Annotated in this window: 51 protein-coding genes and 1 tRNA gene (1 of these 52 running past the window's edge); 27 read left to right on the top strand and 25 right to left on the bottom strand. The window is 64.5% G+C overall.

Features of this window, described 5'->3' with window-relative positions:
• On the bottom strand, positions 1–2,244 hold the 5' portion of the coding sequence (locus tag AABA86_RS25230) for a di-heme-cytochrome C peroxidase (RefSeq protein WP_338308803.1). Its footprint begins 519 nt before the window's first position; 2,244 of the gene's 2,763 nt are visible here — the first part of the coding sequence; its start codon is at positions 2,242–2,244; the stop codon falls past the left edge of the window.
• Between the two features lie 194 nt (positions 2,245–2,438).
• On the bottom strand, positions 2,439–4,235 hold the full coding sequence (locus AABA86_RS25225; RefSeq protein WP_338308802.1) for an adenylate/guanylate cyclase domain-containing protein: 1,797 nt from the start codon (positions 4,233–4,235) through the stop codon (positions 2,439–2,441).
• A 248-nt stretch (positions 4,236–4,483) separates the two neighbouring features.
• Between AABA86_RS25225 and AABA86_RS25220 the strand changes: the two genes are divergently transcribed.
• Both AABA86_RS25220 and AABA86_RS25215 read left to right on the top strand, forming a co-directional pair.
• Positions 4,484–5,116, top strand: coding sequence for a LysE family translocator (locus AABA86_RS25220; RefSeq protein ID WP_338308801.1), 633 nt, complete (start codon positions 4,484–4,486; stop codon positions 5,114–5,116).
• Between the two features lie 67 nt (positions 5,117–5,183).
• Positions 5,184–5,594, top strand: a complete 411-nt coding sequence (locus AABA86_RS25215; protein WP_212252728.1) for a GFA family protein — start codon at positions 5,184–5,186, stop codon at positions 5,592–5,594.
• On the opposite strand, the gene AABA86_RS25210 is transcribed toward AABA86_RS25215, so the two are convergent.
• Positions 5,591–6,343 carry a sulfite exporter TauE/SafE family protein gene (locus tag AABA86_RS25210; protein ID WP_338308800.1) on the bottom strand — a complete coding sequence of 251 codons (753 nt, stop codon included), beginning with the start codon at positions 6,341–6,343 and terminating at the stop codon, positions 5,591–5,593. The genes AABA86_RS25215 and AABA86_RS25210 overlap by 4 nt on opposite strands.
• Positions 6,344–6,431: 88 nt before the next feature.
• On the opposite strand from AABA86_RS25210, the gene AABA86_RS25205 reads away from it, so the two are divergent.
• On the top strand, positions 6,432–7,322 hold the full coding sequence (locus tag AABA86_RS25205; protein WP_212252732.1) for a LysR substrate-binding domain-containing protein: 891 nt from the start codon (positions 6,432–6,434) through the stop codon (positions 7,320–7,322).
• 237 nt (positions 7,323–7,559) lie between these two features.
• On the opposite strand, the gene AABA86_RS25200 is transcribed toward AABA86_RS25205, so the two are convergent.
• The 3 genes from AABA86_RS25200 to AABA86_RS25190 form a co-directional block, all read right to left on the bottom strand.
• On the bottom strand, positions 7,560–8,525 hold the full coding sequence (locus AABA86_RS25200) for a Bug family tripartite tricarboxylate transporter substrate binding protein (protein WP_338308799.1): 966 nt from the start codon (positions 8,523–8,525) through the stop codon (positions 7,560–7,562).
• A gap of 21 nt (positions 8,526–8,546) precedes the next feature.
• Complete coding sequence (gene hisN / locus AABA86_RS25195) at positions 8,547–9,329, bottom strand: histidinol-phosphatase (protein ID WP_212252736.1); 783 nt, start codon at positions 9,327–9,329, stop codon at positions 8,547–8,549.
• Between the two features lie 531 nt (positions 9,330–9,860).
• The gene (locus AABA86_RS25190) at positions 9,861–10,751 is read right to left on the bottom strand and encodes an N-formylglutamate amidohydrolase (protein WP_212252738.1); all 891 of its coding nucleotides are present in this window, start codon (positions 10,749–10,751) and stop codon (positions 9,861–9,863) included.
• Positions 10,752–11,081: 330 nt separating this feature from the next.
• Here AABA86_RS25190 and cpdR point away from each other — a divergent pair, with 330 nt between their 5' ends.
• From cpdR to AABA86_RS25170, 4 genes are all read left to right on the top strand, one after another.
• Positions 11,082–11,441 (top strand): cell cycle two-component system response regulator CpdR, encoded by a 360-nt coding sequence (gene cpdR / locus AABA86_RS25185; protein ID WP_007597092.1) that lies wholly within the window; start codon positions 11,082–11,084, stop codon positions 11,439–11,441.
• 75 nt (positions 11,442–11,516) lie between these two features.
• Positions 11,517–11,591: transfer RNA gene (locus AABA86_RS25180), tRNA-Val, on the top strand.
• Positions 11,592–11,790: 199 nt separating this feature from the next.
• Positions 11,791–12,018 (top strand): hypervirulence associated TUDOR domain-containing protein, encoded by a 228-nt coding sequence (locus AABA86_RS25175; protein ID WP_212252740.1) that lies wholly within the window; start codon positions 11,791–11,793, stop codon positions 12,016–12,018.
• Positions 12,019–12,061: 43 nt separating this feature from the next.
• On the top strand, positions 12,062–12,610 hold the full coding sequence (locus AABA86_RS25170; protein ID WP_338308798.1) for a DUF488 domain-containing protein: 549 nt from the start codon (positions 12,062–12,064) through the stop codon (positions 12,608–12,610).
• Between the two features lie 28 nt (positions 12,611–12,638).
• Here AABA86_RS25170 and AABA86_RS25165 read toward each other — a convergent pair whose 3' ends face one another.
• The gene (locus AABA86_RS25165; RefSeq protein WP_338308797.1) at positions 12,639–13,106 is read right to left on the bottom strand and encodes an NUDIX hydrolase; all 468 of its coding nucleotides are present in this window, start codon (positions 13,104–13,106) and stop codon (positions 12,639–12,641) included.
• A 205-nt stretch (positions 13,107–13,311) separates the two neighbouring features.
• On the opposite strand from AABA86_RS25165, the gene AABA86_RS25160 reads away from it, so the two are divergent.
• On the top strand, positions 13,312–13,734 hold the full coding sequence (locus tag AABA86_RS25160; RefSeq protein WP_212252804.1) for a RidA family protein: 423 nt from the start codon (positions 13,312–13,314) through the stop codon (positions 13,732–13,734).
• A gap of 8 nt (positions 13,735–13,742) precedes the next feature.
• Here AABA86_RS25160 and AABA86_RS25155 read toward each other — a convergent pair whose 3' ends face one another.
• Complete coding sequence (locus AABA86_RS25155) at positions 13,743–14,834, bottom strand: enolase C-terminal domain-like protein (RefSeq protein ID WP_338308796.1); 1,092 nt, start codon at positions 14,832–14,834, stop codon at positions 13,743–13,745.
• Between the two features lie 190 nt (positions 14,835–15,024).
• Between AABA86_RS25155 and AABA86_RS25150 the strand changes: the two genes are divergently transcribed.
• Positions 15,025–16,587: an adenylate/guanylate cyclase domain-containing protein gene (locus AABA86_RS25150; RefSeq protein ID WP_338308795.1), complete on the top strand. Its 1,563-nt coding sequence runs from the start codon at positions 15,025–15,027 to the stop codon at positions 16,585–16,587.
• Between the two features lie 267 nt (positions 16,588–16,854).
• Here the strand turns inward: AABA86_RS25150 and AABA86_RS25145 are convergent, their stop codons facing one another.
• Both AABA86_RS25145 and AABA86_RS25140 read right to left on the bottom strand, forming a co-directional pair.
• Complete coding sequence (locus tag AABA86_RS25145; RefSeq protein ID WP_212252806.1) at positions 16,855–18,078, bottom strand: ABC transporter substrate-binding protein; 1,224 nt, start codon at positions 18,076–18,078, stop codon at positions 16,855–16,857.
• A gap of 138 nt (positions 18,079–18,216) precedes the next feature.
• Positions 18,217–19,239, bottom strand: a complete 1,023-nt coding sequence (locus tag AABA86_RS25140) for an AraC family transcriptional regulator (RefSeq protein ID WP_338308794.1) — start codon at positions 19,237–19,239, stop codon at positions 18,217–18,219.
• Between the two features lie 192 nt (positions 19,240–19,431).
• Between AABA86_RS25140 and AABA86_RS25135 the strand changes: the two genes are divergently transcribed.
• Positions 19,432–20,586: a DUF3047 domain-containing protein gene (locus AABA86_RS25135; RefSeq protein ID WP_338308793.1), complete on the top strand. Its 1,155-nt coding sequence runs from the start codon at positions 19,432–19,434 to the stop codon at positions 20,584–20,586.
• Between the two features lie 293 nt (positions 20,587–20,879).
• Here the strand turns inward: AABA86_RS25135 and AABA86_RS25130 are convergent, their stop codons facing one another.
• The 4 genes from AABA86_RS25130 to AABA86_RS25115 form a co-directional block, all read right to left on the bottom strand.
• Positions 20,880–21,809 carry an alpha/beta hydrolase gene (locus AABA86_RS25130; RefSeq protein WP_338308792.1) on the bottom strand — a complete coding sequence of 310 codons (930 nt, stop codon included), beginning with the start codon at positions 21,807–21,809 and terminating at the stop codon, positions 20,880–20,882.
• A gap of 169 nt (positions 21,810–21,978) precedes the next feature.
• Positions 21,979–22,464, bottom strand: a complete 486-nt coding sequence (locus AABA86_RS25125; RefSeq protein WP_338308791.1) for a hypothetical protein — start codon at positions 22,462–22,464, stop codon at positions 21,979–21,981.
• A gap of 22 nt (positions 22,465–22,486) precedes the next feature.
• Complete coding sequence (locus tag AABA86_RS25120; RefSeq protein WP_338308790.1) at positions 22,487–22,903, bottom strand: DUF3606 domain-containing protein; 417 nt, start codon at positions 22,901–22,903, stop codon at positions 22,487–22,489.
• Positions 22,904–23,106: 203 nt separating this feature from the next.
• Positions 23,107–23,676: an alpha-ketoglutarate-dependent dioxygenase AlkB gene (locus AABA86_RS25115; protein ID WP_338308789.1), complete on the bottom strand. Its 570-nt coding sequence runs from the start codon at positions 23,674–23,676 to the stop codon at positions 23,107–23,109.
• A gap of 79 nt (positions 23,677–23,755) precedes the next feature.
• Here AABA86_RS25115 and AABA86_RS25110 point away from each other — a divergent pair, with 79 nt between their 5' ends.
• A complete protein-coding gene (locus AABA86_RS25110; RefSeq protein WP_164718835.1) occupies positions 23,756–23,896 on the top strand; it encodes a hypothetical protein in 141 nt (46 codons plus the stop codon).
• Here AABA86_RS25110 and AABA86_RS25105 read toward each other — a convergent pair.
• From AABA86_RS25105 to AABA86_RS25095, 3 genes are read right to left on the bottom strand one after another with little or no spacing between them, the layout of a single operon-like run.
• Positions 23,893–25,479 carry an ATP-binding protein gene (locus AABA86_RS25105; RefSeq protein ID WP_338308788.1) on the bottom strand — a complete coding sequence of 529 codons (1,587 nt, stop codon included), beginning with the start codon at positions 25,477–25,479 and terminating at the stop codon, positions 23,893–23,895. The two genes, AABA86_RS25110 and AABA86_RS25105, sit on opposite strands and share 4 nt — an antisense overlap.
• Entirely contained in the window at positions 25,476–26,180 is a 705-nt protein-coding gene (locus tag AABA86_RS25100) for a response regulator transcription factor (RefSeq protein WP_338308787.1), read from the bottom strand. The genes AABA86_RS25105 and AABA86_RS25100 overlap by 4 nt, the downstream gene beginning before the upstream one ends.
• A gap of 12 nt (positions 26,181–26,192) precedes the next feature.
• Entirely contained in the window at positions 26,193–27,701 is a 1,509-nt protein-coding gene (locus AABA86_RS25095) for a DUF4153 domain-containing protein (RefSeq protein WP_338308786.1), read from the bottom strand.
• A gap of 189 nt (positions 27,702–27,890) precedes the next feature.
• Here AABA86_RS25095 and AABA86_RS25090 point away from each other — a divergent pair, with 189 nt between their 5' ends.
• Entirely contained in the window at positions 27,891–29,234 is a 1,344-nt protein-coding gene (locus tag AABA86_RS25090; protein WP_338308785.1) for a glycoside hydrolase family 3 N-terminal domain-containing protein, read from the top strand.
• A gap of 88 nt (positions 29,235–29,322) precedes the next feature.
• Here the strand turns inward: AABA86_RS25090 and AABA86_RS25085 are convergent, their stop codons facing one another.
• The gene (locus AABA86_RS25085) at positions 29,323–30,594 is read right to left on the bottom strand and encodes a DUF892 family protein (protein ID WP_338308784.1); all 1,272 of its coding nucleotides are present in this window, start codon (positions 30,592–30,594) and stop codon (positions 29,323–29,325) included.
• Positions 30,595–30,747: 153 nt separating this feature from the next.
• Positions 30,748–31,356 carry a TetR/AcrR family transcriptional regulator gene (locus AABA86_RS25080; protein ID WP_338308783.1) on the bottom strand — a complete coding sequence of 203 codons (609 nt, stop codon included), beginning with the start codon at positions 31,354–31,356 and terminating at the stop codon, positions 30,748–30,750.
• Positions 31,357–31,459: 103 nt separating this feature from the next.
• On the opposite strand from AABA86_RS25080, the gene AABA86_RS25075 reads away from it, so the two are divergent.
• The 3 genes from AABA86_RS25075 to AABA86_RS25065 all read left to right on the top strand — a co-directional run bounded on the left by AABA86_RS25075 (position 31,460) and on the right by AABA86_RS25065 (position 32,823).
• A complete protein-coding gene (locus tag AABA86_RS25075; RefSeq protein WP_338308782.1) occupies positions 31,460–32,155 on the top strand; it encodes a PspA/IM30 family protein in 696 nt (231 codons plus the stop codon).
• A gap of 39 nt (positions 32,156–32,194) precedes the next feature.
• The gene (locus AABA86_RS25070) at positions 32,195–32,470 is read left to right on the top strand and encodes a YiaA/YiaB family inner membrane protein (protein ID WP_014491840.1); all 276 of its coding nucleotides are present in this window, start codon (positions 32,195–32,197) and stop codon (positions 32,468–32,470) included.
• Positions 32,471–32,616: 146 nt separating this feature from the next.
• Complete coding sequence (locus tag AABA86_RS25065; RefSeq protein ID WP_212252775.1) at positions 32,617–32,823, top strand: hypothetical protein; 207 nt, start codon at positions 32,617–32,619, stop codon at positions 32,821–32,823.
• Between the two features lie 43 nt (positions 32,824–32,866).
• Here the strand turns inward: AABA86_RS25065 and AABA86_RS25060 are convergent, their stop codons facing one another.
• Entirely contained in the window at positions 32,867–33,712 is an 846-nt protein-coding gene (locus AABA86_RS25060; RefSeq protein WP_338308781.1) for an SDR family NAD(P)-dependent oxidoreductase, read from the bottom strand.
• A 182-nt stretch (positions 33,713–33,894) separates the two neighbouring features.
• Here AABA86_RS25060 and AABA86_RS25055 point away from each other — a divergent pair, with 182 nt between their 5' ends.
• The 4 genes from AABA86_RS25055 to AABA86_RS25040 all read left to right on the top strand — a co-directional run bounded on the left by AABA86_RS25055 (position 33,895) and on the right by AABA86_RS25040 (position 39,232).
• The gene (locus AABA86_RS25055) at positions 33,895–35,391 is read left to right on the top strand and encodes an aldehyde dehydrogenase family protein (RefSeq protein WP_338308780.1); all 1,497 of its coding nucleotides are present in this window, start codon (positions 33,895–33,897) and stop codon (positions 35,389–35,391) included.
• 119 nt (positions 35,392–35,510) lie between these two features.
• A complete protein-coding gene (locus AABA86_RS25050) occupies positions 35,511–36,638 on the top strand; it encodes an alkene reductase (protein ID WP_338308779.1) in 1,128 nt (375 codons plus the stop codon).
• 179 nt (positions 36,639–36,817) lie between these two features.
• Positions 36,818–37,321: a GFA family protein gene (locus AABA86_RS25045; RefSeq protein WP_338308778.1), complete on the top strand. Its 504-nt coding sequence runs from the start codon at positions 36,818–36,820 to the stop codon at positions 37,319–37,321.
• A gap of 249 nt (positions 37,322–37,570) precedes the next feature.
• Entirely contained in the window at positions 37,571–39,232 is a 1,662-nt protein-coding gene (locus AABA86_RS25040) for a thiamine pyrophosphate-binding protein (RefSeq protein ID WP_338308777.1), read from the top strand.
• Positions 39,233–39,382: 150 nt separating this feature from the next.
• Here the strand turns inward: AABA86_RS25040 and AABA86_RS25035 are convergent, their stop codons facing one another.
• Positions 39,383–40,762 carry an LLM class flavin-dependent oxidoreductase gene (locus AABA86_RS25035; RefSeq protein WP_338308776.1) on the bottom strand — a complete coding sequence of 460 codons (1,380 nt, stop codon included), beginning with the start codon at positions 40,760–40,762 and terminating at the stop codon, positions 39,383–39,385.
• Between the two features lie 252 nt (positions 40,763–41,014).
• On the opposite strand from AABA86_RS25035, the gene AABA86_RS25030 reads away from it, so the two are divergent.
• The 6 genes from AABA86_RS25030 (at position 41,015) to AABA86_RS25005 (ending at position 46,751) form a co-directional block, all read left to right on the top strand.
• Positions 41,015–42,400 (top strand): M20 family metallopeptidase, encoded by a 1,386-nt coding sequence (locus tag AABA86_RS25030; RefSeq protein WP_212252787.1) that lies wholly within the window; start codon positions 41,015–41,017, stop codon positions 42,398–42,400.
• Positions 42,401–42,501: 101 nt separating this feature from the next.
• Positions 42,502–43,413, top strand: coding sequence for an amino acid ABC transporter substrate-binding protein (locus AABA86_RS25025; protein WP_028140042.1), 912 nt, complete (start codon positions 42,502–42,504; stop codon positions 43,411–43,413).
• A gap of 115 nt (positions 43,414–43,528) precedes the next feature.
• Positions 43,529–44,260, top strand: coding sequence for an amino acid ABC transporter permease (locus tag AABA86_RS25020; RefSeq protein ID WP_212252789.1), 732 nt, complete (start codon positions 43,529–43,531; stop codon positions 44,258–44,260).
• A gap of 3 nt (positions 44,261–44,263) precedes the next feature.
• Positions 44,264–44,956 (top strand): amino acid ABC transporter permease, encoded by a 693-nt coding sequence (locus AABA86_RS25015; protein ID WP_212252791.1) that lies wholly within the window; start codon positions 44,264–44,266, stop codon positions 44,954–44,956.
• Between the two features lie 12 nt (positions 44,957–44,968).
• Positions 44,969–45,700, top strand: coding sequence for an amino acid ABC transporter ATP-binding protein (locus tag AABA86_RS25010; RefSeq protein ID WP_135166113.1), 732 nt, complete (start codon positions 44,969–44,971; stop codon positions 45,698–45,700).
• A 190-nt stretch (positions 45,701–45,890) separates the two neighbouring features.
• Entirely contained in the window at positions 45,891–46,751 is an 861-nt protein-coding gene (locus AABA86_RS25005; protein ID WP_212252793.1) for a D-amino-acid transaminase, read from the top strand.
• A gap of 140 nt (positions 46,752–46,891) precedes the next feature.
• On the opposite strand, the gene AABA86_RS25000 is transcribed toward AABA86_RS25005, so the two are convergent.
• The 3 genes from AABA86_RS25000 to AABA86_RS24990 form a co-directional block, all read right to left on the bottom strand.
• Entirely contained in the window at positions 46,892–47,353 is a 462-nt protein-coding gene (locus AABA86_RS25000; protein WP_212252795.1) for a carboxymuconolactone decarboxylase family protein, read from the bottom strand.
• Between the two features lie 29 nt (positions 47,354–47,382).
• On the bottom strand, positions 47,383–48,993 hold the full coding sequence (locus AABA86_RS24995) for an MDR family MFS transporter (RefSeq protein ID WP_212252796.1): 1,611 nt from the start codon (positions 48,991–48,993) through the stop codon (positions 47,383–47,385).
• A 116-nt stretch (positions 48,994–49,109) separates the two neighbouring features.
• Positions 49,110–50,291: an HlyD family secretion protein gene (locus tag AABA86_RS24990; RefSeq protein WP_212252798.1), complete on the bottom strand. Its 1,182-nt coding sequence runs from the start codon at positions 50,289–50,291 to the stop codon at positions 49,110–49,112.
• 308 nt (positions 50,292–50,599) lie between these two features.
• Here AABA86_RS24990 and AABA86_RS24985 point away from each other — a divergent pair, with 308 nt between their 5' ends.
• Positions 50,600–51,511, top strand: coding sequence for a LysR family transcriptional regulator (locus tag AABA86_RS24985; RefSeq protein WP_212252800.1), 912 nt, complete (start codon positions 50,600–50,602; stop codon positions 51,509–51,511).
• A gap of 177 nt (positions 51,512–51,688) precedes the next feature.
• On the opposite strand, the gene AABA86_RS24980 is transcribed toward AABA86_RS24985, so the two are convergent.
• Positions 51,689–55,135 (bottom strand): indolepyruvate ferredoxin oxidoreductase family protein, encoded by a 3,447-nt coding sequence (locus AABA86_RS24980; RefSeq protein ID WP_338308775.1) that lies wholly within the window; start codon positions 55,133–55,135, stop codon positions 51,689–51,691.
• Between the two features lie 152 nt (positions 55,136–55,287).
• Between AABA86_RS24980 and AABA86_RS24975 the strand changes: the two genes are divergently transcribed.
• Positions 55,288–55,743, top strand: a complete 456-nt coding sequence (locus tag AABA86_RS24975) for an Lrp/AsnC family transcriptional regulator (protein ID WP_212253152.1) — start codon at positions 55,288–55,290, stop codon at positions 55,741–55,743.
• The last annotated feature ends 68 nt before the right edge of the window (positions 55,744–55,811 follow it).

Raw genomic sequence — 55,811 nt, 5'->3', positions numbered from 1 at the left:
GCTCGCGGTCGGGATGTCGCATTGCCACCATGTCTGGAGGTCGGCCGTATTCACCTTCAGGAAGCCGGGCACGTCGACGATCCTGTTGCTGAGAACAAGGGATTGTTCGGGATCCGTGTTGATCTCCTTGAGGGGAATCGTGACCGCGTTCAGGACCTTGCTGTCGCCGCTCGGCTCCCAATGTGTCGAGGACCAGAAAGCCTTGGTGTTGACGGCCGGCAGGTGACATCCGGAGCACATCTCGGTGTAGATCTTGCGGCCGTTCTCGACCTTGGCCTGATCGATCCTCCATGCGTCGCCGAGGATCTGCGAGGGCCATTGCGGCGCCAGCAGGCCGCCGAATTTCGGATCGGCGGAGGGATCGGCCGGCTTGAACGGATCGGGGCCTCTCAGCATGTCCTCGATCCAGCCGAGGGTCCTGATGTTCACGGAGGACCGCCACAGCCGGTCCTCCGGATAGGCGTCGGACAGGTTGAGCAGCGCGGTCACGCCGAGCGCTTCGCCGGCATTGCGAATTAACGGCTGCTCGATCGATGCGTCGTACTGGGCGAATTTAAACCAGGGCACGGTCCAGATCGCGGGGTAGCTGACCGGGGCGTCCTGGGCGTGCAGGTTCTTCTCGAAGCCCTTGACCCCGCTCAGCGCGAGATCCTGCGAGAAGACCTGGTTGCCGATGCGATTGAGAGCGTCGAGGCGGCCGAACCCTTCCTCCGTGTCCTGCTGCTGCCTGCCGTTCCAGGTCTTCTTGCTTTCAACCGTCTGTTGCTGGGTTTTCGCCCAGTCGATCAGGAACGTGCCGATCGCGCTGAGCTTCTGCTTGAGCGCGGCGCGATCCGTCTTGCTGGCATCGGGGCCGAGCACGCGATCGGCAAAGCGCTGGAAGCGGAACGGGACATACAGGGTGTAGGCGATCGACAGGCCGGTCGAGAGCTCCAGCTTCTTCAGGTCGGTCATGGCCGGGCCGCCGTCGAAGCGCACGTCCACGCCCTGGTAATGGATCTGGCCGGTGTGGCAGGCCGCGCAGGTCAGCCCGATCTTGTCCTCTTCGCGACGGCCGGTCGCGGGATCGAGGACGCCGGTCATCCGCGCGAAGCCAACCGGCAGGCCGTCGACGTTCTCCACCGGCGTCCATCTGGTTGACCAGTCCGGCGCCTGCGTCGTCTCATAGACATTGGCGTAACCGAAGCGGCGCAGCGTCGCCGTGTCGGTCTGAATCGATTGCGGGCTCGGGATGAAGCCGAAGCCTTCGAGGTAGGCGCTGTCCTTCATCATGCCCGGCTTCGAGAACAGATGCAGCCGCGGCTGCTCCAGCGCCATGAACCACTCATAGGGCACCGGGAAGGTCGCGGTGCCCTGGCTGGCATGATGGAACCAGTGCCGGTCCTTCAGCGACCAGTTTTGGTCGAGCCAGTAAGCTGCCTTTGCCGCGGGGACCGAAGGCAAGGGCGGCGGCAGAAGATTCACCAGGATGCCCTTCTGCGGCAGCATGGCGCGAACCTGATTGGGGAATTCGGCCACCGCCACGAGGGCGACGAGACCGATGGCGATCAGCAGGGCCGCAAGCTTGAGGGCGCCCCGCACCACGCGCTGGCAGGTCGACAGCACCGGCGGGACCAGCCGCTCGTTGATGCGCGCCGGGAACTGGCGCTCGTTGAACAGCGTGCGCACGTCGGCAACGCCGAGATAGCGATCCTCGCCCGTGCCCTTGCCGATGATCTTCAGGAGGATCGGCCATTCGAACTTCATCAGCAGCGGGTAGTACCAGCGCGCGGCGCTGCCGGCGCGCTTGAGGTTGTCGCGCATGAAGATGTCGATTTCCGAGGCGTTGAGGCCCAGCTCGGAGCCGCCGTTCGGATCGGTGTACGTCCGGCCGAAACTCGCGAGTCGCGCGATCTCGTCCTCGTTGACCTTGCCGTCGACTCCGAGGATGCGCGAGCCGGCACCGCGCTTGTCCAGCGGGCCGCCGCGCAGCGCATCGAGCTGCGCGCCCGAAAAGATGCTTCTGAGGATGTGACCGAGACCGTTGGCGATGAGCGCCACGCCGCGGACCTGGAGCCGGGCAGACGCCTTCTTCAGTCCGGTTTCGCCGGTCGCGTTAGCGATCGTCTCCGACAGCTTGCCGAGCGGGACAGTGCCGCCCTCGACAAAGCCCTCGCCGACGAGGCCGCGCAGGAATGGGCAGGGATTGTTCGGCGAGACCTGAATCGAGGGGTCGAACGGCGGTTTCGAAGCGGGGTCATGCATGGCCCAAAATCCTGAAAACAGCGAATCGTGAAATGAGGCGCCGATCAAGCGCGGAAAGTCCTAACAAACCGGCAGCAAGCTATACTACTTGAGCGTGTGGCGAAGTGTGGCCGAATTCACTGTTCTGTCAACAAAAGCGGGCGTGTTCTGGCAAAGAAGTGCGGGACCGACCGCAGGGGATCGCGGCCTGCCGCTCAGGACTCGGCGACGCGCTTGACGTCGCTCTGAACCAGGGTCAGCTTGCCGAGCGGCACGCCGGCCTTCAGCAGCCCCTCGCGATAGTGGGCGAGATCCTCGGGCCGCTTCCAGTGGAAGTTGCGCAAGTGACGATCGACATTGAGGGTCGGGTAGTTGCCCATCAGCACGCCGGTCGCCTCGCTCGCCTCGGCCGTCCGGCCCAATTGCGCCAGGGCCGCGGCGCGGATCGCCAGCGCCTGCATGTGGTTGGGGTTGATGTAAAGCTGCTCGCGCGCCCATGACAGGGTCGCGTCATATTGGCGCAACAGATAATGACTGAAGGCGTTCAGCGCCGCCCATTGGTAGCGCGGGTCGCTGTTGTCGCGCTGCGCGGCCATCGAGAACATCTCGATCGCCTCCCGGTGCTCGCCGATGACGAAATGGCAGATGCCGAGCACGCCGCGCGCGCCCATGTCGTAGGGATTGAGCGCGACCGCGCGCTTGGCCGCGTCCATCGCCGCCTCGTAATGCCCTTCCATGGCGTGCGCCCAGGACAGGCTCGAGAACGCGAAGGACGAGCGCGGGTCGAGCCGGACGCTGGTTTCGGCGAGGTTCATCGCCTCGGCCCACATCTCCCGCGTGCCCTTGACCCAGCCGAACTGGATGCTCTGGATCTGGATCGTGGCGAGATAGGCGTGCGCGATCGATAGCTTGGGATCGACCCTGATGGCTTCCCGGAACAGATCGACGGCGGCAGTCAGGTCCTCCTTGGTCTGCCGGTAGTAATGCGACAGCCCCTTGAGGAAGCGATCCCAGGCGGTGACGTCGGTCGAGAGCCGCGCAGGCGCCGAAGCTTCCGCCCGGACGATCTCGGTGGCGATGGCGGCGGACAGATTGGTCGTGATCTCGTCCTGCATCGCGAAGAAGTCGCCGATGTCGCGGTCGTAACGGCCGGTCCAGAGCTGCTCGCCGGTCTCCGGCGCGATCAGCTCGGCGGTGACGCGGATCTTGGTTCCGGCGCGCCGTACCGAACCCTGGATCAGATAGGTGGCGTCGATCTCGCGCGCGATCAGGCGGGTGCTGGTGTTCCTGCCCTTGAAGGCGAAGGTCGAGTTGCGGCTCAGCACGCGATAGAAGGATTGCAGCGATAGCGCGTGGATCAGATCCTCGGTGAGGCCGTCGGAGAAATATTCGTCCTGGGCATCGCTGAGGTTGGCGAAGGGCAGCACGCCAACGATCGCGGTGCGGTACTGTTGCGAGAGGGTGGACGCCTCCCGGAGCTCGGGGGCGAGCGCCGGTGCACCCTCCGGTGTCCAGGTCCAGACCCCGACCGCATCCTTGATGTTCTTGAAGCGATGATTGCCGGCATCGACCAGCGGCGCGCTGAGATGCTTGCTCGCCTCCTTGTAGGCCTTGGCCGAGATCGCGAAGCCGCCGGGGCTCGCGACCGATTCCAGGCGGACGGCGATGTTGACATCGTCACCGAATACCTCGTCCTCATCGGCGATGACGTCGCCCATGTGGATGCCGAGGCGGAACTGCATGGCACGGTCGGCCGGCAGATGGTGGTTACGCTCCGCCATCAGCGTCTGCATCGCGATCGCGGCCTCGGTGGCGCCGACGATCGAGGGGAACTCCAGCAGGAAGCCGTCGCCGGTGTTCTTCACGACGCGGCCGCCGTGATTGAGGATGATCGGGTGGATCGCGCTGCGATGGGCCTTGAAGGCGGCATGGGTGCCGGCCTCGTCGCTGCCCATCATGCGCGAATAGCCGGCGACATCGGCGCAGACGATGGCGGCCAGACGTCTTTCCATATCCCGGAAGCTCCAAGGGATCGATAAGTGATCGTGAAGGGACCTGGGACTGGCCACGGCGTGGCAAGTCGGCTCGAATCCCACATTTCAAGAACCTCGCCTTTATAAAGCAGATGTGGCCGAGCGGAAGCATGATCCGCATTGCAAATTCGAGGTAAATCCTCCGCAATCCCGGCGGTGGACGAGGAGGAGCGAACCGACTAAGCGGAATTGCGACCGCCGGAACGGGCGGCAGGGGGCACCTTTGCATGCTGGGCATTCACGAAATCGGGCTCTTCATCCTGTCGGGCGTGCTGCTCAACATCACGCCGGGGCCTGATTCCGTCTACGTCATCGGCCGCAGCATGCAGATGGGCTGGCGGGGCGGAGCCGCGGCCGCATTGGGCATCAGTTGCGGCTGTTTCGTCCATGTCGCGGCCGCCGCGATCGGGCTTTCGGCCCTGCTGATGGCCTCGTCGACCGCCTTCTCGATCTTGAAGCTGGTCGGCGCGGCCTATCTCGTGTTCACCGGGCTTCAGATGCTGTGGTCGCGCCCGGTGCTGGCGGCGGCGATCGACGAGCCGGTGCGGAGCTCGCTGCGGCGGGTCTTCCTCCAGGGGGTCTTCACCAACGCGCTCAATCCCAAGGTCGCGCTGTTCTTCCTGGCGTTCCTGCCGCAATTCGTCGCGGCCGATTCACCGCACAAGCCGCTCGCCTTCCTGACGCTCGGCCTGATCTTCATCTCTACAGGGACGCTGTGGTGCCTGGTGCTGGCCGCGTTCGCGGCCAAAGCCGCCCACCGCCTGCGCGAGTCCGAAGGCGCGATCGCCTGGGTCAACCGCGCGCTCGGCGGCCTCTTCATCTATCTCGGCATCCGCGTCGCCATGCTGGAGACGCGGTAGGCTCATTCGAACGAATGAGGGTGCGGACGCAATCGGCCGCGAAAGAGGCCGCGCGGGGGAGGTTTCAATGGTTCGAGGAAGCTGTCTGTGCGGCGCCGTGCGCTTCGAGATTGATCAGGTGCGCGCGCTGACGCACTGCCACTGCGTCAATTGCCGCAAGCTGACCGGCGCGGCGTTTGCGACCTATGCCCATGTCGATGCCGACAAGTTTCGCTTCGTCGCGGGTGAGGACATGACGGTGGCTTACGAATCCGCGCCGGGGAGCTTCCGCTATCGGTGCAAGACCTGCGGCTGCCTGACGCCGGGCAAGGCGAGCTATCTTCCAACCGTCAGCATTCCTGCCGGCCTGCTCGACGACGATCCGCAAGTCAGGCCCCGCCTGCACGTCTTCACCTCCTCGCGTGCTCCATGGTGGACGATTGAGGACGACCTGCCCCAGCACGAAAAATGGGTGCCGGGCCACGGGCCGAAATCCTAGGCGAATTCCTTGAGCAGCGCACTGCCGGCCAGATAAAGGCCGAGCAAAATCATCGCGATCAGGAACCAGCGGCGGAACGCTTCGGCCGGCATCCGCGCCCGCACCGACTGTCCCAAGAACATGCCGGCAAAGGCCATGGCCATGCCCACGGCGCCGGGCACGGCATTGGCCGGCGTCAATAATCCGCCGGCGGTGAGGTTGAAGGCGAGCGCCAGTGTCGCCGTCGTGAAGAACACGCCGAGCGCCTGCACCAGCTCGTCCTTCTCCATGCCGATCGCCTGCATGAACGGCATCGATGGGATCACCTGCACGCCTGTCGAGGCCGAGATCACGCCGGTGATGACACCGACCACGCCGCCGACCCATTTCTCGTTCTGCGGCGCGACGCGGAACTGGAACTTGTTCAGCCCGATCACGGCATAGATGATGAGCAGCACGCCGAGCACGATCGTGCCGTAGCGCGCATGCGGGCCGGTCAGCGCGCCGGCATTGAGCCAGCAGCCGATCACAGTGCCGATCATCAGCGGCCACAGCCGCTTCAGGATGTCGCGCAGATAAGGGCCGACGAAGGTCTGCCAGATGTTGGTGACGATGGCGGGCACGATGACGATGGCGATCGCGCGGCTCGGCGCCATGCTCACCACGAGCAGCCCCATGGAGACCGTGGGCAGGCCGAGCCCGACCACGCCCTTGACGAATCCGGCGATCAGGAACACGGCGGCGATGACAATGAGAAGCGGGTCGATCATGCCAGCACATTGACCGAAGCCGCGCGGGCGCACAATCTGGAGGTTACGGAGTAAGCCTTCGCTCTGAACGAAGGCTGGGAGACCTGCCATGCGCTTTGACCTCGTCGATCTCCAACTCTTCATCGCGGTCGCCGACCAGCGCAGCATCACCCGCGGCGCCGAGCGGTCGCACCTGGCCCTGGCCTCGGCCAGCGCGCGCATCAAGGGGCTCGAGGACGCGCTCGGCGTCGCGCTGCTCAAGCGCGGGCGGCGCGGCGTCGAGCTGACCGCGGCCGGCGAGAGCCTGCTCGATCATGCCAGGCTCGTGATCCACCAGATCGATGCCCTGCGCGGCGATCTCGCCGGTTTTGCCAGCGGCGTGCGCGCCAGCGTGCATTTCCTCGTCAACACCTCGGGCCTGTCGGAACATCTGCCGAAGGCGCTGGCCGGCTTCCTGCGCGAGCACCGCGACGTCGCCATCGACATCGAGGAGCGCGAGAGCACCGACATCGCGGCGGCGATCACCGCAGGCGCCGCCGATCTCGGTTTCGCCGCTGAGCACGCGCTGCCCGACCATATCGAGCGCTTCGTGTTCAGCGAGGACCACCTGACATTGGTGACGTCGCGGCGCGGCCCGTTCGCGGGTCGCCGCCAGATCGATTTTCAGGAAGCCGGCAGTTGCGACTTCGTCGGGCTCACCAGCGCCACCGCGCTCCAGATGCACATTTCGAAGCACGCCGCCCGGCTCGGCATGCGCCCGCATTACCGCGCGCGCCTGCGCGACTTCGATGCGATCTGCCAGATGGTCGCCGCCGATGTCGGCGTCGCGCTGGTGCCGATATCCGCCGCCCGCCGCTGCGCCAAACTGATGCCGCTCGCCATGGTCCGGCTACGCGATGCCTGGGCCAACCGCAAGCTCGTGATCTGCGCGCGCAGTTTCAAGACGCTGCCAAGGCCGGCGAAGATGCTGGTGGAGCATTTGCGGGCGGCGGCGGTGTGAGCAGTTGGTTGCTGCGCTAGTGTGAGGCACGCTCCCGCAGCGAGCAAACTGCGCTCCCTCCCCCCTTGCGGGGGAGGGCGGGGGAGAGGGGTGGCCCAGGAATAGGTGTCTCTGTCGCGAAGAAGAGAGATCGATGGAGTCCCCGTGTGGACCCCTCTCCCTAACCCTCCCCCGCAAGGGGGGAGGGAACGCACCTGTCGCGTTGTGAAGGTGGTGCTTAGCCAGCGAAAACGCGAACTACTTTGCCGTCTCGACTCCGGCATCCTTGATCACCTTCGCCCACTTCCTAGTCTCATCCGCGATGAAGCTGCGAAAATGCTCCGGCTCGTCGCCAATCAGCGTCGCGCCCTGCGCGGCGAGCTTCTCCTTCACCGCGGGATCGGCCATCGCCTTCGTCGCCAGGGCGTGCAGTGCCGCGACGATCTCCTTCGGCGTGCCCTTGGGCGCCACCATGCCGTACCAGTTCTCGACGCGCAGATCGGGAAAACCCGCTTCCGAAAGAGTCGGCACGTCGGGCGCGGTCGGGGCGCGCTCGGCCGAGCCCATCGCGATCGGCCGCAACGCGCCGGCCTTGACCTGCGGTAGCAGCACGGGGAGATCGAGGAAGGTCATCTGGACCTGCTGGCCCAGCAAATCATTCACCGCGGGAGCGGCGCCGCGATAGGGCACGTGGACGATGTCGATCTTCGCCGTCAGCTTGAACAATTCGCCAGCCAGATGCGGCAGGCTGCCGGGGCCGGAGGAGGCGAAGTTGAGCTTTCCCGGCTGCGCCTTGGCCAGCGCGATCAATTCGCCGATGTCTTTCGCGGGCACGTTGGTGGCGACCACGAGCATCTCCGGCACCGTCGCAACCAGCGTCACCGGTGTGAGGTCGCTCAAGGTGTCGTAGGCGACCTTCTCCATGCTCGGGCTGATCGCGAGCGCGCCGGCTGAGGAGATCGCAATGGTGTAGCCGTCGGGGGAGGCCTTGGAGACGGCATCGGTGCCGAGCACGCCGCCCTGACCGCCGCGATTGTCGATCAGCACCGGCTGCCCTGACAGCTCCGACATGCGCTGGCCGATGACACGCGCGATGATGTCGTTGGGGCCGCCGGCCGGGAACGGCACGATCAGCTTGATCGGCTTCGTCGGAAAATTCTGCGCCACCACCGCTGACGGCAGCAGCAGGAACAAACCAAGGAGAAGCCTGCGTGAGACGGTCATGCAAGCCCTCCGCTCGCGTTGTTATTGGTTCAAAAGCTTCAGTGCTTCTTCGTGGACCCTGGCGTCGCCGGCCGCGACGATGCGGCCGCCGCCCTGCGCCGGCTTGCCTTCCCAGGTGGTGACGACGCCGCCCGCGCCGGTCACGATCGGGATCAGCGCTGCGATGTCGTAAGGCTTCAGCTCGGTCTCGACCACGAGATCGACGTGCCCGGCCGCCAGCATGCAATAGGAGTAGCAGTCGCCGCCATAGCGCGACAGCCGCACGCCCTGCTCGATACGGCTGAAAATGGCGCGGTCACGCTCGTTCATCAGGAGCGGGCTGGTGGTGTAGGTCGTGGCTTCCGAAAGCGAGGCGCAGCGGCGGACCTGGAGCCGGCGCTCGCCGGACGGGCCCTTGTAGGTGGCCGAACCGTTGTCGCCGGAAAAGCGCTCGCCGATGAAGGGCTGGTGCATCATGCCGTAGACCGGCGCGCCCTTGTGCAGCAGCGCGATCAGCGTCCCCCAGATCGGAAAGCCGCCGATGAAGGATTTGGTGCCGTCGATGGGGTCGAGCACCCAGACGTAGTCGGCATCCTCGCGCTCATTGCCGAATTCCTCGCCGACGATGCCGTGCTGGGGGAAGTTGGCCTTGATCAGCCGCCGCATCACCGCCTCGGCGGCGCGGTCGGCCTCCGTGACCGGATCGAAATCCTTGGTCTTGCTCTTGTCGTCGATCGACAGCGAGGTGCGGAAGAACGGCAGGATGGTTTCGCCGGAGGCGGTGGCGAGCCGTCCGATGAAGGCGGAGAAGTCGATCACCGTCACGGCGTATCCTCAAAGCGAAAGTTGGATGAAGCTCCCCTCCTGCCTAGCCCAATTCGCCTCCCGCGTGCAGCGCTGTCTTGATTTTGCACCCTGGTATTTTGGATGCCGAGAGGCGCTGCCTCATCCAAGTCATCTGCCGGCCAAATATCGATCACAGAGTTGAAAACTTAGTTCCGAATATGCCTCGTTCGTATGCAAATGACTATCAACCCATTGAAATTCCTTATCAAAGAAACTGAATCTGGGTTTCCATAGAAGCAATTGAGCCATGTGCGTATTGCATGGGGAATGGCTCAAAAGCCCTTGCACTTTGTGCGGCGCGGTCGCATATTGTTGCGGTGCGGTAGCGCTTGGCGTTACCGCTGCCCTCCTTGGGCGTTTCCTCCCTAGACTTGGGCCGCTTGCGTCATTCGCGAGCGGCCCTTTTTTCTTTGCGCCTGTCGTTTTCGTTTCAAGGTGCGCAGCGAAAGCGAAGCGAAGACGCGTTCGCGCAATCACAGACAACACGATCTGACGAAGAAAAGCCGGCGCCTATTCCGCCGCGGCCTGGAACGGGCCGAGATCGCCGAAGGGAATCGTGGTCGCGAGCACGTCGGCGAGAACGCCGAAGTCGGACGCCACTTGCGCAAAGCGTGCACTCCGCTCGCGCCGCCGCTCGTCCATGTAGATCGCGCGGTTGAGCTCGAGCTGCACCGCATGCAGGCCGCTCGCGGGATTGCCGTAATGCTCGGTGATGAAGCCGCCGGCATAGGGCTTGTTACGTCCGATCGAATAGCCGAGCCCGGTCATGGTCTCCTCGACCCGGTCGGGCAGAAGCGGCGTGCAGCTCGTGCCGTAGCGGTCGCCGATCACGACGTCGGGCCGGCGCGGTTCGTCCCGGCTGACGCCGACCGAGGGCATCGAATGGCAGTCGACCAGCACCACGGTGCCGAACATCTGGTGCACCTTGTTGATCAGCCGGCGCAGCGCGCGGTGGTAGGGCTTGTACAGCGTCTCGATCCGTCCCAGCGCATCGTCGACCAGGATGCGGTCGCGGTAGATCTCCTGGCCGTCGCCGACCACGCGCGGAATGGTGCCGAGGCCGCCGGCGACCCGCATCGAGCGGGTATTGGCAAAGCTCGGCAGCCGTCCGCTGAACATGCGGGGATCGAGCTCATAGGGCTCGCGGTTGACGTCGACATAGGAGCGGGGAAAGTTGACCCGCACGGTCGGAAAGCCGCGCTCGCTGAGATGGCCGATCAGCTCGTCCATGAAGGAATCTTCGGACCGCCGCAGCGTCGGCAGGTCGATCCGCGAGGCCGCCAAAAATGCGTCCGGATAGGTCGAGCCGGAATGGGGCGAGTTGAAGATGACCGGCGCGCGCCATTGCGCGGGCTCCACGATCTCGAAGGCTGGCGACGTCTCGCCGTCAAACCGGGTCATCTTCTCAGGCTTCGTCCCTTCGCGCCGGGATCTGGCAGTGGCCAGACCGCATTGATTCGGCCGATCGAGCGGCTCTCATGTGTCGTCATTGTCCGGAATCGCAACCATTCTGCCAAGCGAAAAGATATGATGGTCATTGGAACAGGTCTTAACCGTGTGGGCAGGGAGGCGGGGATGGGCCGGCGCGGCTCGATTGATTCGAGCCGTTTTCCGGTTCACAAGAGTGCGGCAGCGCAGCCGGCTCAGGGTAAAGATTTTCACCCCAAATTTACCCTCTGTCGGGCTTAGTGACCTCTGCTGATATCCTCTGGGGATGCGACGATTCCTGCCATGCCAAAGATCCTGCTCGCCGAAGACGACAACGACATGCGCCGGTTCCTGGTCAAGGCGCTGGAAAACGCCGGTTTTCAGGTCTCGTCCCATGACAACGGCATGGCCGCCTATCAACGGCTGCGGGAAGAGCCGTTCGAGATGCTGCTCACCGACATCGTGATGCCGGAGATGGACGGCATCGAGCTCGCCCGCCGGGCCTCGGAACTCGACCCCGACATCAAGATCATGTTCATCACCGGCTTTGCCGCGGTCGCCCTGAACTCGGATTCGGACGCCCCCAAGAACGCCAAGGTGCTGTCCAAGCCCGTACATTTGCGCGAATTGGTCAGCGAAGTGAACAAGATGCTGGCGGCCTAAATCGGCCTCCTTCGGTCCTTGCACAGGGTCCCCTGAGCCGTTATAGGGACCCAACCCGACGCAAGTGGACTATTAGGGCGCGTAGCTCAGCGGGAGAGCACTACCTTGACATGGTAGGGGTCACAGGTTCGATCCCTGTCGCGCCCACCATCCTTCGCTCGCGATAGCCGAGAGAAGGATGCCGCGCCGAAGCCCAAAGGGCGCAGGCCGGCCTGTATCCGCGAGCTACGGCTCGGCAAGCCACGATCTCCATGCGAAGCGTGTCCGGCGTAGCTCGGAGAGCGAAGACGGGCTGGTGCAGCTTGCTCCGTACCTTGGAACGCCGCCACTCCCACGGCATTGTTCCGCCATGCCGAAGACCTCCACAAAATCCTTCAAGCGCGGCGACCACGTCAGCTGGAATTCCGAGGCCGGCCGCGTACGCGGCCATATCCTTCGCGTCCACACCAAGGACGTCGACTACAAGGGCTACACGCACCACGCCAGCCCGGAGGATCCGCAATATGAAATTCGGAGCGACAAGACCGATCACATCGCCCTGCACAAGGGCCGCGCATTGCGGTCGTTGAAGAGCTGACGGCCCGCGAGCCGAGCGGTCGAGGTGTTCCCGAGGTGTCACCATGGCTCATCCGTTCTTCACCATCGGCCACGCCACGCGTTCGATCGAGGAATTCGTCGAATTGTTGCAGGACAGCGCGGTCACCTTCGTGGCTGACGTTCGGACCGTGCCCCGCTCCCGTACCAACCCGCAGTACAATCGCGAGACCCTGCCGCAATCGCTCGCGGCTGCTTCGATCGGCTACGAGCACATTGCCTCGCTCGGCGGCCTGCGCGGCCGCAAACGCGAGGTGCCGCGCGAGACCAATGCGTTCTGGCAGAACGTCAGCTTTCACAATTACGCCGACCACGCCATGAGCGCGGCCTTTCACGAAGGGCTCGCACATTTGCGCGCCGTCGGGCAGGTGCAGCGCTGCGCCATCATGTGCGCCGAGACATTGTGGTGGCGATGTCACCGTCGGATCATCACCGATTACTTGCTCGCGGCGGGCGAGACGGTGTTTCACATTCTGGGGCCGGGGCAGGTCAAAGAGGCCGAGATGAATCCGGCTGCGCGGGTCGTTCCCGACGAGCGTCTGGTCTACCCGGCGGAAAATCAGCCAATCGCGTAAATCCCCGGCGTGGAGCTAGCCAACGCCGTCAAGCGGGCTGGCTCGCCGGTTGGAGCAGCACATCCTTCAACCCGGTCGGGTAGAGGCTCGGTCCGCCGTCCACGTCGAGGTCGGCAAGGTCGAACCAGCGCGCGACGATCTGCTCTCCATTGTCCTCGAGGAAGTCGATGCGGTCCCGGTCGGCGAAGGCGCCGTCGGGAAACTCCACCTCGCAGATGAACATCACCTCGTGCCCGGTTGCGCCCTCGTGCATGAAGATGTTCTCCAGCACCAACGGCGCGCCCTTGAGCGTGATGGCGATGCCGAGCTCCTCGTTGAACTCGCGCATCAGGGCCGTGCGCCAGCTCTCGCCGAACTCGATCTCGCCGCCGAGCGGGCGCACGCCCTTGATCCGCCCGGCATCGTCGCGAATTTCGGCCGCCAGCAGGCGCCCGTCCCGCCAGTGCAGGCCGATCGCGACGACGCGGATGTGGGGATGCGGGCGCCAACTGGTCATAGCGGATCGATATCGCGCGCGCCGCCACTGTGCAATGCGCGGGGCGAGCTCCGTCGGGCCGGATGAGGCTTCGCAGCCTTGATCCATGACTCGCCGCCTGCCATTGTCCGGTTATCCACCACGGCAACGAGCTGGTGCGATCGAGTTACGGCGTGCGGCGAAATGCGTCGCTTCGCCGGATGTGAAGCAAAGGCAGGCTATTGAGATGAGCAGCGTGAACAAGCCCGGCGGCAACTATTTGCCGGTGATCATCCATGGTGGACTTGCCTATGTCAGTGGCCAGCTGCCGCGTCGCGGCGAAGACCTGCTGTATGTGGGCAAGGTCGGAGCAGACGTCGATATCGCGGCCGCACAAGAAGCTGCCGCCCTTTGCGCCGATCTCTGCATTTCCGCCATCAATCACGCCACAGGCGGAGAGGACAGGATCGTCCAGGTCCTGCAGCTCGTTGGATATGTCGCTTCAGCGCCTGGATTTACCCAGCAGTCGCAAGTCATGAACGGTGCCTCCGACCGGCTGATCGAACGCCTCGGCGAGCGCGGTCGTCATACGCGGACGTCCGTCGGCGTCGCCGAGTTGCCGCGAGGGGCGCCGGTCGAACTCAACATGATTGCCGCTGTTCGGTCGTAGCGGTCAGCCTATCCAACGAGATATTTGGCAACCGCCGCCTCGTCCCACGCAATCCCGTTGCCGGGCTCCTCGCTCGGCAGCGCGAAGCCGTCCTTGATCCTCAGCCGCGTCGAAAGCACCGCATCGGCCCAGTCGACATATTCCAGCCAATGCGCGGTCGGCGTCACGCAGAGCAAATGCGCGCTGACTTCCGAGAACAGATGCGTGGACATCTCGATGCCGGCGGCATGGGCGAGCGAGGCGGCGCGCAGCCAGCCGGTGACGCCGCCGATGCGCTGCACGTCCGGCATCACGTAATCGCAGGCTTCCGCCGACAGCGCGGATTGCATCGAAAAGGCGCTGTCAAAATTCTCGCCGATCTGGACGGGTGTATGCAGCGCGTCGGCGATGCGGGCGCAGCCGGCATAGTCGTCGTGGCGGATCGGCTCCTCGATCCAGGTCAGGCCCTCGTCGTCGAGCATCTCGCCGCGTTGGATGGCCTCGGTCACCGTCAGTGCCTGGTTGTAGTCGCACATCAGCGTCACCTCGTCGCCGACGGCCTTTCTCACCGCGCGGACGACGGCGAGATCCTCCCGCGCGTCGGGTCGGCCGACGCGGATCTTGGCGGCCTGAAACCCCTCGGCCAGCAGCTTGTGCGCCTCGTCGACCGCGGCGCCCGCCGGCATGATGCCGAGCCCCTTCGAATTGTACGCCCTGACCGGCTTTGGCGCGCCGCCGAGCAGCCGTGCCAGCGGCAGGCCCTTGGCTCGGGCAAGCGCGTCCCAGGCCGCCATGTCGATGCCGGATTGCGCCAGCCGCTGCAGGCCGGCAAGGCCAAGCAGGGTGAAGCGCTGGCTCAGCTTGCGCTCGATCTCGAACGGCAGCAGTTCGTCGCCGGCAAGCAAGTCTGACATTTCCGTGACCATCGCCGTCAGCGGCTTCAAGGCCGATGGCGTGATGGAGAACAGATAGGCGTGCCCGACCGCGCCCTGGTCGGTCTCACAGTCGATCAGCACCAGCGGCGCCCTGGCGACCGCGCCGGTCGAGGTCTGCAGCGGCAGGCTCATCGGCACGATCACGGGCCGCGCATGGAAGCGTTTGATGCGAATGGTCTCGGTCATGAATCTCTCCAGGCGGGCGGATGCAGGTTGATGCCGATCTTAAGCATCTGTGATGAAACGAAAAGGCGCGTTCTGCGACCACCATGAAATGGGGTTGCGTCGGACCGCGTTTTCTGGGCTCTGTGCCGCCGCATGTTCCATCGCGGGCGCCGGATCACCGCGACAAAATCGCTCACAACGGAGCCACAGAGTGAAACAAGAGATCTCCGAAGAACAGCGCAAGAGCGGCCTGCTCACCGGCGCCGTGATCGCATTCCTCCTGCTCGCTTTGCCGCTCGCGGTGTGGCTGGACCTGACCGAGCTGAGCAAGACGGCGCTGCGCCGGCAGGCGGTCGACCTCAATTCGGTGATCACGAGCGTGCGCAGCTATTACGCGTCCAACGTGGTCGGGCGCGTGCTCGCCAACCCCAACGGCACCACGAAGGTCGTGCACAATTACGAATCCGTCCCCGGTGCGATCCCGATCCCGGCGACGCTGTCGCTGGAGCTCGGGCGGGTGATCGGCGCGCAGCAGGAGAACATCACCTATCGCTTCGTCTCCGATTTCCCGTTCCAGAACCGCGCGCCGCATCAGCTCGACAAGTTCGAGAAGGACGCGCTCGATGCGCTCAGGAAGGATCCCGAGCAGAAGATCGTGGAGACCGAGACCTCGCTGTTCTCCGACAAGGTCCGCCTGGTTGCCCCCGTCACGATGGGCCCGGCCTGCGTGAGCTGTCATAACAGCCACCCCGAAAGCCCCAAGAAGGACTGGAAGGTCGGCGACATCAGGGGCATCCAGGAGGTGATCATTGCCCAGCCGATCGCTGCCAACATCTTCTCGTTCAAGTTCCTGCTGGCCTATTTCCTGATCGCGGCGGGCTGCGGCCTGTCGTTCCTGTCGCTCCAGCGCCGCCAGGCGAGCCGCATCAAGGGCATGAACAGAGAGCTCGAATCCGCCAACGACTTCCTCGCCTCGCTGTCGATGAAGATCTCGCGCTACATCCCGCCCCAAGTCTACAAGAGCATCTTCTCGGGCCAGAAGGACGTCACCATCCACACCGAGCGCAAGAAGCTCACCATTTTCTTCTCCGACATCCAGAACTTTACGGCCACCGCCGAGCGGCTGCAGCCGGAGCAATTGACCCAGCTCCTCAACGAATATTTCACCGAGATGTCGGCGATCGCCCATGAATATGGCGGCACCATCGACAAGTTCATCGGCGATGCCATGCTGATCTTCTTCGGCGACCCCGAGACCAAGGGCGACCGCACCGACGCGCAGGCCTGTCTGCAGATGGCCTGGCGCATGCAGCAGCGTCTTGCCGAGCTCAATGCGAAATGGCGGGCATCCGGCATTGAGCAGCCGTTCCGCTCGCGCATGGGCATCAATTCCGGCTATTGCAATGTCGGAAATTTCGGCAGCAGCGACCGCATGGACTACACCATCATCGGTGCCGAGGCGAACCTCGCCGCCCGCCTGCAATCGATCGCCGAGCCCGGCGGCATCGTGCTGAGCTACGAGACTTTTGCACTGGTCAGCGACATCGTCCGCGCCCATGCGCTGCCAGCGATCACGATGAAGGGCATCAGCCGCGAGGTCATTCCGTATTCTGTCGACGCGCTGAACGACGCGGCGGCCGAGCGGAGCGGGGTGATCACCGAACGCGCGCCCGGCCTCGAGCTTTATCTCGATCCCGCCGTGGTGAAATCCGGCGATGCGGCCCGCGTGCGCGCGCTGCTGGAAAGCGCGCTGGCCTCGCTGAAGCCGGCGTGAGGGGGCGCGAACGTGCGTAGCGCTTTCTGATCGAGAGAGTCCCCGTGTGGCACCCCTCTCCCTAACCCTCCCCCACAAGGGGGGAGGGAACGTACCTTTCGGGTGGCACGCGCTCGCTCCTATCAGTCGCGACAGTGAGGCACAGCGCCGCCGCGCACTCCGCTGCGCTCCCTCCGCCCTTGCGGGGGAGGGCGGGGGAGAGGGGTAGCCCAGCAAACGGTGCGTGCTTGAACGCCGCGCTGTCTCAAGGCCGCGTTTAGGTAAACCTCACCGCGCCGCGCCTTCCGTGAACGCCGTCTCGATCACCTCGCCAAAGGGCTGCCACGACCGCCCGTCGAACTGCACCAGCCGCATCTGCCTGATCGGCAGATAGTTGTTCGGCGAGGTATTCATCCTGATATTGGGCAGCGCGACGGATGGCTGATGACCCCTCAGCGAAGCCGCCTGACGCATGATGTTTTCGCGTGAGAGGTCGTCGCCGCATTGCTTCAGCACCTGCGTCAACGCCTCGGCCGCGGCGTAGCCATAGACCGCGGCGCTGTTGTTGGTGCTTTCGACCTGATGGTACTTGTCCATGAAGGCGAACCAGTCCTTCATGGCAGGATCGTCTTTCCAGGCGGGGTCGCTCGGATCCTTCAGGAAGGCGGCCGAGATCACGCCGGCCGAATTCTCCAGGCCCGCGGGCGCCATCGCATTGGCGATCGAGGCGGAAGTATCGTTGACGATGAAGACCGGGCGCCAGTTGAGCGAAGCCGCGAGCCTGATCACCTTGGATGCCGTCGACGGCACGCCGAGAAAGACGAAGATATCGGCACCCGCGCGCTTGAGGATCGAGACGTGCCCGTCGAGGTGCTCGTCGCCGATGTCGAAGGCGATGTCGACGAGGACATGGCGGTTCAGATCGCCAAGTCCGTCCTGGATTCCCTTGTAGAGCATGCGTCCGAACTGGTCGTTCTGCCAGAGCACGACGATCTTCTTCCTGGGATAATAGGCCTGAATGTAGTTGGCGTAGATGCGCCCCTCCGACCGGATCGACGGCTGCCAGCCCATGGTCCAGGGGAAAGCCCTGGCCTGGCTCAGCTCCTCGTCGCCGGAGGCGACGAAAAGCTGCGGCACCTTCTTCTCGTTCAGATACCAGCGCGTGGCGAGATTGCCGGGCGTGCCGAACGATCCGAACATCAGGTGCACGTCGTCCTTCTCGACCAGATTGCGCGTCAGCTCCAGCGCAGTCGACGGATCGGAATTGTCGTCGCGCGTGATGAAGCGGATCTTGCGGCCATTGATGCCGCCGCGCGCGTTGATCATGTCGAAATAGGCGGCCTCCGCCTGACCGATCGCGCCGAATTCAGAGAGCGCTCCCGAATACGGCATGACATTGCCGATGCGGATTTCCTTGTCGCTTGTGGGTTGGTCTGGGCGTTGCTCGGACATCGCGCCAAGCGACGCGAGTGCGGCGATCAAGATGAACAGCAGTCTGCCGGTGACGCGCATGCTCGACACCTTGTCGTTGGCCCCCAACGAGGTCGGCTCAGTCCGCACCTAGGCGAGTTGATCTAGATCAGGCGTTTGGCAATCCTGTGGCCGGCTGCTGCGGCCGCGCATGAAACGGCAGGCGTGCTGACCCGCCGCCTACGGCCGCTGGCGTGATTCGAGCAGCCGCCGCCAGCGGGTGGGGGGAACGCCGCTCCAGCGCTCGAAGGCCCGGCTGAAATGAGCGGGGTCGTCATAGCCGAGCATGGATGCGATGTCGCCGATCGATCGGTCCGTCTGGCACAACAGCCGTACCGCCCGGCGCTGTAGCGCGTTTCGCAACAGGTCGCTGTAGCTCAGGCCCAAATCGCTGAGCCTGCGTTGCAATGTTCGTCTTGCGAGGCCCGACCGGCTTCCGATGCGTGAAAGGGTGGGACGCCGATCGAGCAGCTCCAGTTCGATCAGGACGGACAGACGGCCCGGCAGGTCGTCCGGATCCGGCAGGTCAAAAATGCGCCCGAGCTCGCTTGCTCTCAGCCCGTCGTCTTGTTCGAGGTCCGGGTTGACTGATGTCAGCAGCCGGCGGTCGAAAACGATCGCGCTGGCGGCGTTGCCGATGGCCGTGTCGGTGCGCATCAATTCGCCGACCGAGCATTGCAGCCGGCTTGCCAGATTCGCAAGGACGATCCGGTCCGGTAGCCAGCAGGCGCCGGCAAAATGCCTGACGACGGCGATCATGTACCAGATCGCGAGCATCTCGTTCTGTTGGCGTCCGTCGCGCGCAGGGTCGGCCAATTCGTAGGACCAGTGAATGTCGCGGCCGTGGCGACGGACGACCAGCTGCGTGGCGTTCTGAAGCATGTGCGGCAGGCTCGTTCCGGCGCGCTGGATCGCCTCGAGCAGGGTCGGTGCCTGGCTCACCCATCGGCCGAAGACTCCGAGGCCCGCCATCGACGTCTGGCGACCAAGCCGGGCCGCGAAGACTTCGTCGTGCAGTTCCCGCGAGGTCACCATCAGCAGCCGGAAATGATCGCGCAGTGGCAGCAGCGTGTCAGGCGATTCCAGCAAGGCGAGGGGAAGATCGGCGCGGCGAAACACCCGCTCGATCGATCCCCCGGCCATGGTCACGACTTCCGCGATCGGACCGAGTGTGCTCGCGCGCGTGTAACCGGTCTGGTGCATCTGCCCTCACGCGCCAAACCGGCGGCCAGGTCGGCACGTCATGGCAGGCTGAATTCGGCCCGAAAGCATAGCATCCGAATCTCCGCGGAATACGGCCAGATGCCCGTGTCGCGTACGGGCAGGGAGGAATGCATGTGCTTTGCTTGTCTTGGCTTCTCGTCTCCAGCCGGGAAAATTTCCCGGCGTGATGTCATGTTGCATGCATCGGCGCTCGGCCTGGTGCTGCCCTTTGCCGGGCCCGCATTGCAGACGGCGCGCGCGGCGCAGCAGAGCGCTCCGGCGCCGGCGGATCCGGTGAGCGGCGTCAAGGACATCATCGCGAAGGCGAATTCACCGGAGCTGGTTGCCTACAAGGCATTCGAGATCAACGGCGCAGATTTGCCCTGGACCGATCTCGGTCTCGACGTGACGCGGGGCCAGCAGGTGACGTTCCTCCTGGGCGGTCGCATGTGGCTGTCGCGCGAGCACGATCTCTGGTTCGGTCCCGGCCTGATCTTCCACGCGCGCACGCGCGGGCAACGGCCGATGTACAATCCGATGCTGGATACGGGAACCATGACGGTCGCTCATGACGGACGCATCGAGGTCGCGCGTTCGGCGGCGGAATGGGCCAATGAGGATGGGGCCTTGGGCACGCCGGAAGACATCTACAAGAAGGCAGATGTGAAGATGGCAGGTGTCGCGCTGCTGTGGCGTGGTGATGCCGCGGTGGGCATCAAGAGCCTCCTGGCGCATGGCGACGTCGGTGGTCAGCTCAAGTCCGAGCTTGCGCGTCTCGAGCGTGGCGGCAAGCTACCGCCGGGCTGGTCGAACCTGCTCGGCTTTGGCGGTGGACAGGAGGTCTTCAGCCAGGGCGCCAACGGCGAGATTGCCTGCGACATCACGGGCCATGTCAGTATCATCGAGCGGCCGCTGTCGCTTCCACTGGTCTCGCGTCCGCGGCTCGCATGGCGCTGGAAAATCGATCAATTGCCATCCGTCGTCGCGGAGGATCAGGCTGCGACCCACGATTATCTCTCGATCGGCGTGAAGTTCGAGGACGGGCAGGATCTGACTTATGTCTGGAGCGAATATTTGCCTGAAGGCAAGGTTTTCCGATGCCCGTTACCCGCCTGGAACGCGATCGAGACGCATATGATCGTCCGTTCCGGGAAGGCGGGCCTCGGCACCTGGCAAGCGCAGGAGCGCGACATCGCAGCAGACTACGCCGCTCATATTGGCGGATCGGCAAAAGCCATCTCGAAAATCTGGCTGCTGGCCGTGACGCCGTTCCAGCGCCGCCACGGTGCGTGCCGCTATGCCGATATCACGGTCACCACCGCCGACAACGCCGTGCACAAGGTCTAGCGCGAGAGGTGATGCGGGTGTTTGACGCGCCGTCGGCGGCGCGTCGCAGGCGGCCCACTCGCTATCTTCCGGTTGAGAGCGTGTGCCGTGTGGCACCCTCTCTCCCTAACCCTCCCCCGCAAGGGGGAGGGAACGCACCGTCGTTGTGGCGAATGAACCGATTCATCAGGCGCTTGCGATGAGCGGCGGTGCAGCTGCGCGCTCCGTTCGGCTCCCTCCCCCCTTGCGGGGGAGGGCGGGGGAGAGGGGTAGCCCAGCAAATGGTGTGAGTTCGTCGTCGAGCCGCCGCAACCCTACGGCAGCCCCCGCGCCTCGAGCTGATGCACCAGCAGCAGCGTCGGCTCGGCGAGGCTGTCGCCGGAGCCATCCAATCCGAACGCGGAGGCGATGCCGTCGCGGCTGCGGAGCAGCGCGCTGCGTGGACAGTGGCCGGCGCCACAGAGCGTCTTCTTCAGGGTTTCGCCCTGCGTCACGAGGCCAGGGGAATCGTCCGCGGCCCAGGCCAGCACGATCGGCACATCGACATTGAGGATGCCGGGGAACACCGAGCGCGCGTTGTACTGGCTGGCGTCGCCGCCGAGATAGGCCTTCTCGCTGTCGCTCGCATCCTTGCCGGCGCGATAGATGCCGGACACCAGCACGACGGCCGCGACATCGGCGCGGTCGGCCTGGAGCTCGGGATGCGCCAGCAGGGTCGCGACATGGAAGGCGCCGGCGCCGTAGCCGATCGCGACGATCTCGCGGGCATCGCCGTTGAACAGGTCGATATTGCCGTGAACCCAGGACAGCGCCGCCGCCACGTCGGTCGCTCCCATCGGCCAGGTCGCGCCGGGGGCCAGGCGATAGTTGACCCGCACCCCGATCATGTCGTTACGGGCGGCAAAGCACATGACCTGGTCCTGGATCTGGCGCGACAGCTCGGGCGCGGCGTGATCGCCAGTGAAAGTGTCGCCGGCCACGAACAGCAGCACGGGCCGCGGCGTATCCGCCTTGGTCGTGCTGGCGGCGACATCGAGCACGTTTGCTTCGCTCTCGCCGTAGCGCAGGCCCCGCGAGAAGGTGACCTGCTCGCACAGCCGCGCGGTGCCGCCGGCCGTGGTGTCGGAATCGGTCAGGCCTGTCCGGATGAGGTCGGAGGGCGCCGTCAGCCGCGCCGGCAACGGGCCATGCGCGGAGGCTGTCGTGACGGTCAGAAACAGGAAAAAAGCGAGAAGATTTTTCATCTTGGATGTTGTGCCAGCCTTGCGTCCCTCACAGCCTTGCGCCCCTCATTTTGGCCCGCGCGTTTGGCCTGTCTTTTCAATTCGCCTTATTAGTTGGGCGGCTATTAGTCAGCTGGTCTTGAGGCGATTTCACGGCACCTTCGATGCGGCCCTGGCGCGTCCTTTTGGCTCAATTTCCCGGCTGGAACGTGCAGTCCGCCCCGCTGCCGTCCTTCCGCCTGATCGCGTTGGGATCGATCGTGCAGCTCAGCCGGGTCAGGCTCTCGAAGTTCGATCCCGCGGCACCGTCCGGAGGGATGCCGGCCAACGCCTCGGTGGCGAAGATCTCGTTGGCGGTGGAGCCGTTCACGGTCCTCATTTTCTTGCCGAAGGTCACTTCGCAATTGCGAACGGTGATGTCGACATTGCCGGTGCGGCAGACGATCCTGTCCGCGGTGACCACGATCGCCTTCTTGTAGGGAACGTCGCTGCCGCCGGCGAACAGCATCGCCACCGCCCTCTTCTCGGCGCCCGACAGATCCGGCGACAGCGGCGCGATTACGCCCGCGAGCGCCAGCGCCGTCGCGCCCGAGACTTTTGCCGGCGTGGCGCCGAAGGCACCGGACGCGCCGGCGAGGACCAGGGCGGATGTGAGGACATAGCTACGGGCCTGCATCCATCGGCTCCCCGGCGGCGTCTCAGGCGGCGCTTTTGCGCTTGGCTGCCTTCTTCGTCGTCTTCTTTGTTGTCTTCTTGGCCGCCTTCTTCTTTGCCGCCTTCCGGGCGGCGAGATAGGCTTCGACCTTCCTGGAGGAATGGCCAGCCGCGGCGACGGCAGCCTTCAGCTTGGCCGGGGTGATCTTAAATTTCTTCGACCAGTACCGAACCTCATAGGCCTCGCTCAGCGCGATCCGGCTCTTGTCGGAGGCGCGGTGCTTCTGGAGCTTGATATACGCCTCGACCTTCTTGGCGGAACGGCCGACCTTCTTGACGGCGTATTTCAGCTTGGCCGGGGTCACCTTGAACTTCTTCGACCAGTAGGCGACTTCATATTTTTCGGTGAGCGCAATCAGCGCCCGATCGGCCCCGCCGCGCTTTGCCTTGTTGTCGGCCATGCTTCCCTCCTGCCGTGGAATGCGTGCTGCCAATCTAGCATGCAACCGGATTCGGAAGGCAAGACACAAGCCGTGCGGTGATTGCGCAAGGCGGCGGTTTTGCACCGCTGTGTCAAACCCTTGCGCGGCGCGGCCGCGCCTCGGGCGGAACGGGCGTTCTACTTTGCATGGGGTTGTTTTCGCATTTTTTGTGGCCGGCCGCGTTAGGCCCGCTTCATCGTCCGGAATGTGATGGAGTAACGGCGTGCCTCGACCGGCGGGATACTGTGCTCCCATTGCGAGCGCGCCTCGCCCTCCATCATGTAGAGCGAGCGCGGCTGGGCCTCGCGCGTGTGGCGCTGCCACTTGTCCCCACTGCGGCGGCGGAAGCGGAATTTGCAGGCCGAGCCGAGCGACAGGCCGAGGATCTTGTCGAAGTGCGGCTTGTCGCGATGCCAGCCGATGCCGACGCCGGCCTCATATTCGGTACAGAGCACCTGCCGGACGCTAGCCGCCGGCAGCGCCGCCCAGGCTTCGACCTGACGCGCGATGGGCAACAGCCAGTCCGGGATCGGCTCCGCCTCGGCCAGCCGTTGCAGCGCGTAGTCATAGCGATAGCCGAAGGACGCCACCCGGCGGTTGCCCTCGAACGCCCCGAACTGGAAACGTTCGAGCGGCAATGCTGCGATGCGGCCGATCAAGGATTGCTCGACGGCTGGTTCGATAAAATTGTCCGTGTAGCGAAGGCCGGCCGGACCTTCGTCAGGGACGTCGAACAAGCCAAGCTGCGTCATTCCTCGCATTTCCGTGATGGAACCTAATGGCGGCTGATGCGACTTACATATGACGCGGGAAGAAACGTGCGAGGCTGTCATGGCACAGAAGCATACCGCCGATCCGGCAGAGATCATGCGGGCGACCGGTCATCCTGAGCTGGAATATGCCGCCGGCTGGACCATCGCCGGTCTCGTCACCATCGGCACCATCGTCGCCGCCTGGGTGTTCGCGATCTAGACCGCAGGGAATTGCAGCTCGAAGGCGGCGCCCGCTTCGGTCGGCTTGAGCCTGATCGAGCCGCCATGGCTCGCCATGACCGCGCGTGCGATCGCAAGCCCCATCCCGGTGCCGCCCTGGTCGCGGCGGGTGGTGAAGAACGCATCAAAAATCCTGTCGCGGTTCGGTGCCGAGATCGGCTCGCCGTCATTGCTCACCGTCAGACGCAAGGTCGTGCGTTCGTCCACAGCCTCCAGCCTGATCGTCCCAGCCTTGTGCCGCATCGCGTTGTCGGCGAGATGCGACAGCACGATCAGCGCCTTTTCGCCGGACATGCCGATGGGGCGGTCCAGGCTGCCGCTGGCCTCGATGGAGCTGGCCGGAAACCTGTTCCTGAGGTCGGCGATCACGGGCGCCAGCTCCGTGCGCTCGTTCTGCGGCAGGCTCTCGGCACGCGCCAGATCGCGCAGCCGCTGCGCCATCGCTTCCAGCCGCTTTGTGTCCGACAAGATGTTGGCGATGAACGTCTTCTGCTCGGCCGGCGTCAGTCCGTCAGACTTGCCTTGATATGAATCCTGCAGCAGCTCGGCCGCGCCCTTGATCGAGGTCAGCGGCGATTTCAGCTCGTGAGTGAGATGGGCCGAGAACGTCGCGATATAGTCGGAGCGCCGCGCCAGCTGCTCGGCCATGCCGAGGAAGCTGTGCGAGAGCTGTGCGAACTCGCGCGTGCCGTAATGCCGGAGCGGCTGGAACGCCTCGCGGTCGCCGCGGCCGATCCGTGCGGCGCGGTCGATCAGCTCGCGCATCGGCAGGGTGATGGTGCGCGAGAACACGAGGCCGATCGCGATCGTGCCGAGGATCACGGCGAGCCCCGCCAGCACGAACTTTGCCCGCTCCTGGTAGAGATGGTCGAAGATGTTGCTCGGCGTCCGCGTGGTGTAGATCACGCCCGCGACGCGGTTGTTGACGATGACCGGCATCGCCGAGAACACGTGCACGCCGAGGCCGCGGCTGAAGGAATAGATCGGCGGCGGCGGCTTGTCCGGCACGCGGTTGCGCAAGGTGGCGCGATACTGCCCGTGCAGCGCGTCGGCGACCTCCTCGATATGGGCGAGCGACTGGCCGACCTCCTGGCGTCCGGCGATGACGACGCCTTGCGGATCGAGGATACGAAAGCCCGCCAGCGTCACCTTCTGGGTCTCGCGGATGATCGGCGTCAGCCTTGCGCCGATCTCGACATAGGCCGCCTGCGCCGGACGAGGCGCGGCCTGCGCATCCGGTCGCCGCCGCAGCAGATCGTTGGCGGTGAGGTCGAGCGCGGGACGGATCGGGGTGACCTGGTCGCCGGGGTCAGGCAGCACGTTCGGCGGCACCTCGGCGCCGAGCGTCAGGCCGCTGTCGAGCCTGGCCGTGACCTCCTGCGAATAGATCGTCGCCAGCACGCGGCTTTGCGCGATCAGCTCGGCCTGGGTCTGGCGGATCAGCTGGTTGTCGTAAAGGCGGAAGAAGAACAGGCCGACCAGCGGCAGAACGCCAACGGTGGTCAGCACCGTGAAGATCACGAGCCCCAGCGACGGCCGCCATTTGTCAGGCGCCGCACTCATGTCGCCTTCTCGCAGCGGCCGAGCTTGAAGCCGACGCCGTGGATGGTCTCGATGACGCTGTCGCAGGCCAGCGCCGCGAGCTTGGCGCGGATGTTGCGGATGTGGCTGTCGATGGTGCGGTCGGAGACCTGGATGTTGAGCTGATAGGCCGCCCGCATCAGCTGCTCCCGGTTGAACACCGAAGTCGGCCGGGTCAGGAACGCGCGCAGGATGCCGAACTCGATCGCGGTCAGCTTCAGCGGCGTGCCGGCGAAGGTCGCGACATGCTGCTCGGGGTCGATCAGCAGGCCGCCTTGCGACAGCGCGGCCGGGCCCCCCTTGGCCTCGCCATTGCGCGGGCTGAGCCGGCGCAGGATGACGTTGACCCGCGCCACCAGCTCGCGCGGGCTGAACGGCTTCGTCACGTAGTCGTCGCCGCCGATCTCGAGGCCAAGGATGCGGTCGATCTCCTCGTCGCGCGCCGACAGGAACAGGATCGGCACGTCCGAGCTCTTGCGGATCTCGCGGCAGACATCGAGGCCGTCGAACTCGGGCATGCCGATGTCGAGCACGATCAGGTCGGGCTTGTCGGCGGCGAAGCGGCTGAGCGCCTCCTTGCCGTCGCGGGCCTCGATCACGTCCATGCCGGCCTTCTTCAGCGCAACGCGGATGACCTCGCGGATGTGGCCCTCGTCGTCCACGATGAGAATGCGATGCGCCAAGAAACTCTCCGCTCATCCTGCCGGCCGGCTGCCGGACTGATCCTTCGCCTGCGCGTCCAGCCTGCGCTGAAGCCGCCAGCTGCGAAAGCCCCAGCTCCGCCAGGCCAGATCCTGGCGTTGCTGTTCTACAAGGCGGTCGCGTCGGGACACAAGACAGCTCTCGGGATTACCGGGCCTGAGCATAATCGCCCTGTCGATGGCGGGGAGTGCCTGCGGTCCGAGCGTCAGGAGATAGTTGATGTCGATCTGCACGCCGTTGCCCGATGCTTCCCGGCTGTGGGTGACATTGTAGTCGGCAATGAAGGCGTCGAAGTTCACGAGCGAGCAACCATAGAGCACGATCGCGAGCGCGGTCAGATTGGCACCAATCAGCCAGCGGTTGGACCGGTTGAGCGCGATGCGGGCCACGATCAAGATCAGCCCCAGCGCGACCAATCCCATCCAGATGAAGGCCGCGATCCGCCAGTAAGTCAGCATGTAGATGTCGACGTAAAGGTCGAGGCGGAGGATGGAGGAGGCGACGAGAAGCACGTTCTGCCCGACCCAGAGATAGACCAGCGGCCGGATCACCTTCGATTTTTCGGCCGGTCCGCCCGGACGCATCGCGGCCAGCACGAAGGCGGCGGCGAGCAGCGCGGTCGCGATCAGCGGATAGGCGCCGCGATGCGCGTAGCCCGCATAGGTCAGATTGTCGGGCAGCGCCATATGGCCCCAGAGATAGATGCCGTCGAGAATGGACTGCGCCGCGAACAGCAGGTTGAACAGGATCAGCGAGCGCAGGATGGTGGAGGGACCAAGAAATTCCGCCGAGACCAGCGGCGGGAGCGGCGGCGGCACAGGTCCGTCCGCGACGGCGATGGTGACGATCGTCTTGCGCCGCCAGCGCACATGGATGAACGGCCAGACCAGCGCCAGCATCAAGGCCCAGAACAGCACGCGCGGGATGCTGACATATTGGAGGATGAGCTTCGGATTGAGCAGGGACACCCATTGCTCGATCACCGGATTGGCTGCGGCGAACAGCGCGACGAAGACCGTGCTGAGTGCTGCAGGGAGCAGCCAGCGCGCGATGCCGCGGGTCAGCGCCGACGCGTTGAACGCCTGGGACGCATCGAGGAAGAACCTGAAGGGGCCGAGCAGGAGGAAGTTGCGGAGCGCGCGGACGCGGTCGGCGAGCCCGGTCGCTTCCGCATTGGTCACGAGCAGCAACGCAATCGCCAGCGATGCGATGAGGATCAGGAACGACAGCGTGTTGAGTTCCTCGACGGCTGGCACCAGACCGGCGACGAGAATGGCCGAGCCGATCAGGGCGCGGCGCAAGTCCAGGGCCGCATGATTGAAGAGCGCCGACACGCCGGCGAGCGCGATCGCAAAGAGCGTCAGCGACAGCCCGATTCGCTGGCCGTAGAACAGCCAGTCGGCGAGTGCGGCCAGCACCAGTGCGAGACCGACCTTGGCCGGGATCGAGGAATGACCGATCGGCTTGATTTCCTCTACGATCGTCGAAGCCAGGCTTGTCATATCCGAAAAGACCTTTCGTGATGGTGGCATCACGAAGTCTGAACGGTGCTTGTGCAGAAGCCGGGATCATCGTCTGCACGGTTTCAGGAGTCTTTTGCAGTTTTCGTGCAGGCGCGCGTTTGCCTCTCGCCCGGCGCAAATCGCTTTGATAGGTGCGAAGCATTCGCCACTCCCAGCGCGTGATGCATCATGCAATTCCTCCGCCGTATCGGTCTCATTCTGCTCTGGCTTGCCGCGCCTGTCGTCGCATTCGCGGCCGCGAACAAGAACGATCCCTATCTGGTCGCGCTCCGCGGCGCCGGAAACATCGCGCTTGTCGTCGCAAGCATCATGATCGTCCTCCTGCTGCTGCGCAGAGGGCGGTGGCGTACGATCGCGGGCAAGCTGCTGGTCACACTCTGGTGCCTGCCGCCGGTCCTGATGTCCGCGGCGCATCTGACGTTCGAGCTGCGCAAGCACGACGTTCTCGGCGCAAGTGCCGCCGAGGCGCGGCAGCTTGGGCCTCATTTCATGGTCGGCTATTCCTCGTTTCCTGAGGTCGCGAGCCTTGCCGAGCAGGGGTTGATCGGCGGCGTCTATGTGACCCGGCACAACGTCCGGGGCCGGAGCGTCGAGGCCCTGCGGACCGAGATCGCGGCGCTTCAGGACAAGCGGCGCGCGGCGGGCCTGCCGCCGCTGGTCGTTGCCGCCGACCAGGAAGGCGGCATCGTCGGGCATCTTGCCCCGCCGCTGACCAAGGTGCCGGCGCTGGCGACGCTCGCCGGACTGGCTCCCGACGACCAGCAAGCCAAAGCCGAAGAATTTGGCCGCATTCACGGACACGAGCTCAACGCGCTTGGCGTCAACCTCAATCTCGCGCCGGTGCTCGACCTCAAGCCGCCGGCGAGGCGCAACCGTCTCGATTTCCACACGCTGATCGGCCAGCGTGCAATTGCAACCGATCCTGCTGTCGTCAGCGCGATCGCGAGCGCCTATGTTCGCGGGCTGGAGGAATCCGGCGTCGGTGCCACGCTCAAACACTTTCCGGGCATCGGCCGCGTCCGCACCGACACGCATCATTTCAGCGCCAATCTCGACGCGCCGGTCGCGGAATTGGAAGCAACCAACTGGCTTCCGTTCCGCGAGGTACTGTCGCATTCGCGCAGCGCACTGATGGTCGGCCATGTCACGCTGACCGCGGTCGACCCCGAACGCGCCGCCTCGCACTCCAAGCGCGTCGTCGACGGCATCATCCGTGACAAATGGGGCTATCAGGGCGTGGTGATGACCGACGACCTCGTGATGGGTGCGATCTACCAGAACGACGTCTGCAAGGCCGTGGTCGAGGCGATCAATGCCGGCGTCGACCTGCTGCTGGTCGCCTATGACGGCGCGCAGTTCTACCGCGTCTTCGTCTGCGCTCTGGACGGCTTGCGGCAGGGCAGGCTCGATGCGGCGAAGTTGCACGCAAGCGCTGCGCGGCTGGAAAGAGGATTTTCGATCGAGCAGGCACGCGCAGGCTCGAGCGCGATCAGCCTCGCCCGTCAGGACTAGCTTCACATGCTGACGGTAGTCCGGTTCGCGCCCCGCGCGACGGCGCGAGGCGGTTTCATTTGGTGCGTCTGCGCGCGCCAGGCGCTTCCTATTCGGCCTGCTCCAGTGCGGCAGGCATCTTCGCAACCGACATCAGCGATCGCGCGAGCTGATTGAGCAGGAGATCGGCGTTTTCTTCTTCGGCGAGGGATTTGGAGAGCAGGGCGACCACTGCGCTATGCCGGAGCTGTTGCGCCAGGTTGCGCGCGGTGGTGTAGCCGGACATCTCGTAATGTTCGACGCGTTGAGCCGCAGAAATCAGTGCGAGGTCGGCGGCTGCGTCTTCCTTGTCTTCGCCTTCCTTCATGACCTCCTGGCCTTCCTCGATGAGGCCCATCATGCCCTTGCAAGGCTTGGCGCGCGCGGTCTCGCCGAGCAGCTCGAAGCATTCGTTGATGCGCTCGATCTGATTCTCGGTCTCGGCCAGATGCTGCTCGAACAATTCCCGCAGCTGGTCGAAGCGGGCGGCCTGCGCCATCTTGGGGAGCGCCTTGGTCAACTGCTTCTCGGCATGGAGAATGTCGCGCAGCTCATGGAGCAGGAGATCGGTCAGGCCGGACTCGTCGACGAGCGGTGAGCTCTCCGTAACGATCGGCGTGCCGGCGCCGGGATCGGTGGACTGCAACGCCGGCGATTCCGTGAACACCCAGTCCTCGCCCTCGTTCCAGGGACCGCGGGTGTCGATTTCGCCGTGGTCACCGCTGCCGGTGGAGTCGTTGAAGTACTGGTTCACGAGGCCCGGCGTCGGCGCGATCCTGCCGACACTGAAGGCCGGCTTCGACAGGCTTTCGAGCGCTCGCGCGAACGCCTTCATATGAGTGATCTCCCGCGTCATCAGGAACTGGAGTGCGTCCTTGCTGCCGGAGTCGTCGCAGAAATTGATCAGCCGTTCATAGACGATCTTCGCGCGCGCCTCGGCGGCAATGTTGCTGCGGAGATCGACGTCGAGCTCGCCGGTGATCTTGAGATAGTCGGCGGTCCAGGGATTGCCCTGCGAATTGAACAGATTGACGCCGCCGCCGCCGGCGATCGCAATCAGCGGATCGGCCTCTGCCGCCTGGCGGTCGTTCTTCGAAGGCGCAAGATGCATCCGCGCGAGGCAACCGACGACTTCGAGATGGCTGAGCTCTTCGGTGCCGATATCCATCAGGAGATCCTTGCGGTCGGGGTCCTCGCAATTCAGACCTTGAATCGAATATTGCATCGCGGCCGCAAGTTCCCCGTTGGCGCCGCCGAACTGCTCGAGCAGCATATTGCCGAAGCGGGGATCGGGTTCGTCGACACGCACGGTGAACATCAGTTTTTTGACGTGGTGATACATGGGAAGGCTCGCGCTCTGAGGGAAACTATGCGCGTCAACCGACCCTCGGAATGTTCGTTCCTAGCTCTCGCCGAGATTCAGAGCTGGTGATGGAGCGCGTCTACGCGTTGGTTGGTGCCGGCGAGATCTCTGCGATCCCGCTGCTGCGCGCCTCTACTTTGCACGCGCGATCAGTCCGTCAATCATCGCACGCACGAGGCCTGCGATTTCCTTGCGCAGCGCCGGCAGCGGCACGGCGACCAGCTTCTGCTCCAACCCCAGCGCCACCATGCCATGCACCGCCGAGAACAGGCTGCGTGCGGTGATGCCGAGCTCCTCCGGGCCGCGCCTTGGAAACAGCGCGGCCAGCGGCTGGTAGATGTGGCGGAACAGCTGCATCTGGTCGTTGACGTACCAGTCGGGAACGACCTTGTCGGCCTCCATGCGGTGCTCGAACAGCGCGCGCCAGAGCTGGAGGTTCTCCGCCGCGAAATCGCAATAAGCGATGGCGATGCGGACCAGCGTTTCCTGCGGCGAGGGGGCGCCCGCACGTTCCGCCGGGCTCAGCGTCTCGTCGAGCCGGTGCAGCGTGCGCGAGCCCACACGCAGGATCAGCTCGTCCATATCGGCCACGAGATTATAGACCGCACCATTGGCGCAGCCGATCTCGCGGGCGAGATCTCGGGTTTTCAGCCCCGCCAATCCACGGTCCGCGATCATCCGTTCCGCCGCCAGGATCAGGTCGACCAGAAGTTTCTCTCGGCGTTCCAAGGCCTTGGACATATGTCGGCCAAATTCTTGAGCGTTGCTCAAATTTTCCTTGAACAATGTTCAAGGTTGTTGCTACAAAGGACCTGTGAGCAACGCTCATAACAGGGAGCAACAGATGTTCAAGACCGTCGTGACACTTTTCCGCGGCAGCGTGGCCGCCGCGGGCGAAGAGCTGGAGGACCGGACGGCCCTCCTCATCCTCGACCAGCAGATGCGCGATGCGGCCGCGGCCGTCGAGCGCAGCAAGCGGACGCTGGCGCTGGCGATCGCGCAGGATCAGCAGGAAGGCCGCAAGCTCGAAGCGACCGTCGCCCGCATTGCCGATCTCGAGACGCGCGCGGTTGCGGCGCTCGACGGCGGCCGCGAGGATCTCGCCAGGGATGCTGCCGAAGCCATCGCAGGCCTGGAGTCCGACCGCGATGCGGCGATGACGGCTCGCGCCTTGTTCGCGACCGAGATCTCCCGGCTGAAGCAGCACGTCGCAACCGCGCAGGCCCGCATCACCGAGCTCGATCGCGGCCGCCGCGTCGCCCGAGCTTCGGAAGCGGTACGCTCGCTTCGCCGCAGCGGCATCGAGGCGGCACGCCCTTACGAATCCACGCTGCCGGAGGCGGAGAGCACCCTGCGGCGTCTGCGCGAGCGGCAGTTGGAAGCGCAGGCCGCCGATGATGCGCTGCTCGAGCTCGATGCGGCCACGGGGCCTCTCGCCACCGCCGAGAGATTAGCCGAACAGGGCTTTGGTCCACGGCTGAAGACGACTGCGGACGACGTGCTGGTCCGGTTGAAGTCCAAGCGCGCGCCGACTGCCTGATCCCCATCCCATCATCGTTGGAACCAACAGGAGACCATCATGAACCAGAACGGCCAACCCCATAGCAGCGCCTGGGTGACCTTCACTTACGCGTCCTTCGCCGCCTCCGCATTCCTCGTCGCCATCGGCATCTTCTTCCTGCCGATCGACCTCTGGATGAAGGGCTATCTCACCATGGGCATCGTCATGCTGATCCAGACCTGCATCACCCTGACCAAGACCGTGCGCGACAATCACGAGAGCAGCCGGCTGGTGAACCGCATCGAGGACGCCAAGGCCGAGCGTCTGCTGATGGAGGTTTCCAAGGCGGCTTGAAAAGGCCGCGTGACTGGAGAGCGCGTGAGCGGCGGATGCCCAGACATCCGCCGCTCATGTGATTGTCGAGGTCTGGGCAGCCGTTTCGGATTGTGATTTCGACGCAGGTGCGATAAGCCTCGCCCGCATTATGGCGGAGACGAGCTTTGTCCAAACAATCCCTGCGCGAGGAAGCCGAGCGCCTGATCCGCGAATCGATGGAAAAGAAATCCCTCGTCGTCAAGCAGGGCGATACCCGAATCGAGGCGGTCTGTGGCAAGTGCGGTGCCCCGAATCGGGTGCAGGCCCCGAAGGGCCAGACCCGCGTCAAGTTCGCTTGCAAGAATTGCGGGCACCAGCAAGAGACGCTGTAAGGCGTGATCGCACTTTCTCCCACAAGGGAGAAGGGAGCACAGGTCACTCTCCCTCCACGAACCTCGTGAACGCATCCGCGTAATCCGGGTGCCAGCGCGACAGCGGCGGCCGGTTCTCGACGATGTCGCCGGCGGCCCATTGCATGCGCTTCTCGTCGAGTGCGCGCGGCACGTCGTTGTCGGGGCACAGGATGTAGAAATCGCCCACCTCCAGCCGCGTCAGCATGAAATCCACCGTCTGCTCCGGCGTCCAGGCGCCGGCCGGCTTCTCGGTGCGTCCCTTCGCGGTGAGGCCCGTGAAGACGAAGCCCGGGATCAGCAAATGTGCCGTGACGCGACAGTCTCTCGTGTTGCGCAACTCGTGCTGGAGCGCTTCGGTAAATGCCTTCACGCCGGCCTTGGAGACATTGTAGGCGGGATCGCCCGGCGGCGTGGTGATGCCCTGCTTCGAGCCCGTGTTGATGATGAGGCCGCACCTGCCGCGCGCGATCATGTTGGGTGCGAAGATGCGCGAGCCGTTGATGATGCCCCACATGTTGACGGCGATGATCCGCTGCCAATTGTCGGGTTCGCCGAACAGCGTGCTGCCCGGCTGGATGCCGGCATTGTTCATGAGCAGGTCCGTTCCGCCGAACTGCGCGGCCACCGCGTGTTCCAGTTCCGTCACGCTCTCCGGTCTGCTGACATCGACGGCGAAGGTCATCACGTCAGCGGCCGAAGTGACGGATGACAGTTTTGTTGCAGCGTCCGCCAGCCGTTCCCGGTCCACGTCCGCGATGCACACTTTCATGCCGGCGCGCGCGAAGGCCGCGGCGGCGGCAAATCCGATTCCTGACGCGCCACCTGTGATCACGGCGACATTGTCTTTGACGATGGCTGGATGCGGCATGGATCATCTCCGGGGAGGACTCTCGATCGAGCTATAACATGGCGGCAGTCCGACCCTGCACAAGTTGGCATGGGAGGTCTTCGTTCGACGCTGCCTTTACGCCTATCGGGCGCGGCTGTATCCTTCGCTCTAACGATCCCGCCCAGATCGAACCAATCAATCACCTGACAGGGAGTGCAGCCATGGCTGTGTCGCAGGCTATTCCGATCACGCGCCATCCGTTCGCGAATGGGTCCTACAAGCAGATGCTGATCGACGGGAAGTGGGTCGATGCAGCCTCAGGCAAGCGCTTCGAGACTCATAACCCTGCCACCGGCGAATTGCTCGCAACCGTCGCCGAGGGCGACAAGGAAGACATCGATCGTGCGGTTGCTGCGGCCCGCCGCGCCTTCGAAGGATCCTGGAGCAAAGTGAAACCGTTCGAGCGGCAGAATCTGCTGCTCAAGCTCGCCGATCTCGTCGAGAAGAATTTCGACGAATTGTCGCAGCTTGATACCCTCGACATGGGTGCGCCTCTCAGCCGCACCCGCGCCTACCGCCTGCGTGCCGTCGGCATGCTGCGTTATTACGCCGGCCAGACCACGGCGATCCATGGCGAGACCATTGAGAACTCGCTGCCCGGCGAGATCTTCTCCTACACGCTGAAGGAGCCGATCGGCGTCGTCGGCGCCATCATTCCCTGGAACGGCCCGCTCACCGCGACGATCTGGAAGATCGGCCCGGCGATCGCGACCGGCTGCACCGTGGTGCTCAAGCCCGCCGAAGAGGCGCCGCTGACCTCGCTGCGCATCGCCGAGCTGGCGATGGAAGCGGGCATCCCGCCCGGCGTCATCAACGTCGTGCCCGGCTATGGCGAGACCGCGGGCGCGGCGCTCGCTTCGCATCATGACGTCGACAAGGTCGCCTTCACCGGTTCGCACGTCACGGGCCAGTCGATCATTCGCGCTTCGGCCGGCAATTTGAAGCGTGTTTCGCTCGAGCTCGGCGGCAAGTCGCCGGACATCGTGTTTGCGGATGCCGATCTCGATGCCGCCGTGCCCGGCGCGGCGATGGCGGTGTTCGCCAATTCGGGGCAGATCTGCAGCGCTGGCACGCGCCTGTTCGTCGAGCAGTCGATCTACGAGGAGTTCGTCGGCCGCGTCGCCGAGTTCGGCAAGAAGCTGCAGGTCGGCAACGGCCTCGATCCCAATGTGCAGATCGGCCCGCTGGTGTCGGAGCAGCAGCTCGAGCGCGTCACCGGCTATCTCGACATCGGCCAGAAGGAAGGCGCGCGCGCGCTCGCCGGCGGCGGCCGCGTCACCGAGGGCGCGCTGTCGAAGGGTTTCTTCGTCTCGCCGACCGTGTTCGCGGGCGTCCAGGACAACATGCGCATCGCGCAGGAGGAGATCTTTGGCCCCGTCATCTCCGCGATCGCGTTCAAGGACATGGACGAGCTGGTCAAGCGTGCCAACAACACCACCTTCGGCCTCGGCTCGGGCCTGTGGACGCGCGACGTCAGCAAGGCGCATGCGGTTGCGAAGAGCCTGCGCGCCGGCTCGGTCTGGGTGAACTGCTACCAGGCCATGGATCCGGCTGTGCCCTTCGGCGGCTACAAGATGAGCGGCTATGGCCGCGAGTCCGGCAAGCAGCATGTCGAGGAATATCTCAACGTGAAGTCCGTCTGGATCAAGACGGCCTAGCACTTGTTCTCTCCTGCCTTCCGCGGGAGGGAATATCTGCTTTTGTGGGGGCGGCGCCTTTTCCGGGTGCCGCCCCTCGCTATATGATCCGCATCCTTCCAAAGAAACTCGGGGTCAGCATGAAATTCGAGGCGTTGTTTAGACCGTTGCAGGTCGGTCCGTACAAGCTTGCGCATCGCGTCGCGATGGCACCGCTGACACGCATGCGGGCCGAGCGCGAGAGCTTTTCACCGCGCCCGCTCAACGCCGAATATTACGGCCAGCGTGCGACGCCGGGCGGCCTGCTCATCGCCGAGGCCTCGCCGGTGCTCTCGCACGGCCGCGGCAATCCGGCGACGCCCGGCATCTATTCGGAGGCGCAGATCGCCGGCTGGCGCAAGGTGGTCGATGCCGTGCACGCCAAGGGCGGCATCATCTTCCTCCAGCTCTGGCATGTCGGCCGCGTCTCGCATTCCTCCTTCCACGGCGGCGAGCTGCCGGTTTCGGCCTCGGCGATCCCGATCAAGGCGGAAGGCATGAAGGCGATGACGGCCGACGGCAAGATCTCGGACTATGAGACGCCGCGCGCGCTGGAGACCGATGAGGTCAAGGGCATCGTCGAGGCGTTCCGGCAGGGCGCGAAGAACGCGCTCGCGGCCGGCTTCAACGGCGTCGAGATTCACGGTGCCAACGGCTATCTGCTCGAGCAATTCCTGCAATCGCGCAGCAACCAGCGCACCGATCAATATGGCGGCTCGATCGAGAACCGCGCCCGGCTGCTGCTCGAGGTCACGCAGGCCGCGATCGACGTCTGGGGTGCCAACCGCGTCGCCGTGCGGCTGTCGCCGCATGGCATCGCCAACGATTCCGGCGAGCCAGATCCGATGCCGCTCTACACCCACGTGGTGAAGGCGCTCGACAAGCTCGGCCTCGCCTATCTGCACTTCATCGAGCCGCGATCGAGCGGCTCGGGTCGCGCCGAGGTCAACTGGCAGAACGTGCCGTCCGCGATGCTGCTGTTCCGCCCGCTCTACAGCGGCGTGCTGATGACCGCCGGCGGCTTCACCGGCGAGACCGCGAATGCGGCGATCGCCGACGGCCATGCCGACATCATCGCCTTCGGCCGCATCTTCATCTCGAACCCCGATCTGCCGCGCCGCCTGCAGCACGACTACCCGATCACGCCGTACAATCGCGCCACCTTCTATGGCGGCGAGGAGAAGGGGTATACGGACTATCCCGTGTATGACGAACTGACGCCGGCCTAGGCACTTTCTTCCGTCATTCCGGGGCGCGACGAAGTCGCGAGCTATGATGCGCAATTGCGCATCTGAGAATCCATCAGGCCTGGTACATTGAGGTCGGATGGATTCCGGGCTCGATGCTTCGCATCGCCCCGGAATGACGAGCGTGTATTGTCGTTCCGCAATGACCACGGAGAGAAACCATGGCCAAAGCCGCAGCCGCCGCCGGTATCGCCACCGGCCAATGCCTCTGCGGCAAGGTCACCTTCGAGATCGATGTCCCCGCGCGCTGGGCCTGGCACGATCACTCCGCCGCCAGCCGCCGCGCCCATGGCGCAGCCTACGCGACCTATGTCGGCAGCTGGAAGAAACGGTTTCGCATCATTTCAGGCAAGACGGCGCTCACCCGCTACGAGGACAAGGCCACCAGGACCTCGCGCAGCTTCTGCTCGCATTGCGGCACGCCGATTGCCTATGAACGTCCGCGCGGTCCGCACATGGTCAACATCCCGCGTGCGCTCTTCAAGGAGCGCACCGGCCGCCAGCCGCTCTATCACATCGCGATCGAGGAGCTGCAGGAATGGGCCTATGCCGGCGAGCCGCTGGTGCCGCTGAAGGGTTTTCCGGGCGTGGTCTGGCAGCGCTCGAAAAAGAAGAAGCGGGCGGGCGGCGAGGACCCGTTCGAGCTGGGGCGGGAGGAGATGTAGCTCCGCTCGTGCCCCGGACGCGGTGCGGCACGGAGTGCAGCGCCGCCGAGCCGGGGCCCATGCGTCCGCGAATTCCGCGCCAATTCTGGGTCCCGGCTCTGCGCCGCAACGCTTCGCGCTGCGTCGCGTCCGGGACACGAGAGCGGGGCTTCCACGCAACGCAGCCATGAGCACGCTTCCTTGCGCGCCTCCCGCGACTTCGGTCATCATGCCGCCGTCCTTGCGGCAACGTCCGCTCCTGGAGGAAACATGAAGAACAAGATCACCGGCCGCTCCGCCTTTCTCGCGCTGCTCAAGGACGAGGGCATCACGCATCTGTTCGGCAATCCCGGCACCACCGAGCTGCCGATCATGCATGCGCTGAAGGACCATCCCGACCTCACCTATGTGATGGCGATGCAGGAGAGCCTGGTGGTGGCGATCGCCGACGGCTATAGCCGCGCCTCCGGAAAACTCGTCGCCTGCAACGTTCATGTTGCGCCCGGCCTCGGCAACGCGATGGGCTCGCTCTACAACGCCCAGTTCACGGGCACGCCGATGATCCTCACCGCCGGCCAGCAGGAGCAGGGGCACGGCCTGATGGAGCCGGTGCTGTATGGCCCGCTGGTGCGGATGGCCGAACCGCTGGTGAAATGGGCAGTGGAGGTGACGCGGCTGGAGGATTTGCCGCGCATCGTGCGCCGCGCCGCCAAGATTGCGACGACGCCGCCGACCGGTCCGGTGTTCATCTCGCTGCCCGGCGACATCCTGAACAGCGAAGCGGGGATCGATCTCGGCCGCTCCACCCGCATCGATGCGCGCGTCAAGCCGTCGGACGAAGCGCTGAAGGCGTTTGCAGCTCGGCTGCTGAAGGCCGAGCGCCCCGTCATCGTCACCATGGACGAGGTGGTCAAAAGCGATGCGCTGAAGGAGGCTGCCGAACTTGCCGAGCTGCTCGGTGCGGCGGCCTTTCAATCCTCGACGCCCTATGGCTCGCACTTCCTCTCGGAGAGCCCGAGCTTTGTCGGCACGCTGGCACGCGTGCAGAAGGTCGCGCGCGATACGCTCGCGCCGTACGATCTCTTGATCGCACTCGGCGGCGATCCCTTGCGGATGTCCGTTTATAGCGAGGTCGATGCGCTGCCTGACGGACTCGGCATCGTGCAGATCGGCCTTGTCGATTGGGAGATCGCCAAGAATTACGGCGCCGAGATCGCGCTGAAGGCGGATCTGAAGGAAACGCTGCGTGCGCTGATTCCCGTCCTGAGGGAGATGGGTGGTGCGGCACTTGCGAGCCGGGCGAAGCAACGTCTCGCCGAGCTGGTGCCGAAGAACTGGACCGCGCGGCGTGCCGCGCTGGTCGAGCAGATCGGCAAGAGCGCGGGACGTGCGCCGATCGATCCGGATTTTCTGGTGCTGCAGATGGTCGAGGCCATGCCGGATAACGCCATTCTCGTTGACGAGGGCCTCACCTCCAGCCGTCAAGTGACGGCGCTGCGACCGCATCGCGATCGCTACGGCTATCACGGCCTTGCCTCAGGCGGCATCGGCTGGGGCCTGCCGGCCTCGGTCGGCGCCAGCATCGCCAATCCGGATCGCCCCGTCGTGTGCTTCTCGGGCGACGGCAGTGCGATGTATTCGATCCAGTCGCTATGGACCGCGGCGCATCACAAGCTGCCGCTCAACGTCGTCATCGCCAACAATGGCGGCTACCGCATCATCAAACAGCGCCTGCTCGCCTTCCATGGCGATGACAATTACGTGGGCATGGATTTTGTCGATCCGCCCGTGGATTTCGCCGGCGTCGCCAAGGCGTTGGGGTGCGAAGCCATCAAGATCAGCGATCCCAGGGAGCTGAAGGCGACGCTGGCGTCGGCGTTCAATCGGCCGGGGACGAAGTTGATCGAGGTGATGGTGGACGGGAAGGTGTAGCCCCGCTGTCGCCCCGGCGAACGCCGGGACCCATACCGCGAGATCTATCGATCGCGGCTGCTCCCAATCCCGAACGACCAATCTTCGCCAAAACTACTCCCTGGGGTTATGGGTCCCGGCGTTCGCCGGAACGACACGGCGTGTGTGGTGCTACCCCTTCTTCCCCACCCGATACCCCGCCGCCGGATGCGGCGCATCCAGCCTTGCGCGGCCGTCGCCGAACAGTTTTTCGCGCAGCGTGCCCTTTGCGTATTCCGACTTGTAACGTCCCCGCCGCGTCAACTCCGGCACCAACATGTCGGCGATATCCTCGAAGTCGCCGGGCGAGACCGCAAAGGCGACGTTGAGGCCGTCGACGTCGGTCTTCTCGAACCAGTCCTCGATCTTGTCCGCGACCATCTCCGGCGTGCCGACCACGACAGGGCCGGCGCCGCCGATGCCGACATGCTCGATGACGTCGCGCACGGTCCAGACGCGGTCCGGATCGCCCCGGGTGACGTTGTCGAGCGCGCTGCGGCCGGCATCGTTCTGGACGTGACGGACCTGCTGGTCGAGCTCGTAGCCGGAGAAGTCGATGCCGGTCCATCCCGACATCAGGGCCAGCGCGCCTTCCGGATTGATATGCGACCGGTAGTCGGCATATTTCGCCGCGGCTTCTGCTTCCGTGTTGCCGAGGATGATCGTCATCATGTTGAACATCAGGATCTCCGCCGGGTTGCGGCCGAGTGCGGCGGCCTCCTGGCGGATCGCCGACACGCGCGGCGCAATGATCTTGGCCGACGGTCCCGACATGAACACGCATTCGGCGTGCTTGGCCGCGAACTGCCGGCCGCGCGGCGAGGTGCCGGCCTGGTACAGCACGGGCGTGCGCTGCGGCGAAGGCTCGCTGAGATGAATGGTGTTGTTGATGCGGTAGTTCGCGCTCTCGTGATTGATGCGGTGAACCTTGCTGGGATCGGTGAAGATGCCTCGCGCCCGGTCGCGCAGCACGGCGTCGTCCTCCCAGCTTCCCTCCCAGAGCTTGTAGACGACTTCCATATATTCGTCGGCGATGTCGTAGCGGTCGTCGTGCCCGGTCTGCTTGTCCTTGCCGGCGCCACGCGCGGCGCTGTCGAGATAGCCGGTGACGACGTTCCAGCCGATCCGCCCTTCGGTGAGGTGATCGAGCGTAGACATCCGCCGTGCGAACGGATAGGGCGGCTCGAACGAGAGATTACTGGTGACGCCAAAGCCGAGATTTTGCGTCACCGCGGCCATCGCCGAGAGCAGCAGCAGCGGCTCGTTCGACGGCGTCTGTGCTGCGTTGCGCAAGGCCGCGTCGGGGCTGTTGCCGTAGACGTCGTAGACCCCGAGCACGTCGGCGAGGAACAGTCCGTCGAAACGGCCGCGCTCCAGCGTTTTGGCGAGATCGATCCAGTAGGGCAGGCGGTTATACTCGGCGGTGCGGTCGCGCGGATGGGTCCACAGGCCCGGTGACTGATGTGCGACACAATTCATCGCAAAGGCGTTGAGCCTGATCTGCTTGGCCATGATCGTTCCCCGGCGCTCTATACCGAGCGCTCTTCGAATGGTAGATGTGCGCCCGAACTTGGCGAAGTTCTTGCATATAACCTGCGCTTGGCAAGGCCAAAATCAGTGGGCTGCCGCCCTTGGCAAGCCAATCTCAAGAGAGCAAGAACGAAATCCCAAGAGAAGACCAAGACCTGTCCAAGTCCCCGCCACTTTCGAAGGCCAACCCGTGTCGGGTAGAGTCCTTCGTCTCAAAGTTTCGAAAAGCAAGTCATGACCAGAGCCGACGCCATCGCCCGCGCCCGTGAGGATTTCACATCCGGTGCGTTCCTTGCTGAACTCGACCGCCGCGTCGCCTTCAAGACCGAAAGCCAGAATCCGTCGCGCGGCACCGAGCTGCGCGCTTATCTGGAACAGGAGATGCAGCCGGCGTTTGCCGCGCTGGATTTTACCAGCCGCATCGTCGAGTCCCCCAGTGGCAAGTCGCCGTTCCTGTTCGCCGAGCATCACGAAAGCGCCTCAGCGCCGACCGTGCTGATCTACGGCCATGGCGACGTCGTCGACGGCATGGAGGGCGAGTGGCGCGAGGGCCGCGATCCCTGGCGCACCACGGTTGCGGGCACGCGGCTCTATGGCCGCGGCACCGCCGACAACAAGGGCCAGCACAGCATCAACATGGCGGCACTCCGCGCGGTGCGCGACGCCCGTGGCGGCAAGCTCGGCTTCAACGCCAAGTTCATCGTCGAGATGGGTGAGGAGATCGGCTCGCCCGATCTGGGCAAGGTCTGCGACCTCAATCGCGACGCGCTCAAGGCCGATTTGTTCATGGCCTCCGACGGGCCCCGTTTGTCCGCCGACCGTCCGACGCTGTTCCTGGGTTGCCGCGGCGGCATCCGCATTCATCTGGATGTGAACCTGCGCGATGGCGGCCACCATTCCGGCAATTGGGGCGGCGTGCTCGCCAACCCCGCGACCATCCTGGTGAATGCGATCTCGACGCTGGTCGACGGCCGCGGCCGCCTCCAGCTCGATGCGCTGAAGCCGCCGCGCCTCACCAACCAGATCCGCAGCTATCTCGCCGACGTACAGGTGGTCCCGACCGAGGACGAGCCGCCGCTTGCCGAGAACTGGGGCGAGGAGGGGCTGTCGGCCGCCGAGCGGCTTTACGCCTGGAACACGCTGGAAGTGTTGGCGATGTCATCGGGCAATATCGAGAAGCCGGCCAACGCTATTCCGGGCCATGCCAACGCCGTGCTGCAACTGCGTTTCGTGGTTGGCACGGAGGTCGGCGGCCTGATCGAGGCGATCCGCGCGCACCTTGTCCAGAAGGGCTTTCCGATGGTCGAGGTGCGGGCGGCGCAGAGCTTTGCCGCGTCGCGAACCGATTTCGACAGCCCCTGGATCAAATGGGCGGCGGATTCGGTGAAGGAGACCACCGGCAAGCCGCCGGCGGTGCTGCCGAATTTCGGCGGCTCGCTGCCCAACGACGTATTCTCCGAGATCCTGGGTCTGCCAACGATCTGGGTCCCACACTCTTATCCCGGCTGCTCCCAGCATGCGCCCAATGAGCACATCCTGCTGCCATTGACTGAAGAGGCCTTGACGGTGATGGCCGGGCTGTTCTGGGATCTCGGGGAATTACCCAAGCCGCTGACCTGAGCCCATTAACCTGAGCCGCAATCCAGCCGAAAGTCACATTCTAATCCGGCCCAATCTGTGCTTGCATCCGGGCCGCATCATCCTGAAAGGGGACCAAAAAAGTGAAACATTTCCGTAGCATCGGGCTCGCGCTCGCCGCGACCTTCGCCGTCAGCCAGGCCGGGGCCCAGGAGCTGACAGGCACGCTGAAGAACATCAAGGACACCGGCGCCATCACGCTGGGCTTCCGCGACTCCTCAATCCCGTTCTCCTATCTCGACGACAATCAGAAGCCGGTCGGGTTCGCGATGGACATCTGCTACAAGATCGTCGATGCCGTGAAGAAGGAGCTCAAGCTCGACAAGCTCGAGGTCAAGCTCAACCCGGTGACGTCGGCGACCCGCATCCCGCTGATGGCCAACGGCACCATCGATCTCGAATGCGGCTCGACCACCAACAATGCCGAGCGCCAGAAGCAGGTTGCCTTCACCAACACCCACTTCCTGACCGCCAGCCGCTACGTCTTCAAGAAGTCGAGCGGCCTGAAGTCGATCGACGACCTCAAGGGCAAGACCGTGGTCTCGACCGCGGGAACCACCAACATCAAGCAGCTCACCGAGGCCAACGTCGCCAAAAGCCTCGGCGCCAACATCATCCCCGCCAAGGACCACGCCGAAGCCTTCCTGATGGTCGAGACCGACCGCGCGGTCGCCTTCGTCATGGACGACATCCTGCTCGCGAGCCTCGTCGCCGGCTCGAAGTCGCCGGATGACTATGCCGTCTCCAAGGACGCGTTCTCCAAGCCCGAGCCCTACGGCATCATGCTGCGCAAGGACGACGCTGCCTTCAAGAAGGTGGTCGATGCGGCGACCGCTGCGCTCTATACGTCCGGCGAGGCCCAGAAGATCTACGACAAGTGGTTCACGGCCAAGATCCCGCCGAAGGGCCTCAACCTCAACACGCCGATCTCGGCCGAGCTGAAGAACGAGTTTGCGAAGCCTTCGGACTCGCCGAACCCGGACGACTATAAGTAAGATAACCTCGATCTTTCGATCGGGATCATGTCCGGCCACTCTTGACACAGGGGTGGCCGGACATTTGCATAGGCGGCCAGGATATCTCTGACTGGCGCGTTCGCGCGGGGGACACGTGAACTATAACTGGAACTGGGGAATCTTCTTCCAGCCGAACCCGATGGGGACGGGCACCTATCTCGACATGCTGCTGTCGGGCCTGGTGCTGACCCTGAAGACCGCGGCGTTGGCCTGGGTCATCGCGCTGATCACCGGCTCGCTCGTCGGCGTCATGCGCACGCTGCCGTCGAAGGGCGCCTACTGGTTCGGCTTCGCTTACGTCGAATTCTTCCGCAACATGCCGCTGCTGGTGCAGCTGTTCCTGTGGTTCTTCGTGCTGCCGGAATTGCTGCCAAAAGCCGCCGGCACCTGGCTGAAACAGCTGCCGAACGCACCGTTCTGGACGGCGGCGATCGGCGTCGGCTTCTTCATGTCGGCGCGCGTGGCCGTGCAGCTGCAGGCCGGCATCGGCTCATTGCCGCGCGGGCAGAAGATGGCCGCAACCGCGCTCGGCCTGACCACTGCGCAGGGCTATCGCTACGTGCTGCTGCCGATGGCGTTCCGCATCATCCTGCCGCCGCTGACGTCCGAATTCCTCAACACCATCAAGAACACGGCGGTGGCGATCACCATCGGCCTGCTCGAGCTGACCGGACAGGCGCGCTCGATGCAGGAATTCTCGTTCCAGGTGTTCGAGGCCTTCACCGCCGCGACCATCCTCTATCTTCTCGTCAACGCCGTCGTCGTGACCGCGATGCGCTTCCTCGAACGCTGGGTCGCGATCCCCGGCTACATCACGGGGAAATAAGCGATGTTCGGCAATCTCGATTTCGACGTCATCCGCCGCGCGCTGCCTTATCTGTTCTACGAGGGCATGTCGTTCACACTGACGCTGACGGGCCTTGCAGCCCTCGGTGGCCTCGTCTTCGGCACGGCGCTCGCCCTGATGCGCCTGTCCGGCTACAAGACCCTCGGACGTATCGCCGGTCTCTATGTCGACTTCATGCGCTCGCTGCCGCTGGTGCTTGTCATCTTCTGGTTCTACTTCCTGGTGCCCTATATCGGGCAATGGCTGACCGGCGCCTCGCGCCCCATCAGCGTCGGCGCGTTCGCATCCTCGCTCATCACCTTCATCATGTTCGAGGCGGCGTACTTCTCCGAGATCATGCGCGCCGGCATCCAGTCCATCTCGCGCGGCCAGCCGGCCGCGGCGAGCGCGCTGGGGCTGACCTACGCCCAGACCATGCGCTACGTCGTGTTGCCGCAAGCCTTCCGCAACATGCTGCCGGTCCTGATCACGCAGACCATCGTGCTGTTCCAGGACACCTCGCTGGTCTACGTCCTGTCGATCACGGACTTCCTGGGAGCGGCGAGCAAGGTCGCGCAGCGCGACGGGCGCCTCGTCGAAATGTACCTGTTCGCAGCCGTCGTCTACTTCACCATCTCCTGTATCGCGTCCTTCGGCGTTCGCCGCCTCCAGGCGCGCATCGCCATCATTCGCTAGGGCTCCTCGCTCATGATCGAAATCAGCCACGTCAACAAATGGTACACGCCGAGCTTCCAGGTGCTGACCGATTGCACCACCAGCGTCACCAAGGGCGAGGTCGTGGTGGTCTGCGGCCCCTCCGGCTCGGGCAAGTCGACCCTGATCAAATGCGTCAATGCGCTGGAGCCGTTCCAGAGCGGCGACATCAGCGTCGACGGCACCAAGGTCAACGACCCCAAGACCAATCTGCCCAAGCTGCGCTCGCGCGTCGGCATGGTGTTCCAGCACTTCGAGCTGTTTCCTCACCTGAAGATCATCGACAATCTCTGCCTCGCGCAGGAGAAGGTGCTGAACCGGTCGCGCGACAAGGCGATGGCGAAAGGCATGCAGCTGCTGGAGCGCGTCGGCCTCAAGGAACAGGCGCAAAAGTTTCCCGCGAACCTGTCCGGCGGCCAGCAGCAGCGCGTTGCGATCGCCCGTGCGCTCGCCATGGATCCGATCGTCATGCTGTTCGACGAGCCGACCTCGGCGCTCGACCCGGAAATGGTCAGCGAGGTGCTTGACGTCATGGTCGACCTCGCTCATGAGGGCATGACCATGATGGTCGTGACCCACGAGATGGGCTTTGCGCGCAAGGTCGCCAACCGCGTCATCTTCATGGACCGCGGCGAGATCGTCGAGGACGCGGCGAAGGAAGACTTCTTCGGCAAGCCGCGCAGCGACCGCGCGCAGAAGTTCTTGTCGAAGATTTTGTCGCACTAACCACCGCTGTCATTCCGGGATGCGCCGAAGGCGCAGGCCCGGAATCCATCGAGCGGCAACGCCCGGGGTGGAATGGATTCCGGGCTCATTCGCTGCGCGAATGCCCCGGAATGACGAAACGTGGGGGTGCTTGCTCCCCCCAACTGGCGTATAAGCGCGCCAAATCCTCATTCCTGCCAGGAGACCTGCCTTGGACCCGATCGCCTACGTCAACGGCTCATTCGTCCCGCTCTCGGACGCCAAAATCTCGGTCCTCGATCGCGGTTTTCTGTTCGCCGACGGCATCTACGAGGTCTCGGCCGTGCTCGACGGCAAGCTGGTCGACAACGCCTCGCATCTGGCCCGGCTGGAGCGCTCGGTCGGCGAGATCAGCTTGAGGCTGCCGGAGACGCTCGAGCGCATCACCGAGCTGCAGAAGGAGCTGATCGCGCGCAACAAGGTTGCGAACGGCCTCGTCTATCTCCAGGTGACGCGCGGCGCCGACAAGGGCCGCGACTTCGCCTTCCCCAAGGGTGACGTCAAGTCGAGCCTGGTGATGTTCACCTCGGAAAAGGACATCATCAACGCCGCCTCCGCAAAGACCGGCATCAATGTCATCACGGTGCCGGATATCCGCTGGGAGCGGCGCGACATCAAGAGCGTGGCCCTGCTGGCGCAGGTCTTGGCAAAGCAGGCGGCGGCCGAAGCCGGCGCCGGCGAAGCCTGGATGCTGGAAGACGGATACGTCACCGAGGGCGGCTCCTCCTCGGCGTTCATCCTGACCAAGGACGACGTCATCGTGACCCGCAAGAACTCCAACGCGATCCTGCCGGGCTGCACCCGCAAGGCCGTGGTGGCGCTCGCCGAAGAACGTCAGCTCCGCGTCGAGGAGCGCTCGTTCACGGTCGCCGAGGCGCTCGCCGCGAAGGAAGCTTTCGCGACGTCGGCCTCATTGTTCGTCCAGCCGGTGGTTGCGATCGACGGCAAGAAGATCGGCGACGGCAAGCCCGGGCCGATGGCCACGCGCCTGCGCGAGATCTATGTGGAGTTCGCCAAGGCGACGGCGGTCTGAGCGGCATACGCTCAACTGTCGTAGGGTGGGCAAAGGCGCACTTGCGCCGTGCCCACGTCTTTCTCGCGTGTCGAAAGAACGGTGGGCACGCTTCGCTTTGCCCACCCTACGGGATCTGCGCCTAGGCGCGCGCCGCCCCGTCACGCCGCCGACGCCTTCACCTTCACTGGATGAACCGCGCGGAATGCGATCGCGATCCTGTTCCAGGCGTTGATGGCGCCGATCAGCATGGTCAGGTTCACCGTCTCTTCCTCGGAGAACTGGGTGCGGATCTGCTCGTAGACGTCATCGGGTGCGTGCGTCTGCGCGATCAGCGTGACCGATTCCGTCCAGGCCAGCGCGGCGCGTTCGCGATCGGTGTAGAGCGGGGATTCGCGCCAGGCATCGAGCAGGTAGATGCGCTGCTCGGTCTCGCCGCGCTTGCGCGCGTCCTCGGTGTGCATGTTGATGCAGAAGGCGCAGCCGTTGATCTGGGATGCGCGGATCTTGACCAGCTCGATCAGCGATTTCTCGAGCCCCGTCGACTGGATCTGCTCCTCCAGCGCCATCAGCGCCTTCATCGTATCGGGGGCGGCCTGGTAGAAATTCATGCGGGGCTTCATGGTCGTTCTCCTTGCTTCTTCGGTTGATGTCAGTGGGCGCCGCCGGCATTGGTCTGGCCGGGCTTCTTCAGGAACAGGACCGCGGCGAGCGCGACGATCAGCGCCATGCCGAGCAGATAAAACGTGTCGCTGAAGGCGAAGATATAGGCCTGCTTCTGCACGGTATGGCCAATCGCGACATAGGCGCGATGCGCCGCATCCGCACGGTCGAGGACGCCGTGATTGACGAAATATTGCGTGAGCTGTTCCAGCCGTGTGCGGGTGGCCTGCTCGAGCACCGAGACGGACTGCATCAGCACGTTGGAGTGATACTGCTCGCGCTTGGTCAGCACGGTCTGGAGCAGTGCGATTCCGACAGCGCCGCCGAGATTGCGCATCATGTTGAACAGGCCCGAGGCCGAGCCCGCGTTCTCCGGCTCGATGCCTGATGTGGCGACCGCCGACAGCGGCGCCATGACCAGCGCCTGGCCGATGGCGCGGACGACGTTGGGCCACAGCAGTTGGTCGGCGGCGTAATCGTTGGTCATATAGATGTTCATGAAGTTGGAAGCCGCGAACAGCACGAAGCCGATGCCGATGATGATCCGCGCATCGAACTTTTGCATCAGGCGCGGCACCAGCGGAATCAGCAGGAGTTGCGGCAATCCGGTCCATGCCAGCACCATGCCGATCTGCTCGGAATTGTAGCCCTGAATCCGCGACAGATATTGCGGCAGGATGAAGACCGAGCCGTACAGCGCGATGCCGAGCAGGAAATTTGCGAGCATGCCGAAGCCGAAATTGCGGCGGACGAGCAGGCGCAGGTTGAGCAGCGGCTTCTTCACCGTGAGCTCGATGATCAGGAAGGCAGTCAGCGCGACGGCCGCGATCACTGATAGCCTGACGATGAAAGGTGAGCCGAACCAGTCGTCCTTGTTGCCTTCCTCCAGCACGGTCTGGAGCGCCGATAGCCCGATCGCCATGGTGATGATGCCGGCCCAGTCGCCCTCGCGCAGCAGCGCCAGCTTCATCGGCTTGGCGTCGAGCGCGTACCAGAGCATGCCGACCATCACCGCGCCGGGGATGAGGTTGACGTAGAAGATGTATTCCCAACCGAAATTCTCGGTGAGATAGCCGCCGATGGTCGGGCCGATCGCGGGTGCGAACGTCGCCGACAGCGCGAACAGCGCAAGGCCGACCGGCTGTTTTGCGCGCGGCAGGAGCGTGATGATCAGCGTGAACGCCATCGGAATCAGCACGCCGCCGGTAAATCCCTGCACGGCGCGCAGCACGATCATCTGCGGCAGATCCTGCGCAAGTGCGCAGGCCGCCGAGAGCACCAGGAACAGGACCGCGTTGGTCAGAAGATAGATCCGGATCGAGAACACCTGCGCCAGCCAGCCGGAGAGCGGGATCACCACGATTTCCGCGATCAGATAGGAGGTCGAGATCCAGCCGCCGTCGTCGATGCCGGCGCCGATCGCGCCCTGGATGTCGGCGAGCGAGGCGTTGACGATCTGGATGTTCAGCACTGCCATGAAGGCGCCGAGCGTGGCGCCGATCACGGCGACCCAGGTCTTTGCGGATACCGCCGGCGTGGCGGGAACTGCGGGGGCGGCCAGATTGGTGGCGGCGTCGACGGTCGGTTGCAGCGTGCTCATGGAAGCCTCGTCTCGGGTACGGAGACAGGATGCATTCGGCGAATGGTTTCGATCATCGATGAAGCTGTGGAAGGATCATTCGGCAGGATCTGATAATCCGCCGAGGCCTTCCGGCTTCAGCCGCCGTTGGGGCGGGACGTGTTGTCGGCGAGGCGCTTCGCCGTCTCGCGCTCGGCCAGCACCGCCTGCTTGGTATCGACCGTCGGCACCGCCGACATGCCGGGGCGCAGCAGGCCGGTGAGGCTGTGGTCGTCGAGCACGATCTTCACCGGGACACGCTGCACGATCTTGGTGAAATTGCCGGTGGCGTTGTCGGGCGGCAGCAGCGCGAATTCGAGCCCGCTTGCCGGCGACAGGCTGTCGACATGGCCGTGCAGGGTTCGATTGCGAAAACTGTCGACGTGCAGCTCGACCGGCTGACCCGGCCGCACATGCGTGAGCTGGGTCTCCTTGAAGTTGGCGACCACATAGACCGCATCGAGCGGCACCACCGCCATCAATTGCGTGCCGGCTTGCACGTACTGGCCGACGCGCAGCGAGCGGGCGCCGACGGTGCCGTCGACCGGCGCGGTAATCTCGGTATAGGACAGGTTCAGCGCCGCCTGCTGCGCGACCGCGCGGGCCCGTTCGAGCTGGGCCGCCGCCTGGGCGCGCTGGGTGGTGAGCACATCGATCTTGCGCCGAGCGGCCAGAAGGCCGGATTTCGCGTGCTGCAATTGCGCGCTGCTCGCGCGTAGCGCCGCGTCGGTCTGTTGCGCGCGCTGGATCGTGCCGGAGCCGGTCTTCATGAGGTCGTCGTAGCGGGAGCGCTCTTCCTGCGCGAATTTCAGGTTGGCATCCGCTGCAGTGACATCAGCCGTGCTCTGCTCGATGATCGGCTGTTGCAGTTCGAGCTGGGCATCAATGTTGCGCACCGAGGCTTCGCCGGCGGCGATATCAGCGCGGGCCTGCTCCAGCGCCGCCTTGAAGTCGCGATCGTCGATCTTGGCCAGCGCCTGGCCGGCCTTCACCTTTTCGTTGTCACTGACCAGCACCTTGGCGATGTAGCCAGAGATTTTTGGCGCGATGATCGTGGAGTCGGCCTTCACATAGGCGTCGTCGGTTGTCTCGAGGTAGCGGCCGTTGGTCCAGTAGTCGTGTCCGTAATAGGCCGCGGCCGCCGTGCCCGCGAGCAGCGCAAGCACCAACGCCGCGCGCCGAACCATATTCCGGGGCGGGGCACTCGGCGACGTCTTGGAATAATCGTCAGCGATTTCAGTTGCTTGCTGAAAGGTATCGGTGCGGGGCATCTCGGACATGGCGGTCTTCCTTTTCGGCTCGCCGGGAGTATCGGTCTTTTCAGTTCAAGCGATAATTGGCGAAATGCTGGAAGGATTATCCACCAGCGGCGGATAGTCCGAGGCTTCGTCTGACCCGGGTGGTGTACCGAACCAGCCCGGCGACTGCGCCAGAGCGATTGCCGTCCCTGTCGTACGATTGCTGCTAACGCGTCTGCGTCCTGCCGTACGCGAAGCTCTGGGCGGGGTGGGAACCGTATGGAGGATCTGATAGATAATCGGGGAGAATCCCCTGCGATTATCGATCAAGAGCGGACAATCACGCAGCCATGGACCGATTGACCAGCCTCGAAGTCTTCAGCCGGGTGGTAGAGACCGGCGGCTTCTCTGCAGCCGCCCGCAAGCTCAACATGTCCACAACCATGGTGAGCAATCACGTTCAGGCGCTGGAAGACCGGCTCGGGGTGAGGCTGCTTCAGCGAACCACGCGCAAGGTCAACCTCACCGAGATCGGCAAGGCCTATTACGACCGCTGCGTCCAGATCCTCGCCGACATCGAACAGGCCGACGATATCGCAAGCGAATTGCAGTCGGTGCCCCGCGGCACGCTGCGCATCCACGTCGCCACGCATATGGTGCAGTTCGTCGCGCCTGTGGTGGCAAAGCTTCTGTCGACCTATTCGGAGCTCAAGATCGATCTGCGCATGGGCGAGGCTGACGTCGATCTCATCGAGGAAGGCTACGACGTCGCCTTGCGCATGACCTCGCCGCCGGATTCAAGCCTGATCGTCCGCAGCCTCGCCACCTGGCGTCACGTGCTGTGCTGCTCGCACGATTATCTCGAGAGGCACGGTCGGGTGCAGAAGCTCGACGAGCTCGCCGCGCATAATTGTGGCCGGCACCTGAACTATCCGTTTGGCGACGAATGGCGCTTCCTCGATCGCAAAGGTGCGCCGGCCTCCGTACGCATCTCGGGCAGCTTCGTCACCAATAGTGGGGAAGCGCTGCGGAAGGTCGCACTGGAGGGGGCCGCCGTCTGTCTGATGGCGGGCTTTCTCATTCAGGACGACCTCGAAGCCGGCCGCCTCGTGCGCCTCTTGCCGGAATATCGGACGATCGAGCTGTCCATGAACGCGGTCTACCCGCATCGCCATCATTTGTCAGCGAAGGTCAGGACCTTCATCGACCTGCTCGCGCACCACAGCGCCGAGCAGCAGAAGCTGATCAATCCGTATTCGTGAGCGACGTCGGCAGTGCCGTAGGGTGGGCAAAGGCGCAACGCGCCGTGCCCACCATCTCCATGAATTCGAAAAGAGGTGGGCACGCTTCGCTTTGGCCACCCTACGATTCCATCAGCGTGGCGGCGGCAATCGTCTGAACGCGTTGTCCAGAGCCATGCCGATTGGGAGCAGCCGGCGTCAACCGGTGGCGTGCATCCTCGCCGGCGACGGTGTGTCGAGTTCGGTGAGCAGTCGCTCGACGTCGGCCTTCACCTTCACGATCGCGGCGTCCTTCACCGGGCCATAGCCGCGAATTTCCATTGGGGCTTTGGCGATGGCGACGAGTTCGGGCAGATGTCCTGCGTCGAGCTGGCACAGCATCCGTTCGATCACGCCTTCATACCAGGCGATCAGCCCGCGCTCGGTGCGCCTTTCCGAGGTGTAACCGAATGGATCGAACGGCGTGCCGCGTAGTCCCTTCAAGCGCGCGAGCATGGCGAGCGGCATCTGGATCCATTGGCCGAAGGCGCGCTTGCGCGGCCGCCCCCGTGCGTCGTGCCGCGACGGCAGGAAGGGCGGGGCGAGGTGATACTGGACTCTGAAGCCATCCTCGAATTCGCGTTTCAGCTCATCGAGGAATCCGCCCTGCATGTGCAGCCGCGCCACCTCATACTCGTCCTTGTAGGCCATCAGCTTGAACAGGGCCCGGGCAACGGCCTCGGTCAGGGCCTCGCTGTTCAGGACCGCTTCGGCACGGCGGACCCTCGCGACGGTCGCCCGGTAGCGCGCCGCATAGGCGTCGTCCTGATAGGCAGTGAGGAAATCGGCGCGACGGTCGATCATCTGGTCGAGCGTCTCGGCCTTGGGCGCATCGTCCGCCTTCAAGAGGTCGGGATCGGTGGCCGCAATCCGGCCCCAGGCAAAGGCCTGCTTGTTGCGCTCGACGGCGACGCCGTTGAGCTCGATTGCGCGCAGCAGCGCCTGCAGCGAGATCGGGACCAGCCCGCGCTGCCAGGCAAAGCCGAGCATGATGATGTTAGCATAGACGGCATCGCCGAGCAGCCGTTCGGCCAGCGCGTTGGCGTTGATGGTGCCGAGATTGCTCTCGCCGATGACCTGGCCAATGGCGCGCAGGCGGGCGGGGGAGGCGAGATCGGCGTCCCGGAAACGGACGACGTCACCGGTCGGCATCTCTGCGGTGTTGACCGCGGCGCGCGTGCCGCGGTGGTAGGTGCCTGAGGCTTTTGGCGAGGAGCTCACCACGAGGTCGCAGCCGATCAGCGCATCGGCTGCGCCCTGGTCGATACGGACCTGATGCAGGGCCTCGGGACTCGCGGCAAGGCGGATGTAGCTCAGCACGGGCCCGAACTTCTGCGCAAAGCCGGTGAAGTCCAGCACCGAGACGCCGCGGCGTTCGAGGTGCGCGGCCATGCCGATCAGCGCGCCGACAGTAATCACGCCGGTGCCGCCGACGCCGGTGATGAGCAGATCGTAGGGACGGTCGAGCGTTGCCGTCGCGGGCAACGGAAGTGTGGCGGCCCGACCAACGGCGTCGATCTGGCTCGCGCCCTTCTTCCGGCGCGTCGCGCCTTCGACGGTCACAAAACTCGGGCAGAAACCGTTGAGGCAGGAAAAATCCTTGTTGCAGGCCGACAGATTGATCTGGCGCTTGCGGCCGAACGGCGTCTCCTTCGGCTCGACGCTGAGGCAGTTGGATTCCACCGAGCAGTCGCCGCAGCCCTCGCAGACGAGATCGTTGATATAGGCGAAACGCTTGGGGTCGACCATCTGCCCACGCTTGCGCCGGCGCCGCTTCTCCGTGGCGCAGGTCTGCTGATAGATCAGGACCGAGACGCCGGGGATATTGCGCAGCTCGCGCTGCACGGCATCCATCTCTTCGCGCGGATGAAGGGTGACGCCGGCAGGAAGGTCGGCAGGCGAAAATTGTTCGGGAATATCCGACACCAGCGCGATGCGGGTCACGCCTTCGGCGCGGACGCTGTGGGCGATGGCATGCACGCTGATGGGACCGTCGACGGGCTGGCCGCCGGTCATCGCGACGGCATCGTTGAACAGGATCTTGTAGGTGATGTTGGCCTTGGCAGCGACCGCCTGCCGGATCGCCATCGAGCCGGAGTGGTAGTAGGTGCCTTCGCCGAGATTCTGGAACACGTGCTTGCCGCCCGTGAATTTCGACGACGCCGCCCAGTTCACGCCTTCGCCGCCCATCTGGATCAGTGACGAGGTCTCGCGGTCCATCCAGCTTGCCATGAAGTGACAGCCGATGCCGGCCAGCGCCTTCGATCCCTCCGGTACTTTCGTCGAAATGTTGTGCGGACATCCCGAGCAGAAATACGGCGTTCGTGTCGCGCCGCTGACGTTGATCGTGCGCGCTGCTTCCGGCATCAAGGCGGCTGCGCGTGCGGCGAGATTGAGGCCCGGAAACATCGGATCAAGCCGGCGGGCAAGCACGGCAGCGAGCGCCCGTGGCGACAGCTCGCCGATCCAGGAGATCAGCCGCGCCCCTCGCTCGTCGTGCTTGCCGACCATGCGCTCGGGCTTGGCACCGGGATAGTCGTAGAAATATTCCTTGAACTGGCTTTCGATGATGCCGCGCTTCTCCTCGACCACGAGGATCTCGCGCTTGCCCTTCACAAAATCCATGGCGTCATGCAGCGCCAGCGGCCAGACCATGCCGACCTTGTAAACGTCGATGCCGATGCTGCGGCAGGCGGCTTCGTCAAGACCCATCAGCCGCAGCGCCTCCATCAGGTCGAGATGGGCCTTGCCGGTGGTGACGATGCCGTAGGTGGCATCCGGAATGTCGTAGATGTGACGGTCGATCGGATTGGCCTTCGCGAAAGCGTAGACCGCGTGCTTCTTCGCCTCCAGCCGCTCTTCGATCTGCGGGCCCGGCAAATCAGGCCAGCGGTAGTGCAGGCCTCCCGGCGGCGGCGTGAAATCGGGCGTGCGGAAGAGGCGGGGCGGTTGCAGCGCGACGGAGGCGCCCGCCTCCACGATCTCCGAGATCGCCTTGAAGCCGACCCACATGCCGGAGAAGCGGCTCAGCGCGTAACCATATTCGCCGAACGCGAGATATTCGCTGACGCTCGCGGGATGCAGCGTCGGCATGAACCAGCTCATGAAGGCAACGTCGGACTGGTGCGGCATCGAGGAGGAGACGCAGCCATGGTCGTCGCCGGCGACCACCAGCACGCCGCCATGCGGCGAGGAGCCGTAGGCGTTGCCATGCTTGAGCGCATCGCCGGAGCGGTCGACGCCCGGGCCCTTGCCGTACCAGAGTCCGAACACGCCATCGACCTCGCGATCTCCTTGCGTCTCGACTTGCTGCGAGCCGAGCACCGCGGTCGCGGCGAGGTCCTCGTTGACGGCGGGAAGGAATTCGACACGGTCCCGCTTCAGCCGCTCCTGGATGCGCCAGAGCTCGAGGTCGATGCCGCCGAGCGGCGAGCCGCGATAGCCCGAGATGAAGCCGGCGGTGTTGAGCCCGGCGGCACGGTCTCGCCTGACCTGGTCGAGCGCGATGCGGACGATGGCCTGCGTTCCCGTGAGGAAGACGCGGCCGTGTTCGCGATCGTAGCGATCGGACAGTTCATAGGGGTCGAGTGACGGAAAGGCGTCCATGCGGACCTCCCGCGGCATCCCTGCCGGATGAGAGGAGGGTAGGCCCTGATGGTTGGTAGGTCTTACCTATCTTTCCTAGCCGCAACCAGATTCTGGTAAGTTATCCCGAATTAGGCTATCATGCGGTAGAATAAACCGGATTGGGGCGATCGATGATCGAAGACCAGGACGCGCGGATTCTCGCTCATCTCCAGAAGGATGGCCGTGCCACCAACCAGCAACTGGCGGACGAGGTCGGCATGTCCACTTCGGCCTGCTGGCGCCGGGTGCGCGCGCTGGAGGAAGCCGGCGTCATCCAGGGCTATGCGGCGTTGGTCGCGCGCGAGCAGGCGGGCTTTGCGATGTCGGCCATCCTCCACGTCTCGCTGGAGCGGCACGACGCGAAGTTTGTCGACGAGTTTGTCGCGCGGGTGACCAAACGCCGCGAGGTGCTGGAGTGCTTTGCGACCACGGGCGACGCCGATTATCATCTGCGCGTCGTGGTGCAGGACATGGCGGCCTACAACAGATTCCTCGACGAGTTCATGTTCCGCATCCCCGGCATCCGCTATGTCCGCAGCAACGTGGTGCTGAAGGAGATCAAGTCGAGCGTGGCGCTGCCGTTTTGAGACACGGGAAGTGCCGTAGACGCAGGAGGTGCCGTAGTGGGCACGCTCCGCTTTGCCCACCCTTGTAT

The sequence above is a fragment of the Bradyrhizobium sp. TM233 genome, from assembly GCF_036247965.1.
Classification (GTDB): domain Bacteria; phylum Pseudomonadota; class Alphaproteobacteria; order Rhizobiales; family Xanthobacteraceae; genus Bradyrhizobium; species Bradyrhizobium ottawaense.
This window is presented reverse-complemented; position numbering and strand designations above follow the sequence as displayed.

Bases quoted from the DNA above. Each gene is read 5' to 3' on its own strand.
- AABA86_RS25170 (WP_338308798.1), top strand. From the start codon at position 12,062: ATGGCTCATCCGTTCTTCACCATCGGCCACGCCACGCGTTCGATCGAG.
- AABA86_RS25105 (WP_338308788.1), bottom strand. From the start codon at position 25,479: ATGAGTGCGGCGCCTGACAAATGGCGGCCGTCGCTGGGGCTCGTGATC.
- AABA86_RS25035 (WP_338308776.1), bottom strand. From the start codon at position 40,762: ATGGCCAAGCAGATCAGGCTCAACGCCTTTGCGATGAATTGTGTCGCA.
- AABA86_RS25000 (WP_212252795.1), bottom strand. From the start codon at position 47,353: ATGAAGCCCCGCATGAATTTCTACCAGGCCGCCCCCGATACGATGAAG.
- AABA86_RS25080 (WP_338308783.1), bottom strand. From the start codon at position 31,356: ATGTCCAAGGCCTTGGAACGCCGAGAGAAACTTCTGGTCGACCTGATC.
- AABA86_RS25060 (WP_338308781.1), bottom strand. From the start codon at position 33,712: ATGCCGCATCCAGCCATCGTCAAAGACAATGTCGCCGTGATCACAGGT.
- AABA86_RS25030 (WP_212252787.1), top strand. From the start codon at position 41,015: ATGACCAGAGCCGACGCCATCGCCCGCGCCCGTGAGGATTTCACATCC.
- AABA86_RS25110 (WP_164718835.1), top strand. From the start codon at position 23,756: ATGGCACAGAAGCATACCGCCGATCCGGCAGAGATCATGCGGGCGACC.
- AABA86_RS25085 (WP_338308784.1), bottom strand. From the start codon at position 30,594: ATGTATCACCACGTCAAAAAACTGATGTTCACCGTGCGTGTCGACGAA.
- AABA86_RS25145 (WP_212252806.1), bottom strand. From the start codon at position 18,078: ATGCGCGTCACCGGCAGACTGCTGTTCATCTTGATCGCCGCACTCGCG.
- AABA86_RS25160 (WP_212252804.1), top strand. From the start codon at position 13,312: ATGAGCAGCGTGAACAAGCCCGGCGGCAACTATTTGCCGGTGATCATC.
- AABA86_RS25050 (WP_338308779.1), top strand. From the start codon at position 35,511: ATGAAATTCGAGGCGTTGTTTAGACCGTTGCAGGTCGGTCCGTACAAG.
- AABA86_RS25215 (WP_212252728.1), top strand. From the start codon at position 5,184: ATGGTTCGAGGAAGCTGTCTGTGCGGCGCCGTGCGCTTCGAGATTGAT.
- AABA86_RS25135 (WP_338308793.1), top strand. From the start codon at position 19,432: ATGTTGCATGCATCGGCGCTCGGCCTGGTGCTGCCCTTTGCCGGGCCC.
- AABA86_RS25175 (WP_212252740.1), top strand. From the start codon at position 11,791: ATGCCGAAGACCTCCACAAAATCCTTCAAGCGCGGCGACCACGTCAGC.
- AABA86_RS25045 (WP_338308778.1), top strand. From the start codon at position 36,818: ATGGCCAAAGCCGCAGCCGCCGCCGGTATCGCCACCGGCCAATGCCTC.
- AABA86_RS25190 (WP_212252738.1), bottom strand. From the start codon at position 10,751: ATGACCCGGTTTGACGGCGAGACGTCGCCAGCCTTCGAGATCGTGGAG.
- AABA86_RS25120 (WP_338308790.1), bottom strand. From the start codon at position 22,903: ATGGCCGACAACAAGGCAAAGCGCGGCGGGGCCGATCGGGCGCTGATT.
- AABA86_RS25095 (WP_338308786.1), bottom strand. From the start codon at position 27,701: ATGACAAGCCTGGCTTCGACGATCGTAGAGGAAATCAAGCCGATCGGT.
- AABA86_RS25225 (WP_338308802.1), bottom strand. From the start codon at position 4,235: ATGGAAAGACGTCTGGCCGCCATCGTCTGCGCCGATGTCGCCGGCTAT.
- AABA86_RS25130 (WP_338308792.1), bottom strand. From the start codon at position 21,809: ATGAAAAATCTTCTCGCTTTTTTCCTGTTTCTGACCGTCACGACAGCC.
- cpdR (WP_007597092.1), top strand. From the start codon at position 11,082: ATGCCAAAGATCCTGCTCGCCGAAGACGACAACGACATGCGCCGGTTC.
- AABA86_RS25040 (WP_338308777.1), top strand. From the start codon at position 37,571: ATGAAGAACAAGATCACCGGCCGCTCCGCCTTTCTCGCGCTGCTCAAG.
- AABA86_RS24975 (WP_212253152.1), top strand. From the start codon at position 55,288: ATGATCGAAGACCAGGACGCGCGGATTCTCGCTCATCTCCAGAAGGAT.
- AABA86_RS25055 (WP_338308780.1), top strand. From the start codon at position 33,895: ATGGCTGTGTCGCAGGCTATTCCGATCACGCGCCATCCGTTCGCGAAT.
- AABA86_RS25140 (WP_338308794.1), bottom strand. From the start codon at position 19,239: ATGCACCAGACCGGTTACACGCGCGCGAGCACACTCGGTCCGATCGCG.
- AABA86_RS25075 (WP_338308782.1), top strand. From the start codon at position 31,460: ATGTTCAAGACCGTCGTGACACTTTTCCGCGGCAGCGTGGCCGCCGCG.
- AABA86_RS24995 (WP_212252796.1), bottom strand. From the start codon at position 48,993: ATGAGCACGCTGCAACCGACCGTCGACGCCGCCACCAATCTGGCCGCC.
- AABA86_RS25070 (WP_014491840.1), top strand. From the start codon at position 32,195: ATGAACCAGAACGGCCAACCCCATAGCAGCGCCTGGGTGACCTTCACT.
- AABA86_RS25010 (WP_135166113.1), top strand. From the start codon at position 44,969: ATGATCGAAATCAGCCACGTCAACAAATGGTACACGCCGAGCTTCCAG.
- AABA86_RS25200 (WP_338308799.1), bottom strand. From the start codon at position 8,525: ATGACCGTCTCACGCAGGCTTCTCCTTGGTTTGTTCCTGCTGCTGCCG.
- AABA86_RS24980 (WP_338308775.1), bottom strand. From the start codon at position 55,135: ATGGACGCCTTTCCGTCACTCGACCCCTATGAACTGTCCGATCGCTAC.
- AABA86_RS25165 (WP_338308797.1), bottom strand. From the start codon at position 13,106: ATGACCAGTTGGCGCCCGCATCCCCACATCCGCGTCGTCGCGATCGGC.
- AABA86_RS25205 (WP_212252732.1), top strand. From the start codon at position 6,432: ATGCGCTTTGACCTCGTCGATCTCCAACTCTTCATCGCGGTCGCCGAC.
- AABA86_RS25210 (WP_338308800.1), bottom strand. From the start codon at position 6,343: ATGATCGACCCGCTTCTCATTGTCATCGCCGCCGTGTTCCTGATCGCC.
- AABA86_RS24990 (WP_212252798.1), bottom strand. From the start codon at position 50,291: ATGTCCGAGATGCCCCGCACCGATACCTTTCAGCAAGCAACTGAAATC.
- AABA86_RS25125 (WP_338308791.1), bottom strand. From the start codon at position 22,464: ATGCAGGCCCGTAGCTATGTCCTCACATCCGCCCTGGTCCTCGCCGGC.
- AABA86_RS25015 (WP_212252791.1), top strand. From the start codon at position 44,264: ATGTTCGGCAATCTCGATTTCGACGTCATCCGCCGCGCGCTGCCTTAT.
- AABA86_RS25115 (WP_338308789.1), bottom strand. From the start codon at position 23,676: ATGACGCAGCTTGGCTTGTTCGACGTCCCTGACGAAGGTCCGGCCGGC.
- AABA86_RS25220 (WP_338308801.1), top strand. From the start codon at position 4,484: ATGCTGGGCATTCACGAAATCGGGCTCTTCATCCTGTCGGGCGTGCTG.
- AABA86_RS24985 (WP_212252800.1), top strand. From the start codon at position 50,600: ATGGACCGATTGACCAGCCTCGAAGTCTTCAGCCGGGTGGTAGAGACC.
- AABA86_RS25090 (WP_338308785.1), top strand. From the start codon at position 27,891: ATGCAATTCCTCCGCCGTATCGGTCTCATTCTGCTCTGGCTTGCCGCG.
- AABA86_RS25155 (WP_338308796.1), bottom strand. From the start codon at position 14,834: ATGACCGAGACCATTCGCATCAAACGCTTCCATGCGCGGCCCGTGATC.